A 53,832-nucleotide genomic window follows, 5' to 3' on the forward strand; every position below is an offset into this window, starting at 1 on the left:
GAGTCCTTGCCGCCGGAGAAGAGGATCACCGGGCGCTCGAACTCCCCCGCGACCTCGCGGAAGACGTGCACCGACTCGGCCTCCAGCGCGTCCAGGTGGGACAGCGCGAACGGGGTGTCGTCGGTCCGGACCGGGCTGTCCGTCGCGGTGGTCATGCCAGGCCCCTCTCGGTCAGGAAGACGTACAGCTCGGCGGCGGACTCGGCCACCTCGCGGCCCCGGGTCTGCAGGCGCAGCTCGGGGTCCCGCGGCGCCTCGTACGGGTCGTCCACCCCGGTGAGGCCGGAGATCTCCCCGGCGGCCTGCTTCGCGTACAGGCCCTTGACGTCGCGTTCGGCGCACAGCTCGACGGGGGTGGCGACGTGCACCTCCAGGAACTCGGTGCCGTTCGCGGCGTGGCGCTCGCGCACCGCGGCGCGGGAGTCCGCGAACGGGGCGATCACCGGGGCCAGCACCTTGACGCCGTTCGCCGCCAGCTTCTCGGCGACGAAGCCGATCCGGGTGACGTTGGTGTGGCGGTCCTCGCGGGAGAAGCCCAGGCCCTTGGAGAGGAACTCGCGGATCTCGTCGCCGTCCAGGACCTCCACCCGGTGCCCCTCGGCGCGCAGCCGCTCGGCGAGGGCGAACGCGAGGGTGGTCTTGCCCGCGCTGGGCAGCCCGGTCAGCCACACGGTGGCGCCGCGCTCGCAGGGTGCGGCCGTAGGGGCCGCCTCTGCGGCTCCGTCGGCGGCCAGGGTGTGAGCTGTCACGGGTTCTTCCTTACGCAGTGGTTGACGGTTCGTCCGGCGGGTTCGTCAGAGGTGGATGCCGCACTCGGTCTTGCCGGAGCCGGACCAGCGGCCGGCCCGGGCGTCCTCGCCCTCGCCGGGCTTGCGGGTGCAGGACAGCGGGGAGCAGCCGATCGAGGTGTAACCCTCCCACAGCAGCGGGTTGAGCAGCACGCCGTTGGCGGCGACGTAGGCGTCCACGTCCTCCTGGGTCCAGCGGGCGATCGGCGCGATCTTGACCTTGCGGCGCTTCGGGTCCCAGGACACCACCGGGGTGTTCGCCCGGGTCGGCGACTCGTCGCGGCGCAGCCCGGTCGCCCAGGCGTCGTAGCCGGCCAGGCCCCGGTCGAGCGGCTCGACCTTGCGCAGCGCGCAGCACAGGTCCGGGTCGCGGTCGTGCAGGTGCGGCCCCAGCTCGGCGTCCTGCTCGGCCACCGTCTTCAGCGGGGTGAGCGTGATGACGTTGACCGGCATCGTCGCGGCCACCGCGTCCCGCGTCCCGATGGTCTCCGGGAAGTGGTAGCCGGTGTCCAGGAACACCACGTCCACCCCGGGGAACACCGAGGACGCCAGGTGGGCGACGACCGCGTCCTCCATCGAGGAGGTGACGCAGAACCGCGGGCCGAAGGTGTCCGCGGCCCACCGGAGGACCTCCTGCGCGCTCGCCTCCTCCAGCTCGCGGCCGGCCCGCTCCGCGACCGACGCGTGGTCAGGAACGGTGCTGCTCATGGGACGTACCCCCGTGGTCGGTCGGTGCCAGCAGGCCGAGGAACTTCAACTGGAAGGCGCGGCGGCAGCCGTGGCACTCCCAGGCGCCGTGCCCGGCCTCGGAGGGGCGCAGGTCCTCGTCCCCGCAGTACGGGCAGAAGAAAGGGGCCGCTCGTTCACTCACGACAGCTGCTCCTCGGTCGCCCGGGCCGCCCACTGGGCGAAGCGCTCGCCCTCGGTGCGGTCGGCCTGGTAGCGGGTCAGTACCCGTTCGACGTAGTCGGGCAGGCCCGCGCTGGTGACCTTGAGGCCGCGGACCTTGCGGCCGAAGCCGGCCTCCAGGCCGAGCGCGCCGCCGAGGTGCACCTGGTAGCCCTCGACCTGGTTGCCGTGTTCGTCGGTGACCAGCTGGCCCTTGAGGCCGATGTCGGCGACCTGGATGCGGGCGCAGGCGTTCGGGCAGCCATTGATGTTGATGGTCAGCGGCTCGGCGAAGTCCGGCAGGCGCTGCTCCAGCTCGTCGATGAGCGTGCGGCCGCGCTCCTTGGTCTCGACGATGGCGAGCTTGCAGTACTCGATGCCGGTGCAGGCCATGGTGCCGCGGCGGAACGGCGAGGGGGTGACCCGCAGGTCGAGCGCCTCCAGGCCGGCCACCACGGCCTCGACGTGCTCCTCGGCGATGTCGAGGATGAGCATCTTCTGCTCGGCGGTGGTGCGCACCCGGTCGCTGCCGTGGGCGGCGGCGAGGTCGGCGATCCGGCCGAGCAGTTTGCCGTCGACCCGGCCGACGCGCGGCGCGAAGCCGACGTAGAACCGGCCGTCCCGCTGCCGGTGGACGCCGACGTGGTCGCGCCAGCGGGCGGCGGGCTCGGCGGGGGCGGGGCCGTCGAGCAGCGGGCGCCCGAGGTACTCCTCCTCCAGCACCCGGCGGAAGCGCTCCACGCCCCAGTCGGCGACCAGGAACTTCAGCCGGGCACGGTTGCGCAGGCGCCGGTAGCCGTAGTCGCGGAAGATGCCGATGACGCCGCCGTAGACGTCGGGCACCTCGTCCAGCGGGACCCACGCGCCCAGCCGCACGCCCAGCTTGGGGTTGGTGGACAGGCCGCCGCCGACCCACAGGTCGAAGCCGGGCCCGTGCTCGGGGTGGACCACGCCGACGAAGGAGACGTCGTTGATCTCGTGCGCGACGTCCAGCAGCGGGGAGCCGGAGACGGCGCTCTTGAACTTGCGCGGCAGGTTGGAGAAGTCCGGGTTGCCGATGAAGCGGCGCTGGATCTCCTCGATCGCGGGCGTGCCGTCGATGATCTCGTCCTCGGCGATGCCGGCCACCGGGGAGCCGAGGATGACGCGCGGGGTGTCACCGCAGGCCTCGGTGGTGGACAGGCCGACGGCCTCCAGCTTCCGCCAGATCGCCGGGACGTCCTCGATCCGGATCCAGTGGTACTGGATGTTCTGGCGGTCGGTCAGGTCGGCGGTGCCGCGGGCGTACTCCTCGGAGACCTCGGCGATCGCCCGCAGCTGGGGGACGGTCAGCCGGCCGCCGTCGATGCGCACCCGGAGCATGAAGAACTCGGCATCCAGCTCGTGCGGTTCCAGGATCGCGGTCTTGCCGCCGTCGATGCCCTCCTTGCGCTGGGTGTAGAGCCCCCACCAGCGCATCCGGCCGCGCAGGTCGGCGGGGTCGATCGAGCCGAAGCCCTGGTGCGCGTAGATCGTCTCAATGCGTGTCCGCACATTGAGACCGTCGTCATCCTTCTTGAACTGCTCGTTGGCGTTCAGGGGGGTGTGGTGGCCCATGCCCCACTGGCCCTCGCCGCGGTGGCGGGTCACCTTGCGGGCCGCTGCGGGGCGGCGCTCGGCGGCGCGGTCGGCCGTGGGCTCGACGGTCTCGGGGGAGGTGGCCATGGTGAAGTCCTTCGGGGCAGGTGGCGCTGGCGCCGAATGGGTCGCGGGGCGTGCTCGGCCGTGCGGTGCTGCTCTGACCTGCGGATTTCTCAAGGCCTTGAGGGCAGTGACCGGGACCGGGCGGGCTCCTGCGCATCCGCTGCGGCGGGGATGGCGGAGAGGGTCGACGCCGGGTGCGGTGGTGCGGGCGGCGTTGGGCTCAGGTCACCGGACAGATGGCGCTGGACACGCGAAGGAGATCGACGTGGAGTCGACCTACCAAGGTGGTTCCGGCGCTAGACATGGCAAGAGATTCGCACGGCGCGGGACTCGCGGTCCACTAACATCCGAATAATGGACGCTGATGTTCCGTCATGTGGGACACCCGGATGTTCCCGCCGCTCCCCGCCCGGACGCCCGGCCACACGTCCCCGCCCCGGGGAGATCAACCGCGCGGCCCCGGCCCGATACGGTTGGCCCTGTGCAAGCAGCAGGCGATACGAGCAGACCGAACGCCGAGCGGCCCTCCCGACGCCGGGGCAAGGGCTCCCGGCGCGCGGCCAAACAGGCCACCTGGTACCGCACGGCGTGGGACCTGGTGAAGGACACCACCAACACCTGCGTCGAGTACCGGGTCACCGGGCTCGCCGCGGAGGCGGCCTTCTTCACCCTGCTGTCGATCCCACCGCTGCTGCTCGGCCTGGCCGGCACCCTCGGCTACCTCGACCAGTTCCTCGGCGCGGAGACCATCGAGCGGCTCAAGCACGACATCGTCTCGGCCTCCGGCACGGTGCTGTCGGACTCCTCCGTCAACGACGTCGTGGTCCCGCTGCTCAACCAGGTGTTCGACACCGCCCGGCCCGACCTCGTCTCGATCGGCTTCCTGCTGTCCCTGTGGTCCGGCTCCAGAGCCCTCTACATCTTCATCGACACCATCACCGTCATGTACGGGCTCGACGGCAAGCGGGGCATCGTCAAGACCCGGCTGATGTCGCTCGGCCTCTACTTCGGCGCCCTGGTGATCGGCTCGCTGGTGCTGCCGCTGCTGATGGCCGGGCCCGGGCTGGTGGAGAACGCCGTGCCGGGGGTGGCCGGGCTGGTCGGCGCCCTCTACTGGCCGGTCGCGATCGTGCTGCTGATCGTCTCGCTGACCACCCTCTACCACCTGGCCGTCCCGGTCTCGACCCCGTGGCGCGAGGACATCCCCGGCGCCCTGGTCGCCTTGGTGGTGCTGGTCTTCTGCAGCGTCGGCCTGCGGGTCTACCTGGTCAGCTCGATCGAGGGCCGCTCGGGCGAGGGCCCGTCGGTGTACGGCTCGCTGGCGGCGCCGGTGGCCGTCCTGCTGTGGATCTTCGTGGTGGCGCTCGCGGTGCTCATCGGCGCCGCGATGAACGCCGCGATAGACCGCCGCTGGCCCACCCTGGAGACCGCCGACGCGCGCGCCGAGAACGAGCGCGCCCACGAGGAGGCGGCCGCCGCCGTGGTCCGCGAGGTCGCTGCCCGGCGGGCCGTCGAACGGGCCCGGCGCGCCCGCGAACTCGGGCTCGCCGAGGGCGTCGAGGAGGAGTGGGGCGAGGACGAGGGCGACGACGTCGACGCGCCCTCCGAGTACCCCGAGCGGTGGGCCGACGTGCTGGCCGCGGACAACGTGCGCGGGCGGCTCACCGCCCGCGGCGGGCCGCACCACCGGCCCGGACCGCCGCCGCCGGACAGCGACCGGCCGGCGGGGCCGCCGCCGGGAGGTGTGCCGGGGCCGCAGCCGGGCGGGCAGCCGGGAGCGCCTGGTGCGGCGGGTTCGCAGCCGGGGCCGGTGCCGGGGTTCCCGCCGCGGCCGCCCCGGCCGCCGTGGGAACAGCGGTAGGCGGGCGGACGACAGGAGACGGGCAGGGCCTCTCCCGCGGGTGCGGGGGAGGCCCTGTCGCGTCGGTGGGTCAGGTGGCCGACCGGGGGGAGGCCCGGTCCGGCGGGAGGCCGTGGCGGGGGTGCGGCTCGGCCGGGGCGGCGGGGGTGTAGGCGGCGGGGACCGGGCCGGTCGGGGCCGCCGGGTCCGTGGGGTCCTGGGCCGGCGGGTTCTGGGCGGGCAGGGTCGGGGCTGACCGGTTCTGGGCGGGCGGGTTCTGGGCTGACGGGTCGTACGGGTCGTAGGGTGACGGGTCGGTCGCGAGCGCCTCCGCCGTACGGCCCTGGGGCTGGGTCGGGAGCGGCTCCGGGGAGGGCCGGTGCGGGTCCAGCGCGGTGCGACCGGAGGAGTCGCTCAGCTTGATCAGCAGCGCCAGCATCAGCCAGTTCGCCAGCAGCGACGAACCGCCGGCGGCCAGGAACGGCAGCGCCTTGCCGGTCAGCGGCACCAGCCCGCTCACCCCGCCGACCACCACGAACACCTGGAGCGCCAGCGCCGCCGACAGGCCGGTCGCCAGCAGCTTGCCGAACGGGTCGGTCAGGCCGATCGCGGTGCGCAGACCGCGCTGGATCAGCAGCACGTAGACCAGCAGCACCGCGGTCACCCCGGCCAGGCCCAGCTCCTCGCCGATGGTGGTGAAGATGAAGTCGCTGCGCCCGGCGAAGCCGATCAGCCAGGGCCGCCCCGAGCCCAGACCGGTCCCGGTCAGGTGTCCGGTGCCCAGGCTGAACAGCGCCTCGGCGGGCTGCTCGGAGATCGCCTGGTCGTGCACCGGCTTGTAGTAGTCGAGCGGGTGCAGCCAGGCCTCGACGCGGCCGTGCACGTGCGGCTCCACGGTGCCGACCACCGCCGCGCCGCCGACCGCCATCAGCAGGCCGAGCACCACCCAGCTGGTGCGCTCGGTCGCGACGTACAGCATCACGATGAAGACGCCGAAGAAGATCAGCGAGGTGCCCAGGTCGCGTTCGAAGATCAGCACCAGCAGGCTGACCACCCAGATCGCCAGCACCGGGCCGGCGTGCCGTCCGCGCGGCAGGGTCAGCCCCCAGAGCTTCCGCCCGGCCAGCGCCAGCGCGTCCCGGGAGGCCATCAGGTACCCCGCGAAGAAGATCGTGATCGCGACCTTCACGAACTCGTCCGGCTCGAAGGAGAGTCCGAACAGCCGGATCCAGCGCTTGGCGCCGAAGCTGTCGCCCGGGGAGAGCACCGGCGCGGCCAGCAGGACCAGCGCACCCGCCATCAGCAGGTAGACGTAACGCTGGAAGAAACGGTGGTGCTTGACGAGGACGATCAGCGCGAGCGCCACCGCCACCGAGACGAACACCCACATCAGCTGGGACGGCGCGGCCGGGATCTTCTGGTAGTCGCCCTTCGCGGCGTGCGCGGCCTTGTAACTGAAGTCCAGCCGGTCCAGCAGCACCAGCCCGAAACCGGTCAGGAAGACGCCCAGCGGCAGGATCAGCGGATCGGCGTACGGGGCGAACCTGCGCACCGCCAGATGGGCCACCCCGGCCAGCGCGCCCAGCGACAGGCCGTGCACCAGCAGCCCGGGCGGCATCCGGCCGGTGAGCGCCAGGTCGGCGTCGATGTGTCCCGCCAGGCAGACGGCCACCGCGAGGGTCAGCAGGCCCAGTTCGATGTTGCGGTGGCGCGCCGCGAGGCGGCGGCCGTCGCCGCGTGCAGTCGTTCGCACCTCTTGTCATCCCCTTGTCGAGCACGTGGCGGGTCTCGCCGACGGCGCATCCTGCCAGACGTTTGTGTCTTCGCCGCGGTTGCCGGAAGAAGCGGCAGGAGGACAGGACTTTGCCTGGGCAAAGCTTTGTTGGGGCCGGGTAAAGCCTTGTTCAGGCCCGGGTATAGAGGCGGGCCCCGGATGCGGCGGGGCGGCCGCGCACGGACATCATGGCCGGGCGCCGGGGTGCCCCGGTGCCGGGGCGGCCGACCCGGGGTTGCCGACCGGGCGGGGCCGCCGGGACGAGCGAGGTGAGCGGGCGGATGGACGCAGTGGTGGACGGCGCGGCGAGCGGCCTGGCGGGTGGCCTGGCGGGCGGCCCGGTGGGCGGCCCCGCTTCGGTGCTCGCCTACAGCGGGCCGCCGCCGTGGCGGTGGTCCGACCTGGCGACGTCCTGGACGGTGGAGCCGCTGGTGCTCACGCTGTCGGTGCTGCTCGCCGTCTGGTACCTGGCGGCGGTGCGCAGGGTCGGCCGGGCGGCCGGGGAACGGGCGGCCGGGGAACGGGCGGCCGGGGAGGCGGTCGCGGGGGGCGGCGGGGACCGGGACGGCGGTGCGCGGCGCGGTGGCGGGCGGCCGGGGACCGGGGCCGGTGGCGGGCGCTGGCAGCCCACCCGTACCGCGGCGTTCCTCGGCGGGCTGCTGCTGTGGATCTGGTGCACCTGCTCCGGCCTCGGCGTGTACGACCGGATCCTCTTCACCGACCGGGCCGTGCAGGTCGTCCTGCTGCTCATGGTCGTCCCGCTGCTGCTCGCGCTCGGCGCGCCGGTCTCGCTGCTGGTCGAGTCGGCGCCGGCGACCCGGCGGGAACGCCTCCTGCGGGCGCTGCGCAGCCGCCCGTCCAAGGTGCTGATGTTCCCGGCGGTCTCCACGGCGCTGCTGATGGCGCCGCCGTGGCTGCTCTACTTCACGCCCTGGTACGAGTGGTCGGTGTCCAGCGGGCTCGGGAACACGGTGCTGCACCTGGCGCTGGTGCTGCTGGGCCTCGCGTACTTCTGGCCGCGCCTGCAGATCGACCCGGTCGGGCACGAGTACCCGCACCTGGTCGGGCTGTTCATCACCTTCGCCGAGGTGATCTTCGACGCGGGACTCGGGATCGTGCTGATCTACGGCGGGCACCTGGTCGCCGAGCACCACTACGTGGCGCTCGGGCGGCCGTGGGGGCCGAGCCTGGCACAGGACCAGACCTGGGGCGGCAACGCGTTCTGGGTGCTGGGGGACCTGGTCGGGCTGCCGTTCCTGGCCGCGCTGGTGCGGCGGATGGTCGTGCAGGGGCGGGAGGAGACCGAGGCGGTGGACGCCGAACTGGACGCCCGCTTCGCGGCGGCGGCCGCGCGGGCACGGGCGGCGGGGCAGCCGGAGGAAGAGGAGACGGGGATGCGGCCGTGGTGGCTGGACGACCCGAACCTCAAGCACCGGTACGGAAGAGGATAGGGCGGGCCAATTTTGGCCCGCTGAGTCCTCCCCGGCACCCCCTCGCCACGTTTCCGCACATAGAGGGAAAAGCCCCGCCGAAGCGGGGCTGGAGGGGGAGGGAGCACCGGTCACGGGGTGTAGAAGAGGGCCGTTGCCTCCTGGATCTGGACGACGGCGCGGGCGAAGGTCTCAGGTGCTTTGCCCCACGGGTCGGTGATGCCGGTGCCGAGGATGCGGACAGGGCGGTTCCGGCGGCGAGCGCATCCACGTAGTCGGAGTGCGTCCCGGGCCAGGAGAGGGGATCAAGGAGCCAGCCCGAGGGGTTATCGCTACCGGGGCCAGCCTCACGAAGCAGGGACTTGGGGAGCTTCCCGCCGTCGCTGCCGAGGGCCTGGGGGGTGAAGATGCGTACCGGGGCCGGGCCCGGCAGCCCGATCGCAGCGTGCGCACCGTCGACATCGCGAAGATTGCCGACGACGTCGACGAACTCCTGGCTTTCTATGACTTCCCCGCGGAGCATTGGGTCCACCTGCGCACGACAAACCCCATTGAATCAACCTTTTCAACTGTGAAGCTTCGAACGAAGGTCACCCGCGGCGCGGGGAGTCCGGCCGCGGCGCCGGCAATGGTGTTCAAGCTGGCAGAGTCGTCGCAGGCCCGCTGGCGCGCGGTCACCGCACCCCACCTCGTGGCCCTCGTGCGCGCCGGCGCGCGGTTCGAGAACGGTCACCTCGTCGAGTGCCCCGAGGCCGCCGTCGCCTGACCGTCAGTCACCCGTACTGCAAATCTTGACAACTGCTCAACGGTAACTGAGCAGATCCCCAGGCTGACAGTCCAGCACCTCGCAAATGGCCGCCAGGGTAGAGAAGCGAACCGCCTTGGCTCGGCCGTTCTTCAGGATCGACAGGTTGGCGATGGTGATGCCCACACGCTCGGCCAGCTCGGTGAGGGTCATCCCGCGCTCGGCCAGCACGGCGTCAAGGTGCACCTCGATGCGGTGCGGCTCGTCCTGGCCGGAACCCATATCAGACCAGCCCTTCCACATCGTCGCGGAGCTTGCTGCCATGGTCGAACGCTTCGGCCAGCGCGAAGAGCACGAGACCTCCCAGCAGTGGCATGAACGAGATCTCCAGCGGGACTGTCAGATCCGCGCCGCTCCGAGCCTCGCCGACCAGGAAAATGTGGCACCCATAGGTAAGGAACTGTACGGCTGTTCCGCCGAATGCGGCGATCACGCCCGCCTGGCGCAGGCGGCGGGGAATCCGGGCATGGAACGGGTCGCCCGCCTTCATCGCACGGGCGAGCGCGTACAGCGGGATGGTGACCGCGAGAACGACGAGCAGTGGACCGGCGATGGCCAGCCGGCCGGCCACATACTCGGCGAGGCCGGGATCCGACAGTCGCACCAGCACGTCACCGCCTGTGATGTCCGCGGTCTGCCCGTTGAGGCCGGGTACGGCCCGTTCGATCGCGCTCTCACTGACCTTGGCCCGTACCTCGACGAGACCGAAGGTTCGGTCCGTCACGAAACGGCGGAGAGTGCTGCCCGTGACGAGCGCGACCGCGGCGCCGACCGCGGAGGCGGCGATGGCCGCGCCCAGCAGCATGCGGAACAGTCCGGACGCCTCTCTGCGCGTCCGCTTGGCGAGTGTGTTGCCGAGCGCGGCAAGACACAACGCCACCGGGACGATCACTGAGCCCCCGTCGACCAGATCTCCGAGCCTGTCCCTCAGGAAGTGAAGGCCGACAGCCACTGCGCCGAGGAGGACCAGAATCGCCAGGCCGCCGAGGGCGTCCTTGGCCGTGGCCTCCTTGTCTGCTGACGTGTTTTCGCTGCCAGGGGTGGGCTGGCGGTCGGTTGTGCTCACGGTTCCCTCCGATGTCGAGCCGTGGCGGAAGCCCGGCTACATCGATAAACGATAATATCGTTTATCGATAACCGCAACAGATGGGTCCGTACGCGTATCTCGGACCGGCTCGTTCGCACCCGGACGCGCAGGGCCCGTGGTGCCCGCGCGTGACCAGCCAGAGGAGCCACCTGGCAGGCCGCACGATCCATCGGCATGGCGGTCGCCTGTCGCAACCGTCGCCCGGCAGCCGACTGGCCCTCTACACCGCCTACGAATCGGTCACAAAGCCGGCCGCCGTTGCCTGGTCGCACGTCACCCAGACCACAACTCTGGACGATTGCTCGCGCGAGCACTTGGACTCAAGGTGATGTCGTGCTCGAAGCGGATGTACTCGCTCACCGGCTCGGAGACGATCCGGGCCCGGCGGACAGCGACACCGCGGTCAACGGTCCGGCGGATCAACTCCAGCCACGGGCGCCACCACGACGCACGGTCCGCAGGGTCGTCACGGTGGCCGGCCTGCCAGGCGAGGAACATGGGGTCGTCCCGCATGTACCCGTTGCGCATCTCAAGATGCAGCGCTGACTCCTGGCACTGAGTGAGGAGTTCCGTGGCCGGGCAGCTTGAGCTGCGCCCGACGCTCCTCGTCCAGCACCTTCCCCCCGGATGAGGTAGTTGGACCGAGCTTGCAGCATGCAACGGCCCGACCACTACGAGTTTGCGGACGTTTGCGCGAGCGGGAGGGCACGATGGACTGGATGGACGCCCCCAAACCGGCGGTCCACCCCGCAGGTCAAAAATAGGTTGGCCGAAATCCCCCGCCCCGCTAGCGTGTGACACATCCGGTTCGGGGGCCATTGGGCCGCCCGAGGAGTAGAGAGCAGGAGGTGAACCCCAGTGGTCGTTGTCGCCCCGATAGCTGCCCAGGGCAGCACTCGCGTTCACCTCCTTTCCCCGGCCGCCGGCTGAGCCCTTCACGCCAGCCGTAGCCCGCCGGGACCATCTCCTCCCGAAGGGCCACTGCGTTGTTCAACGCTGCCTCCGTTCCGTCGTTCTCTTCTCTCTCTTCCTCGTCGCCGTCGTCCTCCGCTGACGCCTCCGTGCTGGCCGGCTACGGCTGGACGCCCGAGCTCGCGGAGCTGTTCACTCCGTTCGGCGAGGCCGGGCTGCTCCCGGCCCGGATCGTCCGGGTCGACCGCGGCCAGTGCGACGCCGTCATCGCCGACCCGGAGACGGGTGAGTTGCGCACCGTCCGGTTCGACACCCGGCCGGTGGGCGACGCCGACATGATCAACTGCCCGTGCACGGGCGACTGGGCGGCGGTCGACCTGCACGCCCAGCCGATGGCCTCCGTCGCCGCTCTGATGCCGCGCTCCACCGCGATCATCCGCAAGGTGGCCGGCAAGCGCTCCGACGGCCAGGTGCTGGCCGCCAACGTCGACACCGTGCTGATCGCCTCCTCGCTCGCCACCGACCCCGACCTCGGGCGGATCGAGCGCTTCCTCGCCCTGGCCTGGGAGTCCGGCGCCGACCCGCTGGTCGTCCTCACCAAGGCCGACCTCGTCGACGACGCCGACTTCATCCGGTCCGACGTCGAGGCGGTCGCCCCCGGAGTCACGGTGATCGTGGTGAGCGCCGAAACCGGCGAGGGCATGGACGTGCTCCGCGCCTGCACCCCCGGCACCACCGCGGTGATCGGCCAGTCCGGCGTCGGCAAGTCCACGCTCACCAACGCGCTCGTCGGCATCGACGTGATGACGGTCCAGGAGGCCCGCGCGGTCGACCAGAAGGGCCGCCACACCACGACCACCCGCGAGCTGATCCCGCTGCCCGGCGGCGGCGTGCTGATCGACACCCCCGGGCTGCGCGAGGTCGGCCTCTACGGTGGCGAGGGCGTGGACCTGGCCTTCGCCGACATAGCCGAGCTGGCCGAGGAGTGCCGCTTCCACGACTGCGGCCACCACACCGAGCCCGGCTGCGCGGTGCAGGCGGCGCTGGCCGACGGCACCCTGCCGCAGCGCCGGATGGACAGCTACCTCAAGCTCCAGCGCGAGAACGAGTGGATCGCCTCGCGCTCGGACGCCCGGGTGGCCAAGACGAGGCTGAAGAAGTGGAAGACGATCAGCAAGTCGATGCGAGCCGCGGGAGGTTCGGTGAAGCGCTGACCCCCGGCGCGGGCCGGCCGCCGCGCAACGGCCGCCGGCCGGCCTCCGCCGGGCCCGCCCGGCTCAGCGGAGGTCGGCCGTCAGCCGGAAGCGCTGCAGGACCACAGGAGTGGTGTCGTCCACGGTGAACTCCGGGTCGTCGAGGGCGTCGAGCAGCTCCGGGCTGCTCCAGAACTCCTCGTGGGCCGCGCGCCACTCGGCCACGCTGGTGCATCCCTCGCCCTCGTCCAGGGCGTGCTGGAGGTCGACCTCCGCGAGCGGGACCACTCGGACGTCCGTGGTCTCGATCACGGCGACCCTGCGGCCGTCCGAGTCGAGGACCGCGGCGCACTCACCGGGCAGCGGCAGGGGTTCGCCCTCGTGCTCGTAGTCGGCGACCAGGCCGGTGGTGCTGGTCTTGGCGCCGTCGAGGATCGCGGCGACCAGCTGGTCCCGCAGCGGGCCGGGGAACGCGAACTCGGCCGGAGGCAGGGCGACGACGCGCGGGTCGTCCGGACCGGTGTAGGACTGCTGCTCACTCATGGCGCGAGGGTAGCGGCGGGACGGCCTATGGGCTCGCGAATTTCGGGCCCGGCGGCCGAGGCCGCCGGCTGGGAGCCGGTGGCTGGTGGGTCCAGTGGGCCGGGAGCCGGTGGTGGTGGGCTCGTGGGCTATGGGGCTGTGGGGCTGTGGGCCGTGAGTCGTGGGGCCATGGCCGTGGGCCGTGGGTTATGGCCCCATCGGGTGGCGGGTGGCGGGTGGCGGGTGGCGGGTGGCGGGGCGGGAGGGGTGGGGTGGGGGAGGGGGAGGGCCCCCGAAGTGGCGATCAACGGCAATGTCCGATTTCCGCCAGTCACCCCCCACCCAGTGCCGCAAACTGGACAGCGTGATCGACGACGACATCCGGTACCGAGCCGTGGACAGCCGTGACTCCCGCTTCGACGGGGTCTTCTTCACGGCGGTCACCACCACCGGCATCTACTGCCGTCCGAGCTGCCCCGCCGTGACTCCCAAGCGCGTCAACTGTGTCTTCTACCCCAGTGCCGCGGCCGCCCAGGGCGCAGGATTCCGCGCCTGCCGGCGCTGCCGCCCCGACTCCGTGCCGGGCTCGCCCGAGTGGAACCACCGCGCCGACCTGGTCGGCCGTGCGATGCGTCTGATCGGCGACGGCGTGGTGGACCGCGAGGGCGTCGACGGCCTGGCCGGCCGCCTCGGCTACAGCGCCCGCCAGGTGCAGCGCCAGCTGACCGCCGAGCTTGGTGCCGGCCCCATCGCGCTGGCCCGAGCCCGCCGCGCGCAGACCGCCCGCCTCCTACTCCAGACCACCGAACTGCCCGTCACCGACGTCGCGTTCGCGGCCGGCTTCGCTTCCGTCCGCCAGTTCAACGACACCGTGCGCGAGGTCTACGACCGCACCCCCAGCGGCCTGCGCGCCGAGGTCGCCGCCGGCCGCCGCGGCGCGACCCCGGCCGGCGGCCTCACCCTGCGCCTCGCCTACCGCGGTGCGCTCGACAGCGAGCACCTGATCGACTTCCTCGCCCTGCGCGCCGTCCCCGGCGTGGAGGAGGTCGTCCCCGGCGCGCGCCCCGGCGTGCGCGTGTACCGCCGCACCCTCGCGCTCCCGTACGGCCACGGCATCGCCGAGGTCGAGGGCCTGGCGCCGGGCGAGCCGCCCACCCGCGGCTGGCTCGACTGCCGCCTGCTGCTGGCCGACCTGCGCGACCTGCCGACCGCCGTCCAGCGCCTGCGCATCCTCTTCGACCTGGACGCCGACCCGCTCGCGGTCGACGAGCAGCTCGGCGCGGACCCGCTGCTCGGCCCGCTGGTCCGCGAGCGCCTCGGTCTGCGCTCGCCCGGCCACGTGGACCCGCACGAGCTCGCCGTCCGCGCCGTCCTCGGCCAGCAGATCAGCGTCGTCGCCGCCCGTACCCTGGCGGGGCGGCTCGCCGAGAAGTACGGCACCCCGCTGCCCGAGCCCAGCGGCGGTCTGCGCCTGCTCTTCCCGACCGCGGCGGCCCTGGCCACCGCCGACCCCGAGGACTTCGCGATGCCCGCCGCCCGCCGCCGCGCGCTCACCGGCCTGTGCGCCGCGCTGGCCGAGGGCGTGGTCCGGCTCGACAGCGGGGTCGACCGGGAGGATGCCGCGGCCGGTCTGCTGGCTCTGCCCGGCATCGGCCCCTGGACGGTCGGCTACCTGCGGATGCGGGCCCTGGCCGACCCGGACGTCTTCCTCCCGAGCGACGTGGGCGTCAAGCACGGCCTGCTCCGCCTCGGCGCCGCCGGGGACCCGAAGTCCGCCGCCCGCGCCGCCGAGGCCTGGGCGCCGTGGCGGTCCTACGCCGTCCACCGGCTGTGGGCCGGTCCCGCCGGCACGGGCCCCGCCGGCACCGCTCCCGCCGGCACCGCCGCCGCGAGCAGCGGCATCAGCATCAGCACCAGCGCCACCGGCATCAGCGCCACCAGCACCGGAACGGAGAACGAACGAGCATGAGCACCACCGTCTACACCACCATGGAGAGCCCCTTCGGTCGGCTGCTGCTCAGCGGGGTGCTGCCGGAGGACGGCGGCCCGGCCGCGCTGGCCACCGTCACCGCGCCCGGCCAGAAGTACGCGCTGGCCGAGCCCGCCGACGACTGGGTGCTCGACCCGGAGGCGCTCGCCGAGCCGGTGGCCCAGCTGACCGACTACTTCGCCGGCAAGCGCATGGGCTTCGACCTCCCGCTCGCGCCCGAGGGCACCGAGTTCCGCCGCAGGATCTGGGCCGCGCTGGACGAGATCCCGTACGGCAAGACCGTCACCTACGGCGAACTCGCCGTGCTGGCGGGGCAGGAGCCGCGCATGGTCCGGGCGGTCGGCGGCGCGGTGGGCGCCAACCCGCTGCTGGTCGTCCGCCCCTGCCACCGGGTGCTCGGCGCCGGCGGGGCGCTCACCGGCTTCGCCGCCGGCGTGGACCGCAAGCGCTGGCTGCTGGACCTGGAGAGCGGCACCCTGTTCTGACCACCGGGGCCCGGGCGCTCAACCGGAGCACTCAGCTTGAGCGTTCAGCCCGAGATTCCAGCCGGATCGCTCAACTCCTCAGCTCCACCCGCCAGTTGTTGCTGCGCATGAACCGCCCGGGCGGGAACTCGAAGTCCGTCTCGCCGAGCAGAGTGAACCCGGCCTTCGCGCAGACCGCGTTGGAGGCCGGGTTGTCCACCGACGGGAACGCGTGCAGGTGCGGGTGGGCTGCCTCGCGGCGGGCGGCCGCGACCGCCGCGCGGGTGGCGGCGACGGCGATGCCCCGGCCCTGATGGCCGGGCAGCACGTTCCACCCCATCTCGTGGACGGTCCGGCCCTCCCACGTCCGGGTGCCGTAGCCGACCGACCCGACCGCCTCGCCCTCGGGCAGCAGCACGATCCGGTACATGCAGCCGAGCCCGGACGGGACGAAGTCCAGGTAGCGCCGGTGCCGTACGAGCAGTTGCTCCTCGCTCTCCGGCCCGCCGACGTGCTTCTTCATCTCCGGCGTGTTGATCCGGCGCAGCAACGCGAGGTCGCCGTCCGCCCAGGGTTCGATCCGTACCTCTGCGGTGGTCACGCGGGGACGGTAACGCCGGGCGAGTCCCGGCGACCATCGGTTTTCACCCGGCCGCGGGCGCCTGCTCGGCCCCGGCGCCCGGCTGGGCGAGGGCGCGGGCGAGCTGGTCCAGCGCGGGCAGGGCGTCGACGACCGCCGCGCGGTCGGTCGGGTCGAGGGTGTCGAGCGCGGCGGCGATCCGGCGCTCGTGGGCGTGCTGCCAGTCGTCCAGCTGCCGGCGTCCGGCCGGGGTGAGGGCGATGCGGGCGGTCCGGCGGTCGCCGGGGTCGGCCTGGCGGTCCACGAACCCGGCGTCGAGCAGCTTCCCGACCAGCCCGCTGACGGTGTTGGGGGCGAGACGCTGCCGCGCGGCCAGCTCGCCGACCCGCAGCGGAGCGGCGGCCAGCGTCTGGAGGAGTTCGACCTGCGCCATCGGCAGGGACTCCCACGGGTAGTCGGTGCGGATGCTGCTGCGCAGCGCGCGGCGCAGCCGGGTGACGGTGTCGGTCAGCTGTCGGGCGTGCTCGACCGCCGGGTCGGGGCTTCCGGTGGCGGGGTCGGGAACGTGTGGTGACGACGGCATGGCGGACAGCGTATCGCCTGGTGCGGGGCGGTTCTGCGGCCGGTTCGGGTCCCGTGCGCGCGCCGGGTCGCGGCTCTGTGCGGGCTTCTCGGCAGGTGTCCGCCGGGCGCCGTCCGGCACTGCCCGTACCGCACAGTCCCCACCACACGGTCCGTACCGCGGGAGGGTCCTGTCGCAGAGCGATCTGCTCGTAGCACGAACATATCTGTATCCGATATATTCGGCCTATGAACGCCACCGCCCTTGCCTCGCGGCTGCTCACCGAGCGGCCCCGGCCGCGCGGTATAGCCGGCTGGCGCCACGCCCACTGGCTCGCCGTCGGCACGGTCTGCCTCGGCGCCTTCCTCGGCCAGCTCGACGCCAGCGTCATCGCCCTGGTCTTCCCCGCGCTCGGCCGCCACTTCGACGCGGGCTTCGCCGCCGTCGAGTGGGTCGCCCTGGCCTACCTGCTGGTCCTGGTCGCCCTGCTGGCCCCGATCGGCTGGCTGTCCGACCGGGTCGGCCGCAAGACGATGTACATCGGCGGTTTCGCGGTCTTCGGCCTCTCCTCCCTCGGCGCCGGATTCGCCGGCAGCCTCTGGGTGCTGGTCGGCTGCCGCGCCGTCCAGGCGGTCGGCGCCGCGATGATGCAGGCCAACAGCGTCGCCCTGGTCGCGCGCGGCGTCCCCGGGCACGCGATGCGGCGCGCGCTCGGCATCCAGGCCTCCGCCCAGGGCCTCGGCCTGGCGCTCGGGCCGAGCCTCGGCGGGCTGCTGGTCGAACACGCCTCGTGGCGCTGGGTGTTCTGGGTCAACGTGCCGATCGCGGTGTTCGGCCTCCTGGCGGGCTGGTACCTGCTGCCCCGCACCCGGACGGCCGACGCCCCGGCCCACCTCCCCACCGGCGCCCCCACCACCGTGCCGGGCCCCCGCCGGACCGATCCCCGGGAGACCCGGGAGACCCGGGAGACCCGGGAGACCCGGGAGACCCGGGAGACCCGGGAGACCCGGGAGATCCGAAAGGCCGGCGAATCCCGCGACCCCCGAGAGCCCGCCGCCCGCTTCGACCTGCCCGGCATGCTGCTGCTCACCGGGGCGACCACTTCACTGCTGCTCGCCCTGTCCACCGCCTCCGGCCTGCCCCTGCCCGGCTGGGCGGCGGCCGCCCTGCTGCTCGTCTCCGCCGTGCTGGCCCTGGCCCTGGTGCGCCAGGAGCGGCGCGCCGCCCGGCCGATCCTGGCGCCCGGACTGCTCAACACCCCGGGTGTGCGTTCCGGTCTGGTGGTGGCGCTGATCGGCTACCTGCTGCTGTTCTGCCCGCTGGTGCTGGGCCCGGTGCTGCTCACCGGCGCGGGGGTGTCGACGGCACGCGCGGGCCTGGTGGTCACCCTGCTGCCCGCCGCGTTCGCGTTCGCCGCGACGGTCGGCGGCGGGCTGCTGCCCCGAGGCTGGTCGGACGTGACCAGGTGCCGCGCCGGTGCGCTGCTCGCGGCCGGCGGACTGGTGCTGTTCGCCCTGCTGCCGGCCTCGGACGTGTCGGCGCTCCCGCTGCCGGCCGCCGGCTACGGGCTGGGCCTGTTGCTGCCCGCCAACAACGCCCTGGTGATGCGGGCGATCCCGGCGCAGTGCTCGGCGGTCGGCGGCGGCATGGTGAACATGGCCCGCAGCCTCGGCACGGCGCTCGGCATGGCGCTTTCCGTCCTCGGTGTCCATCTGGCGGGCGCCGAGTCCGGTGGGCGGACGGTGCTCTTCGTCCTCGCCGCCGCCGCGGCCGCCGCCGCGCTGCTCACCCGGCCCGCCCGCTCCTGAGCCCCGCGGACCACGCCCAGCGACCTGAGCCCAGCGAATCACGCCGGAGCGCCCCGAGGCGAGCCGGCAGAACCAGCCGGCTAGGCGTCCGTACGGGCGTTCAGGATGTCCTGGGCCCGGTTCAGGCCGCGCCGCACCAGGGTCTCCAGGGCGTCCGCGCAGCGGTCCAACTCGTGAGGCAGGGCGGCCAGTTCATCCTCCGAGAACTTCTTCAGCACGAAGTCCCCGACGCTCTGGCCCTTCGGCGGACGGCCGATTCCGAACCGCAGGCGGACGAAGTCCCGGGTGCCGAGCACCTCGCCGACCGAGCGCACGCCGTTGTGGCCGCCGGGTCCGCCGGCGCGCTTGAGCCGGGCGGAGCCGAACGGGAAGTCCAGGTCGTCCTGCACCACGACGAGCCGCTCGACCGGGACGCCGTGGCGGCGCAGCAGCGCGGCCACCGGGCGCCCGGACAGGTTGATGGACCACAGCGGCTTGGCCAGCAGCACCCGGTGGCCGTCGACGTCGATCTCGGCCACCCGGGTGGCGATGCCGCGGCGGCGGAACCGGGCGCCGTGGCGCTCGGCCAGCCGGTCCACGGCGAGGAAGCCCGCGTTGTGCCGGGTGAGCCGGAACCACGGGCCGGGGTTGCCCAGTCCGGCGATCAGCCAGGGGTCGTCGGGGGTCATGCGGGGAGTCTCCGGAGGGTGTGGGGGGAAGGACGGCGGACGGCCGGAGCGCGGCGGGGACGGTACGGGACCGTTCCCGCCGCGCTCCGGCCGTCCGGGAAGCGCACGGAACACGTCGCACGTGCAGCACACACGGCATGCGCGGCACACGGCACACACGGCACACACGGCAATCGCAGCGCATGCCGAACACGCGGAACACGCAGGGAGCGCGCCCCGTGGACGACCGCTCAGGAGGCGGGCACGCCGGGTTCGGCGTCGCGCTCCTTGAGCATGTCGGTCATCAGCTGGAGCTCGGAGGTCTGGGCGACCACCATCGTCTGCGCGAGCCGCTTCTCGGCATCGTTCCGGGCCTTGTCGACGTAGCCCTGGGCCATCTCGACGCCGCCCTTGTGGTGCTCGATCATCAGCTGGAGGTAGAACACCTCGGCGTCCCGCCCGCTGAGTGTGCGCAGCTTCGCGATCTGGGTGTTGGTGGCCATGCCGGGCATCAGCGAACCGTCGTGGGCCTGGTAGTCGTGGCCCATCTTCATCCACGCCATCGGCGTGGCGGTCGAGTGCTGGGACAGCCCCCACTGGTCCAGCCAGCCCGTCATCATCCCGCGCTGGTTGGCCTGGGTGTTGATGATGTCGAAGGCCAGGGTGCGGGTCGGCTCGTCGGCGGTGCGGTCCCGGACGACGAACGACAGGTCCACCGCCTGCTGGTGGTGGGTCGCCATGTCGCGGGCGAACCCGGCCTCCGGGGAGTCGTCCGCGGGGACGGACAGCGTGGACGAGCCGGACGCGGAGGTCCCGCTCGCCACCAGGGCCGGCACCCCGAGCGCCAGCGCCACGGCGGCGGCCAGCGCGGCCGGCCACCACATGCGGCGGCGGCGCGGGGCCCCGCCCTCCTCGACGGCGTCCGCCGTGGCCGCTGCCGTTGCGGGGGCGGACGCGTCGGGGCGGCCGGCGTCGGCGGCGGTCACATCTGCCCCATGGTGCAGGAGGCGCCCGGCTCCTGGGTCTGCTTGCCCTGGACGTACTTGGTGAAGAACTCCTCCACCCGCGGGTCGGTGGCGCTGTCCACGATCAGCTGGGTGCTCCAGGCGTTCAGGGTGATCGTGCCCTGCTCGTCCGGGTACGGGCTCATCATCGAGTACGGGGTCTTCTTGACCTTGTCGGAGAGGATCTTGAGGTCGTCCGGGGTGGCCTTGCCGTTGTACGTCACCCAGACCGCGCCGTGCTCCAGCGAGTGGACGGCGCGCTCGTTCTCGAGCGGCTGCTCGTAGACGTGGGCCATGCAGTCCGCCCAGATCGCGTTGTGGTCGCCGCCGACCGGCGGGGTCATCGGGTAGGTGACCTTGTCCTTGACGTGGGTGCGGCTCAGCTCGCCGAAGGTCTTCACGCCCGGGATGTCCGCGTTGGCGGCGACCTCCTTGTCCTTCTTCTTCTGGTTCTGGTCCATGACGATCCAGGTGCCGGTGGCGATCGCACCGACCACCAGCACACCGGCCGCCACCGAGGCGACGATCTTGTTGCGGCGGTCGCGGCGCTGCTCGGCGGCGCGCAGCTCGGCGATCCGGGCGCGGCGGTCGAGGCCGTCCTGCTTGCCGCCGGGCTTGTTGGACTGCTTGGAGGCGGAACCCATGGTGGTCGTCCTTGTCCCCGCCGCACCGGTCGGTGGCGGCGGTCAGCTGGAGTGAGAGGAAGGGCGGATCCGCCGGCGGCGCGCCGGCGGTGGGTTCCACTCAGGACCGGTGGACCTGGAGTTCGTGCAGGTCGGGAACAGGGTGTGCGCCGTCCAGCAGACCGGCGGGCACCACCCGGGGCGGCGCCTCGGGCGCGGCCGGGGTCAGGGGTGACACGGCGGGCTGCGGTTGCGGCGGCGGGTTCGGCAGCTGGGCGTCCTGCGGGCAGAACGGGTGGCTGGAGCAGCCGTTGTTGCGCGGCGGCTCGCCGCCGGCGGTGCAGAGGATCCAGTGCCCCTGCTCCTCGGCCGTCCGGTGGTGGTCCGAGGGCTTCGCGGACTTGGTGACCTTCGCGGCGCGGCCGGTGTAGGAGGTCTGCCCGGTGGCGACCTGGACGCTGACCACGCTGACCACGGTGACGGCGCTGACCGGGGCCCGGGGCGGGGCCGGATGGCCGGAGCCGTCCGCCGCCTTCGACTGGCCCGCGCAGGGCAGCAGTGTCAACAGGGTGACGAGCAGCAGGACCAACAGCCCACCCGCCGGGCGGCCCGCGGATGCGGCCCTCCCCGGTCGGGGCGAACTGGGGGCCGACGCGGTCATGCGCACATTTAATCAGCCGAACGAGTGATGCGATGCCCCCCATCAGCCCCCATTTTCGGCGGCCCGAGCGCCCGGATGACCAGGAAACGCCCTGCTCCGGACACATCCGGCAAGCACGGACGGAACGGAAGCGGACGAACCGGTGACGCACCCGGTGCGGTCCGGCGAACCGGCTGGTGAGCGCGGGGGCCGGGACTTTCCGGTGGGTGACCGGTTGTCGTCGAAACCCGGACAGGGTCCTCGCGGGTGGAGAACAATGTCGTCAGCCCGGCCCGCCGGGGCGGCGCGACCACGGAACGACCAGGAGCCGCCAGATGAGCAAGCAGGGTGCACCCGCAGAGCCGCACCGGCCGGACGACGGCTGGTGGGACGCCGTCTACGACGGTCCGGCGGGCACCCTTCCGGACACCCCGCACGCCGACCCCGGCGACGGCAGCGTGGACGACTGGTTCGACACGGCGGTCGGGCTCATCGGTCAGCAGCGGTCGGCGGAGCCGGAGCCGGAGCCGGAGCCGGCGTCGGGGTCGGCCTCGGCGTCGGGGTCGGCTGCCGAGGCTGTGGTGGAGCCTTCCGCGGAACCCGACGCCCCGGCGGGCTCGGACACCCGGGACAGCATCGACGACTGGTTCGACACGGCGGTCGGCGTGATCGGCGGCGGATCGGCGGGGATCGGGCGACAGCGGACCTCCACGGAGACCCACCGGTTCCCGGCCCCCGCCTTCGCCGACGACACACCGAAGGCCGCGCCCGCACCGGAGCCCGCGCCGGTCCCTGAACCCGCGCCCGCACCGAAGGCCGCGCCCGCACCGAAGGTCGCGCCCGCACCGAAGGCCGCGCCGGTCCCTGAACCCGAGCCCGCACCGAAGGCCGCGCCCACATCGGAGCCCGCGCCCGTCCCTGAGCCGGCATCGGCAGCCGAACCAGCCCCGGAGCCCACGGCCGTACCCGTCTCGGACCCGGTCTCGTTGGAGAAGCCCACCCCGCCGCCCACCCCCGAGCCGGAACCCGAGCCGGAGCGCACCCCCGAACCGGATCCCGCACCAGAGCCCGAGGCCCCCGAAACCGCCCACACCCCCGAGCCCGATCCGGAACCCGCGGCCCAGGCCGTCCTCGATCCCCGCCTGGCCGTCCGCGCACCGCTCGCCGACGGCGGCGCCGCCGTCCCGCACGTCGGCGAACGCCCCCCGACGTACGGGCCCGAGCCGACCGCCGTACCCGAGGCGGATCCGGGCGCCCTGCACGCCCTCGTACCGGACACCGTGCTGGACGGCGCCCAGTACGGCTCCACCGTGCTGCGCGCCGCCTCCGTCCGGGGCGACTCCGCGCGCTACCGGGGCGAGCCGCGACGCGACGCCCTGCTGGTCACCCGGTTCGGCGAGGGCCCCGACGGCCTGCTGCTCGCCGTCCTCGGCGGCTTCGACCGTACGGGCGGCGGCGCGGAGGACGAGGCGCCCGCCCCGGAGGCGGTCGCGGCCGCCACCGGCGAGGCGTGCCACCAGCTCGCCGCCGCGATCGGGCGCAGCCGGGCCGGCCTGGCCGCCGACCTGCGTGACGGCGCCCGCGACCGGCTCCGCTACGGCCTCCAGCGGCTGGCCACCGGCGCGGCCGCCCCGCTGCGCGCCCTGGCGCCCCGGCCGGAGGAGACGCCGTCCCCGGCCTCGCTGCACTGCCTGCTGGTGTCACTGGACCCGGGGGCCGCCTACCGCGCGGCCTTCGGTGTCGGCCCGGGCGGGCTCTACCTGCTGCGCTCCGGCCACTGGATCGACGCGTACGCGGCCCGCCTGCTGCACCATCCGGACGGTCAGCCGCCGGTGCCGGAGGCCCCGGTGCCCGGCCCGCGTCCGTTCCGGTTCCGGCTCGTCCCCGCGACACCGGGCGACATCCTGCTCCTCTGCACCCCGGGTCTCGCCCGCCCGGTCGCCGACGAGCCGGCCGTCGCCCACTTCCTGTCCACCCACTGGACGCACCCCCACCCCCCGGGCACCGTCGACTTCCTCCGCCAGGTGCAGGTCCGTGCCAAGGGCTACGCCGACGACCGCACGGCCGCCGCCGTCTGGACCGAGTGACACCGCACCGGCCAGGGCCGGAACAGCCAGGATCGGACCGGCCAGGGCCGGGGCGCGTCAAGCCCGGGGGCGGCGCGTCAGGCGCGCAGCAGGACGCCGGTGACGGCGGTGGCCTGGGTGAGGGCGACGGGGCGGTGGGCGTCCGGGAGGCCGATGGCGACGGGGACGGCGAGGCCGTCGAGCAGGGCGCGGATCTGTACCGCGCGGTCGGCGGCGGGCCCCGGGGTGAAGTGGCCGGCGGCGGCGCCCTCCTCGATGAGGGCGACCAGGTCGGCCTGCCAGGGGGCCTCGATCTCCTGCTGCCCCTGGCGGATCTCGGCGCTCGCGGGGGAGCGGCCCCACACCTCGACCCAGAGGATCCAGCGCGGGTCGCCCGGGCCCTCCGGCAGGTAGAGGCGCAGGTAGGCGTCGAGGCGCTGCCAGGGGTCGAGGGAGTGGTCGGCGAGGGCCTCACGGCGGCGGGCGCCGAGCCGGCCCTCGCTCCAGCGGAGGGTCTCCAGCAGCAGCTGGTCCTTGCTGCCGAAGTAGTAGAGCAGGTGTCCGGCGCTCATCTGGAGCTGTTTGCCGAGCCCGGCCATGGTGAGCTTGGCGAGCCCGTGTTCGGCGATCGCGGCCCGCGCGGTGGCGAAGACCTCCTCGCGGGGGCGGGCCGGCCGGCGCGGGCGGGGGTCGGCCATGTGCGGGTCTCCTCGGTGGAACGGCGCTCGGAAGGCTACCCGGGTGGGCGCGCGGGGCGCCCACCCGGGTGGGGCGTCAGAGCGCCTTCGGCTGCTGCTGGGTGATGCAGTGGATGCCGCCGCCGTTGGCGAAGATCTCGCGGGCGTCCACGAGTTCGACGGTGCGGCCCGGGTAGGCCTCGGCGAGGATCGCGGCGGCCTCCTGGTCGCGCGGGTCGTCGAAGGCGCACAGGACGACCGCGCCGTTGGCCACGTAGTGGTTGATGTACGAGTAGTCGACGGGCTCGCCGTCCTCGTCCAGCAGGACGGTGGGAGCGGGCAGTTCGATGACCTCCAGGGGTCGGCCCTGGGCGTCGGTGGAGGCGCGCAGGACGGCGACCAGCTCGCGGCAGACCTCGTGGTCCGGGTGCGAGGGGTCGGGCTGGACGTGGGCGACCACGACGCCCGGGCGCACGAAGGAGGCGACGATGTCGATGTGTCCGCGGGTGCCGAACTCGTCGTAGTCGCGGGTGAGTCCGCGCGGCAGCCAGATCGCCTTGGTGGTGCCGAGGAAGGCGTGCAGCTCGGCCTCGACCTCCTCCTTGGTCCAGTCCGCGTTGCGGCCCTCGCCGAGCTGGACGGTCTCGGTGACCAGCACCGTGCCCTCGCCGTCGACGTGGATGCCGCCGCCCTCGTTGATCAGCCGGGAGGCGAAGCGCTGAACATCCGTCAGTTCGCTGATGTGCTCGGCGATGTGCTGGTCCTTGTCCCAGCGGGCCCAGGACTGCGCGCCCCAGCCGTTGAAGATCCAGTCGGCGGCGGCCAGCGAGCCCTTGCCGTCGATCAGGAAGGACGGGCCGATGTCGCGCATCCACGCGTCGTTCAGCGGGCGTTCGACGATCTCGACCCGCTCGGAGACGTACTTGCGCGCCTCCTCCGTCTCGCCGGTGTTGACGATCAGAGTGACCGGCTCGTACCCGACGATGGTGTCGGCGACGGCGGCCCAGGCCTGGCGGGCGGCGTGCAACTGCTCGGGGCCGTCGAACGTCGGGTTGGCGGTGGGGAAGGCCATCCAGGTGCGCTCGTGCGGGTGCCACTCGGCGGGCATCCGGTAGCCGAGCGAGGCGGGCGTGGTGGTGGTCATCATCGAGTCCTAAGGGAGTCCTGGGCCTTGGCCGGATCGTCGGGGGTCAGAGGAAGTAGAGGCGGCTGAGCGAGACGCTGTCCGCGGGCTCGGATCGCAGCGGCGAGCCGTCCAGCGAGACCAGGCCGGTCTCGGTGACCTCGACCCGGCCGATGCGGGCGTTGCGCACCATGTCGCGCGGCCCGATGCCGCGGGTGTTGCGCACGCCGACCCGGCGGCGGCGGGTGGGCAGCCCGTCGGCGGCCTGGTCGAGGTAGGCGCCGTCGGCGGCGACCTGGGCGACGAAGGCCACCGAGATGTCGGCGGCGGTCGCGCCGTGGGCGCCGAACTGCGGTCCGAGAACGAGGGGTTCGCAGCGGTCGGTGGAGGCGTTGGGGTCGCCGACCACGCCGTACGCGGGGAAGCCGGCCTTGAGGACCAGCTGCGGCTTGGCGCCGAAGTGGTCCGGGCGCCACAGCACGATGTCGGCGAGCTTGCCGACCTCGATCGAGCCGACCTCGTGCGCGAGGCCGTGCGCGATGGCCGGGTTGATGGTGAGCTTGGCGATGTAGCGCAGCACGCGCTCGTTGTCGTCGCCGTCCTCCGTCGTCCCGTACGAGCCGGTGCCGTCGAGCGGGCCGAGTTCGGCCTTCATCTTCCCGGCCATGGCGAAGGTGCGGCGCACCGTCTCGCCGGCCCTGCCCATGCCCTGGGCGTCGGAGGAGGTGATGCCGATGACCCCGAGGTCGTGCAGCACGTCCTCGGCGCCCATGGTGCCGGCCCGGATGCGGTCGCGGGCCATCGCGGCGTCGCCGGGCAGGTCGGGCTTGAGGTCGTGGGCGGAGACGATCATGTCGTAGTGCTCGCCGAGGGCGTCCCGGCCGAAGGGCAGGGTGGGGTTGGTGGAGGAGCCGATGACGTTCGGCACGCCCGCCATCTTCAGCACGTTGGGGACGTGTCCGCCGCCGCAGCCCTCGATGTGGAAGGCGTGGATGGTGCGGCCTTCGAGGACCTTCAGGGTGTCCTCGACGGAGAGGCACTCGTTGAGGCCGTCGGTGTGCAGGGCGACCTGCACGTCGTACTCCTCGGCGACCCGCAGCGCGGTGTCCAGGGCGCGGGTGTGCGCGCCCATGTCCTCGTGCACCTTGAAGCCGGACGCGCCGCCCTCGGCCAGCGCCTCGATCAGCGGGGCCTCGTCGGAGGACGAACCGCGGCCCAGGAAGCCGATGTTGACGGGCCAGGCGTCGAAGGCGTTGAAGGCGTGGCGCAGCGCCCAGGGGGAGTTGACGCCGACGCCCCAGACCGGGCCGAACTCCTGGCCGATGATCGTGGTGACGCCGGAGGCCAGCGAGGCCTCCATGATCCGCGGCGAGAGCAGGTGGACGTGGGTGTCGATGGCGCCGGCGGTGGCGATCAGGCCCTCGCCGGAGACGATGGTGGTGCCGGTGCCGACGACCACGTCCACGCCGTCCAGGGTGTCCGGGTTGCCGGCCCGCCCGATCGAGGCGATCCGGCCGCCGATCAGGCCGATCGAGGTCTTGCGGATGCCCTGGGCCGCGTCGATCACCAGCACGTTGCTGATCACCACGTCGCAGGTGTCCCGGACGGCGGCGGGCTTGAGGTGCAGGCCGTCGCGGGCGGTCTTGCCGAAGCCGGCCAGGAACTCGTCACCGGGCGCCTGGGAGTCGGACTCCACTCGGACGATCAGCCCGCTGTCGCCGAGCCGGACGCGGTCCCCGGCGCGCGGGCCGTGGACGGCGATGTAGTCGTGCGGGGTGATCGAGGTCACTCCCCCACCTCCGGGTCGTCGAAGCTGGTCAGGTAGCCGGTCGCGCGGGCCTTCGCCAGGGCGGCCTCCTTGGCGCCGGGCGCGTCCAGCGGGCCGTCCACGAGCCCGGCGAAGCCGATCACGACCCGCTCGCCGCCGATCGGCACCAGGCCGACCTCGACGGTGGCGCCGGGGTCGAAGCGCACCGAGGAGCCGGCCGGGACGGCCAGGTGGGTTCCGTAGGCGGCGGCCCGGTCGAAGGCCAGACGCGGGTTGGCCTCGAAGAAGTGGAAGTGCGAGGTGACCGAGATCGGCACCCCGGAGGTGTTGTGGACGGGGAGCAGCAGCGTCTCCTCGACCGGGTCGTAGCCGGTGCCGCCGCCGATCAGCGCGCTGCCGGGGGCCTCGTCGCCGAGCGAGCCGGCGCCCTTGAACGGGTCGTTGACGACGGCGAGGCGGGTGCCGTCCTCGAACACGGCCTCGACCTGGACGACGGTGACCACGTCCGGCACGCCGGGCAGCACGTCGGCGGCGGTCAGCACGGAGCGGCCGGCCTCGATGGCCTCGGCCAGGCGCCGGCCGTCGCGGGCGGCCTCGCAGACGGTGTCCGCGATCAGGGCGGTGGCCTCGGGGATGTTGAGGCGCACGCCCCGGGCGCGGCGGGCGCGGGCCAGTTCGGCTGCCGTGAAGATCAGCAGCCGGTCCCGTTCGGTGGGGGTCAGTCGCACGGTTCCTCGCTCGCGGGTCGTCGGGCCCCTCGGCCAGGCAGGGGGCGTCGGCTCGGGCCTCGGGGGCGCCTGGGGAGATGTTAGAACGCCGTTCAAACATCTCGGGGTCATTGAACCCGGACCGGGTCGCCCTGTCCAGCGTTGCCGCTCCGCGGGCGTTCGGCCTGCCGGGCGGGGGACGGGGGTGAGGGGCCCGGCGGGGGAGCGGGGGCGACGGCTCCGACGGGGCCGCGGGCCGGCGCCGTGGACCAGCGCGCGGGGGGGCGGGGCAGGGGGCGCGTGGTCGGGCGTGCGGTCCGTACGGGCGCCGGGTGTGCGCGGGATCGGGCGGGGGCGTCCTCGAAAACGGCCTCTGCGCTTCGCAAACCTGTCCGGCGCGGGCAGTTGGATCACGCGAACCACCCCGTGCCCCTTTCACCCCACGTGATCGGACGCACACTGTTGCAAACGCCGTCAACTGGGCATGAGGATGAGTGGTCAGAACGAGGGGGCCACCCGGCCGGCGGGGGATCCGGAGGCAGGGGGCCCGGATTCCAGGGCGGGGGCATGTGTTGATGGACGGTCAGTCGCGATTCCCGCGGCAGCGGACGAGTTCCGGCGACGCCTACCGGTCCGGGCCGGTCCAGGGGCCGGTCGTCGGCACCGGGACGACCCTGCCGGGCACACCGGCTCCGGGGTGTGCCCTGCACCGGCGGTTGCACCTCACGCTCGACCCGGCGGACCTGGTCGGGGTGGGCGCGGTCAGGCGCCGGCTGCGTTCGGCGCTGAGCCACTGGGGGGTGCCGGAGCTCTCCGACACCGCCGAGCTGCTCTCCTCCGAGCTGGTCACCAACGCGCTGCTGCACACCGGCAAGGGCGCGGTGTTCGACGCGGTGCTCGGCACGGACCACCGGCTGCGCGTCGAGGTGCAGGACGGCACCAGCAGACTTCCCGGGCGCCGCCGCGATCCGGAGGCCGAGTACGCCACCTCGGGGCGCGGCCTGCAGCTGGTGGAGGCGCTCGCGGACTCCTGGGGCGTGCAGCTGCGCGGCGACGGCAAAGTCACCTGGTTCGAACTCGCCACGCCCTGAGCCGCGCACCCGTCGACGCCCGGGACCTGCGCCCTTACGGTTCCGGGCCGCCATCGCCGGTATGGTCGTACGATTGTTCGTCGTCGATTGATTCGCTGTCGAAGCAAGCCCTGAACAGAAGGCGGGCCGGAAGGTTTCCGGCCCGTTGGCATTGCCGCTCGGCCGAACATTGGCCAGGATGGTGGGAATGTGTGTCCACGTGCGGGAAGCAGCGGGGAGACCGAACCTCGACTGGCCACCGCCCGTCGCACCGTCCTATCCAGCACGACCCATCACACCGCCACGCGGCCCGTCCGGACGGTCGGCGCGGTCCGCCACGGCAGCGGCAGGAGCAGCATGCCCACTGAGCCCGAGTCGCCGGGGCCGGCGCTTCCTCCCGGCGCGTCGCCCGTCGTCGAGCCGCGAACGGTAGAGCCGAGGACCGTGGAGTCGAGGACCACCAAGCCGAGAGCCGTGGAACCGCGCACCGTCGAGCCGAGAGCCGTGGAGCCGGGCGCCCCGGAGCCGCGCACCCCCGGGAGCGGCCGGGTCAGGCCGCCCGCCCAGCCCTCGCGCCGCGGCTCCGCGGTGCGCCCGTCCCCGAGCCTCGCCGCCGCCCGGCTCGCGCCCGTGCTCTCCGGGGGGCTGCCGCCCTCCACCGCGGACACCATGCCGGACTGGCTGGAGCCCGCGATGGCCGCCAACGGCATCGGCTCCTTCGACTGGGACATCCGCCGCGACGTCCTGGAGGGCGACCAGCGGGCCTGCGCGATCGTCGGACTGGACGCCCTGGAGCGGGTCCGCTTCGACCGCACCGCCGCCTCCTTCCTGACCCTGCTGCACCCCGAGGACGCGCCCGTGGTGCGCCGCCGGGTCGAGCGCGCGGTCGCCGAGCTGGGCCAGTGCGGCGCCTACTACCGCACCGTCGGGGCGAACGGCGGCATGCGCGCGGTGCGCTTCCGCGGCCGGGTGCTCGCCGACGCCTTCGGCCGGGCCTCCCGGATGGTCGGCTTCGTCTGGGACGCCACCGTCGAGCTGCACAAGCGCGACCACGCCGACCGGATGGCCCAGCTGCGCGAGGAGCGCTCCCGGTTCATCAAGGAGGCGGCGCGCGCCCTCTCCGAAGCCGTCACTGTGCGTGACGTGGCCCGGGTGTTCACCGAGCTGCCGCTGCCCGGACTGCCGCCGGACGGCCTGGTGCTGGCCTCCTTCGAGGCCGGACGGGCCCAGATCCTCGGCGCCTCCGGCTACCGCGCCGACACGCTGGCCGTCTGGGACCGCACCGTGCTGCCGACCGGCCACCCGGCCGCGGAGGCGCTGCGCCACCGGGCGCCGGTCTTCGTGTCGACCCGCGAGGAGTTCCGCGACGGCTACCCCGAGGTGTGGGAGCCGACCAGCCGCGGCGGCCGGGGCTCCTGGGCGTACCTGCCACTGGTCGCCAGCGGCCGGGCGATCGGCGTCTGCGTGGTCAGCTTCGACGACGAGCGCGAGCTGGACGCCGACGAGCGCACCCTGCTGTCCACCCTGGGCGGGCTGGTCGCCCAGTCGCTGGCCCGGGCCCGGCTGCACGACGCCGAGCACGAGCTCGCGGCCGGCCTCCAGCGGGTGATGCTGCCGCGCACCGTCCCGTCCGTCCCGGGCGTGACCACCGCCGTGCGCTACCTCGCGGCCGGCTCCGGCCTCCAGATCGGCGGCGACTGGTACGACGTGGTGCCGCTGCCCGGCGGGCACGTCGGCCTGGTGATCGGCGACGTCCAGGGCCACGACGTGCACGCCGCCGGGATCATGGGCCAGCTGCGGATCGCGCTGCGCGCCTACGCGGCCGAGGGCCACCCGCCCGCCGCCGTGATGGCCCGCGCCTCCCGCTTCCTCGCCGACCTGGACACCGACCACTTCGCGACCTGCACCTACGCCGAGGTCAACGTGGACTACGGCGTGGTCTACGCGGTCCGGGCCGGCCACCTCGACCCGGTGGTGCGCCGCGCGGACGGCACCGCCGCCGTGGTGCCGGTGGCCGGCGGGCTGCCGCTGGGCATCGACCCGGACCAGGAGTACCGCGTCACCCGGTTCAGCCTGGACCCTGGCGAGACCGTGCTGCTCTGTACCGACGGCCTGGTCGAGGCGCGTGGCATGGACCTCGACGAGGGCGTCGCCCGGCTCACCCGGACGCTCGCCCGCCCGCTGCCGGACGCCGCCGAGGCCGCCCGCGACCCGCTGGAGGAGCTGGCCGACCGGATCGCCTCCCAGGCCGCCGACTCCAGCGAGCGCGAGGACGACATAGCGCTGCTGCTCCTGCGCTGGGACGGCCCGGCCGGCGGCCTGGCCGCCCAGCAGCTGCGCCGCCGCATCGGCCAGGCCGACCTCGCGCGGGTCGCCGAGGTCCGGGCCGAGCTGCGCGACGCGCTGCGCCGCTGGGGCGTCGCCGAGTTCATCGACACCGCCGAGCTGCTCTCCTCCGAACTGGTCACCAACGCCATCCGGCACACCGACCGGGACGCCATGTTCACCGCCCGGCTCTACCGGGAGCCGGAGGCGGACGGTGGCCGGGCCCGGCTGCGGGTCGAGGTGGAGGACGAGTCGGACCTCTGGCCGACCCGCCGCACGCCGGGGGAGCAGGCCTCCTCCGGACGCGGACTGATGCTGGTCGAGGCACTCGCGGACTCCTGGGGCGTGGAGCCGCGCGGCTCCGGCAAACGGATGTGGTTCGAGCTCAGCGGGACGGCGTCGGCGGCGGCCTGAGGCCCCGTCGGCTCAGGCCCGGCTGGACCCGCGCCCCCGGCCGGCTCCACCTCGCGCTCCGCCGCGAACCGTTCCGTGCCGACCCGTTGGCGGATTCGCCGGCAATGCGCTGAGGAGAGGGATTTCTGGCCCGGTGACGATCGCACGGTCGTAGGAATGCGCGGCGGATCGTTCCCGGAATGACGGGCTTTTCGAACCTGATATCGCACGGGTTTTCGTCAACGCCGCGTGACGCGAGGGCAGCCGCCGCACATGTCCTGCGGATCCGCGGTGTAGACGAGGCAACAACTGGCCCGGGAGCGCTCCGGGCCCGGGGCGCCGCCCGGCCCGGGCGCCGGGGGTGCGAAGCCGGCGCCCGGAGTGAAGGGGGCCGGTGCGGGGGCGGGCCGGCCGTCCGCGCCGGGCGTGTGCGCGGGGTCGAGGGGCTCGCCGGGCGCCAGCAGCGTGGACAGTTCGGCGCGCGCCCGCTCCTGCTCCCCGAGCAGTCCGCCCGCGTAACAGAGCCCCTCCACCACGGCGTCGGTGGCCATCGCCCACAGCACCCGGGGTCCGCGCCGCGCCTCCGGGCCGAAGGCGGTGAGCACCGGGGCCAGGAAGGCGCCCAGCGCGGACCGCAGCGCGGCGGCCAGCGCCGGCTCGTCCGGCACCGACCCGGCCTGGCCCGAGCCGGCCGCAGGATCCTCCGGCAGGCAGACGAACTCCGCCGGGCGGACGGTCAGTTCGACCGCGTCGGGGCGTCGGTGCAGCGCGACGTCCCCGAGCGCGAGCAGCGGGACGCGCCGCTCCAGGAACCAGGGCAGTGTGAACAGCAGCGAGACCGGCCAGACGAAGCGGTGCAGCCCGAAGCCGGCCGCGACGTCCGGGCGCAGCGGCCGCCCGTAGCGGGCGAGGCCCTGCCGGGCGTCGTGGGCGATCAGCTCGCGGACCGTCTCGGGGCGGGCGGCGAGGTCGGCGGCGGTCAGCCAGCCGTCGCCGTGCCGGGGCCGGGCGCAGCGCACCGTCAGGATGGGGGTGAGCCCGGACAGCCGGTGGTACGAGGGCGCGCCCGGGGTGGTGGGCGCGGGAGCGGGGACGGGGGTGCGCGCGCCGGTGGTGCGGGGGGCGCGCGGCGTGGGGCCGGGCCGGGTGCTCGCGGTCATGGGCGGCCCCATCGGGTCGACCGGGGCGCCCATGGTCCGCCCGGCGGTGCCCGGCGGCGGTGGCGCGCCGGACGCGGCCGGGCCGGGGCATGGCGGTGCCCGGGGAACGGCAAGGCGACCTGGCCGGGGTACTGCTCCCCCCGGCCAGGTTAGCCTCACCTTAGCTGATTGTCCCCCCGGTCTCGCTCGCGATGCGTCCGTCCGTGAGAGCCCCCGGCGTGCGGCGGAGCCCCAGCTGGCGCGCGAGCCAGACCGGCACTCCGCCCAGGGCGGCCACCAGCCGGGCGGCTTCGGCCCGCAGCCGCGCCGCCTCGGGCGGCTCGGACACTTCGGCGAGCGCGGCGAGCGCCGGCGCCACCCCCACCGTGAAGCCGAGTTGCTCGCGCAGCCGAAGGGAGGCGTCGAAGCCCTCCCGGGCGTTCCCGCGGTCCCCGCGGGAGAGCGCCAGTGCGGCCAGGTGTCGCCAGGTGTACGAGCGCAGCAGTTCGTCCCCGCGCTCGCCGGCGCCGTCGTGCGCCCGGCGGTAGGCGATCCAGGCGGCACTGCGGTCGCGCAGCAGGTTCTCGGCGACCAGCCCGCGCCGGAAGTCCAGCAGCGGGCGGCCCGGGGCGTCCGGTGGCAGCAGGGCCGAGGTGCGGCCGAGCGCGGCCTGCGCCTCGTCCAGCCGGTCCCGCGGGCCGAGCACGCTCGCCACGTACGCGAGGAAGCCGCGGGCGCAGGCGGCGGCCGCGCGCTGTTCGGTGCCGGAGGCCAGCGCCTCCGCCAGGCGCAGCGCCTGCTCCGCCTGGGTCCAGTTCGCGGCGGTGAACAGGCACTGCTCGATGAGGAGTTCGGCCCGCCCCAGGGCCGTGGCCGGGTCGTGCTCGGCGGCCGGTCGCAGCAGTTCGGCGGCCTCCTGCCAGCACCCCCGGGACCTCAGCCGCCACACGGTGTCACCCGGCTCCTCCGCTGCCGCCCGCCCCCGCCCCTCCGGGCCGCTCGGGTCCCATCCGTGCTCCGACAACGCCACCTCCTTGTGTGCGCCATCCGGCAAGGGCGCGGACCCGCCCCTGAGGCCCTGCCGCCACGACCCGTGCGCATGACGACGACAGGGCGAAAGGCCCGCGCTGTGGCCGCAATTCAACACGGGGGTGAGCTTGTGCACCAGATCACGAGCGAAGGTTGTTGCTTTTGGAGGAAAAATGATCTAGGGGTGCGCACGGGAGGAGACGCGGAGGAGGGGGAAGAGGAGGGGAAGGGGGCCGCCCGCCGGGCGGCCCGGTGGGTCAGGAGGTCCAGCCGGTCTCCATCAGGGCCTCGGCGGCGCCGTTCGCGGGCTGCGGCACACCCGCCAGGTCCAGGCTGAACAGGGCGACCAGCAGCTGTTCGCCCCGCACGGTGGCCTGGTGCGAATAACCCGCGAGGGTGAACATCGCGGCGGCCATCTCCTCGGCGTGCAGGGTCTGCAGCCACAGGCACTCGACCGACTTCACGTCGGCGGGCTCGGTCCAGGTGTCCACCTGGGCGACCATCCGGCTGCCCAGCAGGGTGACCCCGTCGCGCTCCTGGGCCTCGGTCAGCTCAAGGTCGTCGAAGCCGAGCCACTCCAGGTAGCGGGCGGCGGTGAACACCGCGTCCTGCGAGGTGCGCACCGGGTGCGGGCGGAACGGCGTGCGGTGGCGGAACGGGCGGGAGCGGCCGGCCGTGGGCGGCGCGGGCGGGGCCGGGGTGGGCACGTTCACCGGGTGGGCCGGGTACGGGCGGGCGGCCTGCGGGCCGGAGGCGGCGAGCGGGGCGGCGGTGCCGGTGCCCAGCCGGGTGGCGCGGTCGACCGGTAGCCGGACGGTGGCGCCGCAGTTGCAGGTGAACTCGGGCTGCGGCCACTGGTCGGAGCGGCCGCAGTGCGGGCAGCGCATGCTCAGCCAGGAGTCCTCCCAGGAGCGGAAGCGCACCTGCACCGGCACCCCGCCGCGCAGCAGCGGCACCTTGAGCGAGGCCCCGCACGGGCAGGGCAGGGACGGCGGTTCGTAGAGGTGCTCGCGGCGGCAGGCGGGGCAGCGGATGGCCCGGGCGCCACCGCCCGGCCCCGGCCGTGTGGGGTCGTGTCCGGTGTAGTCGTCGGGCAGTCCGGCCATCGCGGGCTCCGTCCGTCGGTGTCGGGTGGGTGGGACGATTCCCATGCTCCCCGAAATGTCCGGCGCCGGACGCGGAATGGGGCAATCCTCAGGGACGGATCAGGGGCTCCTGCCCACCCGGGTAGGGGCGGAATCCTTCCGCGGGGGGATGCCCGGCGGGCCGGACCTGGACGTTCACCCCGCGGACCAGCGGGCCAGGTCGGCGGGGGTGTCGAGGTCGTCCGGGACGGCGACGTCGGCGCACTCGACCAGGACGAGCTCCGCCGCGTGCGCCGTCAGCAGGGCGCGGGCCCCGGCGTCGCCCCGGGCGCCCGCCGCCGCCTCGGCGAAGTGCCGGGCGCCGATCAGCACCGGGTGCCCGCGCCGCCCGTCGTAGGCCGCGGCGGCCAGGTCGGCGCCCGCCCGGTGGACGGCCAGCAACCGGGACACCGCGGCCGGGGTGACGCCCGGGGTGTCCACCAGCATCACCAGCGCCGCCGAGGCGTGCGGCGGCAGCGCGGCCAGGCCGGCCCGCAGCGAGGCGCCCATGCCCTGCTTCCAGTCCGGATTGCCGACCAGCCGGCAGCCCGGCAGGTGCGCGGTGGCCCGTACCCGGTCGCCCTGCGCGCCCAGCACCACGGTGACGTCCGCGCAGCCGCCGGCCCGGACCACCGCCGCCGCGTGCTCCACCAGCGGCCGTCCCCCGTACCGCAGCAGTGCCTTGGGGCGCCCGCCGAGGCGGCTCCCGCCCCCGGCGGCGAGGATCAGGGCGGCGACCGGGCCCGGCCCGGCGGGTGTCGGTGGTGTCTGCATGGGGTCAGGTGGTGTCTTCACGGGGCCAGCCTGCCCGGTCGGGGCCGGGGCGTGCGCGGCGGGGGCCGGCGAGGGGCGCCGCGTCCGCCGGCCGGACGCCCTCGCGGGGGAGCGGGTGTGAGCAGGTGTGAGCAGGTGTGAGCTTCGACATGCTCCGGGCCGCCGCGTGGCGTCGGCTTGACCTGCTCTCGGGGCGGCTGATCTGCTGGTTCGCCGTCAACCCGCCCCTGAACCCGGGAGTTCTCCGTGCCCGCCCGCCGCTCCACGCTGTCCGCCGCCACCGTGTTCCTGATATGCGCGCTCGCGCTGGTCGGCTGGTTGATCGGCGGCCGCGACCACAAGTCGACCGGCCCCAAGGCCGACGGCGGCACAGCCGCCCCCGCCGCCGGGGCCACCGGCACCAGCCCGTTGCAGAACCCGGACGGCACCAAGCCCGGCCTGGCGCCGCTGACCACCCCCGAGGAGCAGAAGGCCGGCCGGGACGTCATAGCCAAGGTCGCCACCGCCGCCGTCGGAACCAAGGACGGCTACGACCGCAACGAGTTCGGCCCCGCCTGGACGGACAACGTTGACGGCGTCCCGTTCGGCGGCAACAAGTGCGACACCCGCAACGACCTGCTCGCCCGGGACGGCACCGGCGTCGAGCACAAGGACGGCTCGGACTGCACCGTCACCGCGATGACCATCTGGGACCCGTACACCGGCAAGAGCGTCCAGTGGACCAAGCAGCAGGCCTCCAAGATCCAGATCGACCACGTGATGCCGCTGTCCTACGACTGGCAGATGGGTGCCAGCAAGTGGGACAAGGCCAAGCGCGTCCAGATCGCCAACGACCCGCTCAACCTGATCCCCGCCGACGGCTCGCAGAACGCCTCCAAGGGCGACTCCGGCCCGGCCACCTGGCTGCCCGCCAACACCGAGATCCGCTGCTCCTACGCGGTGCGCTTCGCCCAGGTCTCGCTGAAGTACCAGCTGCCCGTCTCCGAGGCCGACAAGAAGGCCATGCTCCAGCAGTGTGGCGGCTGACGAAACGTTAATCCCGTGCAGCCGCAGGCGGGTGCGGTGTGCGCGCGGCGCGTGCCGGGTGGTACTTGTGGGCGGTGGCCCCGATGATCCCCCGGCTCCCCCGCCCGCCCGGGCGCACCCTGCCCGCCCTCGCCGCCGCACTCGCCCTCGCGCTGTCGAGCGGCTGCACGGGCACCGCCCCCGGCCCGCCCGACCGGCCGCCGCTGGCCGAGCGGGTCGCCGCCACCGCCGCGCCCGCCCTGCGCGCGCTCTACGACCAGCGGATCGACTGGCGGCACTGCCCCGACGAGGACGGCGACGACCCGGACCGGGCCGCCGTGCGGTGCGCCACCCTCAAGGTCCCGCTGGACTACGCCGACCCGGGCGGGCCCACCGTCGACGTCGCCCTCGCCATGGTGCCCGCCGCCGACCGCGCGCACCGGCTCGGCGCCCTGCTGCTCAACCCCGGCGGCCCCGGCAACTCCGGCGTCGACATGGTCCGTTGGGGATGGAAGGGCTACCAGGGGCCGCTGCACGACCGGTACGACCTGGTCGGCTTCGACCCGCGCGGCGCCGGCGACACCACCCCGGTCCACTGCCTGGACGACCGCACCCGCGACCAGTGGGACGCCACCGACGACCCGGCCTACGACCACGGCCGGATCCTCGCCGAGGCCTGCCGCGCCCGGCACGCCGACCTGCTCCGGCACCTCGGCACCCGCGACACCGCCCGCGACCTCGACGTCCTGCGCGGCGCCCTCGGCGAACGCCGCCTGGACTTCCTCGGCTTCTCCTACGGCACCCACCTCGGCGCCGTCTACGCGGAGCAGTTCCCCGACCGCACCGGCCGGCTCGTCCTCGACGGCGCCGTCGACCACGGCGCCCCCGCCGCGCGGCTCGGCACCGAACAGGCCGCCGCCGCCGAGGCCGGGCTCCGGGCCTTCGCCGCCGCCTGCGCCGCCGACGACGGAGCGGCCTGCCCGCTCGGCGCCGACCCCGCCGCCGCCCCGCAGCGCCTCGCCCGCTTCCTCGACGGACTGCGCGACCACCCGCTGCGCGCCGCCGACGGCCGCGCGCTCACCGCCGCGCTCGGCTGGGACGCCGCCCTGGACGTGCTCTCCGACGGCCGCCGCTCCTGGCCCCGGCTGCGCGAGGCCCTCGCACCGGCCGTCACCCGGGGCGAGGCCGAGGGCCTGCTCGCCCTCGCCGACGGCGCCGACCGCCGCGACGAGGACGGCCGCTACCGGACCCCGGCCGACGCCTACGCCGCCATCTCCTGCGCGGACGGCCCGCCCCCGCCCACCGACGCGGAACTGCGCCCGGCCCTCGCCGAACTCGCCGCCCGCGCCCCGCTGGTCAGCGGCCACGACCCGGTGGGCACCCTGCTCGACCCGGACTGCCGCCCCTGGCCGTTCCACAGCCCCGAGCCGCCGCGGCCGATCCGGGCGGCGGGCAGCGCCCCGATCCTGGTGATCGGCTCCACCGGCGACCCGGTCACCCCGTACGCCTGGGCGCAGCGGCTCGCCGCCGGGCTGGAGCGCGGGGTGCTGCTCACCCGGGACGGCGACGGGCACACCGGGTACGACAAGAGCGGCTGCGTCCGGGACGCGGTGGCCTCCTACCTGGTGGACGGCCGGCTGCCGGCGGCCGGGACGCACTGCCCGTCGGACTGAGGAACCGGGGACGGGAGAGGGGGCGTGCCGCGCGAACGCGGCACGCCCCCTCGGGGGTTCGGGCTCAGGAGGTGGGGGCCGTCAGGTCGTAGAAGGTGGTGGAGCCGATGGTCTTCGCCGTGTAGTGCGCCGTCACCCAGGACTCGATCTGGGCGGACTCGCTCTGCTGCCCGCCCCCGTCGCCGCCCGCGCCGCCGCCGAAGCCGCGGTGGGAGCCGCCCGCGCCGATGAACCAGTGCACCTTCCCCTCCTCGACGTACTTCCGGAAGCCGGCCAGGGTCAGCGAGGGGTCGGTGCCGTTGAAGCCGCCGAGGGCCATCACCGGTTCCCCGGTGGCGAGTTGGTAGCCGGCCGCGGTCTGCGAGCCGATCGTGGCGGCCGCCCAGGTGTAGTGGTCGGCGTTCTCCTCGATCACGGCGGCGACCTCGCCGGTCACCTTGGGGCCGTCGAGCAGCCCGCCCATGCCGCCGGGCGGCGGGCCGCCGGCCGAGCCGCCGGTGAGGCTGCCCGGGGCCTCGGGGGCCGGCAGGCCGGGGACGCCGCCGGTGCCGGTGCCGCCGGTGCCGCGCTCGTGGCGGCCGCCGGCGTGCTCGGAGCCCGTACCGCCGCCGTCGAAGCCCTGCCCGCCGTTGAAGCCCTGCCCGCCGGTGAAGCCCTGCCCGCCGGTGAAGCCCTGCCCGCCGTTGAAGCCCTGGGCACCCGGGAAGCCCGGCAGGCCGCCCTGACCGCCCTGGCCGTTCTGCCCGCCCTGGCCGTTCTGCCCGCCCTGGCCGAACCAGCGCCCGTTGCCGCCACCGGGGAAGCCCTTCGCGCCGTTGCCGCCCCTGCGCCCCGTGCCGCCGGGCCCGGACGCGCCGTCCACGCCCGGCCCCGCGGTCACGATCGAGCCGGTGTGCGGGGTGTTCACCGTGTCCACCGCGTACGCCGCCGGTCCGCCGAGCGCCGCCGCCACGCCCACCAGGCCCGCCACCGAGGCGATCCGCGCGCCGGTCCGGCCGGAGGCCCGTCCGGCCACCTGCCCGGCGACCAGCGCGGCCGCCGCCACCAGACCGCCGACCAGCACCGCCCAGCGCAGCCACGGCAGGAAGCCCGGGCTGCGGCCGAGCAGCACGAACGCCCAGACCGCCGTCACCGCGAGCGTCCCGGCCAGCACCAGCGCCCAGGGCAGCCGGTGCCGGGCCCGCCACAGCCCGTCCACGCCCATGCCGACCAGCGCCGCGACCGCCGGGGCCAGCGCCACCGTGTAGTACTGGTGGAAGATCCCGGACATGAAGCTGAAGACCAGCATGGTGGACAGCAGCCAGCCGCCCCAGACCAGGAAGGCCGCGCGGGCGGTGTCGGTGCGGGCGTGGCGACGGGTCGCCCAGAGGCCGACGGCCAGCAGGATCAGCGCGGCCGGCAGCAGCCAGGCGATCTGCCCGCCGATGTCCGTGCCGAACATCCGGGTCAGCCCGGTCTCGCCCCAGCCACGGCCGCCGCCGTGCGCCGTGGCGCCGCCCGGCAGGTCCAGCCCGGCCGGCATCCGGCCGCCGCCGCCCACGCTGCCGCGCTCGTTGCCGTCGACCCGGCCGAGGCCGTTGTAGCCGAAGGTGAGCGAGAGGAAGCTGTTGTCCTGCGAGCCGCCGATGTACGGGCGGGCCGAGGCGGGCACCAGCTCGACGATCGCCACCCACCAGCCGCCCGAGACCAGCAGCGCCGCGCCCGCGAGCAGGCTCTGGCGCACCCGCCGCCAGAACCCGGTGGGCGCCGCCACCAGGTGGATCACCGCGAAGGCGGGCAGCACCAGGAAGGCCGCCAGGGTCTTGGTGAGGAAGGCGAGGCCGAACACCACCCCGGTGAAGACCAGCCACCGGGTGCCCGCCGCCTCGACCGCCCGCACCAGCCCGTACGCCGCCAGCGTCAGCAGCAGCACCAGCAGCGCGTCCGGGTTGTTGAAGCGGAACATCAGCGCCGCGACCGGCGTGAGCGCCAGAGCGGCGCCCGCCAGCAGGCCGCCCAGCGGGGAGAAGCGGCGGCGCACCGTCGCGTACAGCACGCCGACGGTGGCCGCGCCCATCAGCGCCTGCGGGGCGAGGACCGACCAGGAGGAGAGGCCGAAGACCCGCGCCGACAGCGCCATCGGCCACAGCGCGGCCGGGGGCTTGTCGACGGTGATGAAGTTCGCCGCGTCCGAGGAGCCGAAGAAGAAGGCCTTCCAGCTCCGGGAGCCGGCCTGCACGGCGGCCGAGTAGAAGGAGTTGGCCCAGCCGGAGGCGCTCAGGCCCCACAGGTAGAGGACGGCGGTCGCGGCCAGCAGCGCGAGCAGGGCCGGGCGCACCCAGCGCGGGTCGTCCGCGCGCCCGCGCCAGGCGCGGGCGGGGAGGGTGCGCAGCCGGCCGGACCAGGAGGCCGGGCCCTTGGGGCCGGCCGGCGGCAGGGGCTGCTCGGGGAAGAGCGGTGCCGGGCCCGGCCGGACCGGGGCCGGCGCCTCCGGCGGCGGGTGGTTCGCGGCCTCGGGCCATGGTTCGCCGGCCGGAGGGGAGTAGCTGCTCGTGGTCATGCGCGACACGGTGCGTGGCGCGGCTGAGAGGACCGTGAGACGGGGCTGTGAGCCGCGTGTGATCCGGAACGTCAGGCGGACGGCGGCATGGTGAGGTGCTTGCCCAGCCACTCCAGGGCCGGGGGGATCTCCCGGGTCCAGGTGTGGAAGTTGTGGCCGGCGGTGTCCAGGGTGATGGTGGACATCTTGGTGGGGGCCTTGAAGGCGGCGACCATGGCCTTGGTCTCGTCGTAGTTGTTCTCGTCGTACGCGGTGGTCAGCAGCAGCGAGACGGGGGCCGCGGGCTGGTTCTTCAGCCACCACAGCAGGTCGTTCTCCTGCTTCAGCTGGGCGCTGCCGCCGAACAGGTCGCCGGTGGTCGGGTCGTGGGCGGCGCTGTAGTAGCCGGAGAGGGCGACCGCCGCGCGGTAGGAGTCGGGCTTGCGCAGCGCGAACTTGAGCGCGCAGTAGCCGCCGGTGGAGTTGCCGATCACGGCCCGGTTGGCCGGGTCGGTGCCGATCCGGTAGGTGGTGGCGAGGGCCTTGGGCAGGTCGGAGGTGAAGAAGGTCTCCACCTGGGGGCCGTTCGGCACGTCCACGCACTCGGTGTCCCGGTCGCCGACCAGGGTGGGGCGGGTCATCACCAGGACGGTCGGCGGCAGCTTCTTCTGCTCTATCGCGTCCAGCGTCGACGCCGGGTACTGCATCAGCGAGATCAGCTTCTCCGGGGTGCCCGGGTAGCCGGTGAGCACCAGGGCCATCGGGAAGCGCTGCTTGGCGTAGTCCGGCTGGAAGTACTGCGGCGGCAGGTAGACGTACGCCTCGGTGGTCAGCCCGCTGCCGGCCCCCCGGACGTCGACCTTCTGGATCTGGCCGGAGCGCTCCGGGTCCGAGCCCTGCGCGGAGTAGAACTTCTGCTCACCGGTGACGGCCACCCCGGAGGCGTTGGGCTGGTGGTCGACCACCGTGCCGAGCCCGCCGCTGGTGCCCAGCAGGTCCGTCCAGGAGCTGTAGAAGCCGAAGTAGCTGTTGGCGATCAGACCCATCGCGGCCAGCACCGACACCTGGGTGGCCAGGAACGCGCCGATCCGGCCCAGCCACGCCTTCCAGCCCTTCCCGCCGAACCGCGGCCACAGCCACATGGTGGCGGCGAAGACGGCTATCGCGAGGAGGGAGGCGATGATCTGGAGCGGGAGTCCGGTGAGACTGAGCACGGGCCCGATCGTAGTTGACCTCCGTGGACGGCCCTGGGGGCGGCCCCTTCCGGTGGCCGTCCGAATCGGGTTGACCGGAGTGGTTCGTGCTCGACAGCATGTCGCCCGACGCGTACGGGGAGTGCGCCGGGGTGACGGTGGGGTGGGGTCGTGGAGTTCAGGGGCAGGGCGGTCATGGCGGTCGGCGGGGTGCTGCTGCTGGCGGCGTGTTCCGGTGGGGGTGGGGAACGGGCGGCGGCGCCGAGTGCTTCGGCGACGGTGGTGCCGAGTGCTTCGGCGACGCCGTTCGGCACGACGCTGGCCCAGTCCCTGGAGCCGGTCGGTGCCGGGCTGGCGAAGGTGGCCGCGGCGACGACGATGAAGGAGGTCGAGACCGCGCTCGCCGTCACCGAGTCCAACGCCGACCGCGCCGTCCGGAACCTGAAGGCCGCCGCCGCACCGGACGGGGCCGACGCGGCGCGTGCCGAGCTGGTGGCGGGCCTGGGCACGCTCTCTTCCGAGGCGCTGACGATCCGCACCGACCTCAACCTCAAGAAGTACTGCACCGCCGGTGTTGTCAAGGCGCAGCTCGGCGGCGGTCAGGGGCTGGTGGCCGTCCCTGCGGCGCTCGCCAAGCTGGCGACGGCCGGCCAGCAGGCCGCCTTCACCGTCCCGCAGCTGCCCAAGCCGCAGCCGACGCCGCGTGTGCTGGAGAACGGCACCCTGGTCCGTGACGGTGGGAGCAACGGCAAGGGCACCTTGGAGGTCAAGAACAACAGCGCCACGGACGTGGTCTTCACGATCGGGGTGGACGGCACGTCGGTGGCCTCGGTGTACGCGGCCAAGGGGAAGGAGGCCGTCATCGAGGGCGTCAAGGCGGGCTCGTACGACTTCTACTACCTCGCCGGGGAGGACTGGGATTCCGGCGAGAAACAGTTCTGGCAGAACTGCCGTTCCGTCAAGTTCTCCGAGAAGTACGACTTCAAGCCGGCCGGGACGACCTGGACGATGACCCTCGGCGCGAAGGAGGGCGAGGGTACCCCCGCCAAGACCGAGTCGGGGAGTGTGGCCACCGCCCCGCAGCCATAACCCCGGCCCGTAACGGGCATACCGGGACGGGTCGTTGCCGTCGGGTGGCACAACAGGCCATGGGGAGTGGCGAGTTCGGTCACAATCCTTGACCGCTTGAAGTGGCCATGGCACTTTCGTGCGGCGCGGGCGTCGGCGACCAGTCGTACACCCCGCGATCCCCCACAAGGAGAGCCATGTTCAAGAGGATTGTCGCGGTGGCCGGTACGAGCGCCGTCGTCGCGGGCGGGCTGGCCTTCGCGGCCGCCCCCGCGCACGCCGTTCAGGCGGCCGACCTGACCTCCACCATCGCCCTGAGCAACTGCTCGGCCTCGCTGGTCCGTTACCCCACCTCGGTGGCCGGCGACCGCGCGCTGATGCTCACCAACGGGCACTGCCTGCCGACCATGCCCTCGGCCGGCCAGGTGATCCAGAACGCCACCGCCAGCCGTAGCGGCACCCTGCTCGACGGTGCGGGCAACAGCCTGGGCACCGTCCAGGCCGACAAGGTGCTCTACGCGACGATGACCGGCACCGACGTCGCGCTCTACCAACTCACCGACACCTACGGGTCGATCACCTCCAAGTACGGCGCCACCGCGCTGACCATCAGCGACACGCACCCGACCGACGGCGCGTCGATGTACATACCCTCGTCGTACTGGAAGCAGGTCTGGAACTGCTCCGTGAACGGCTTCGTGCCGACCCTGCGTGAGGACGAGTGGACCTGGCACGACTCGCTGCGCTACAGCTCCGGCTGCAACACCACCCACGGCACCTCCGGTTCGCCGATCGTCGACTCCGCCAGCGGGCGGATCATCGGCATCAACAACACCGGCAACGACGACGGCGCCATGTGCACCCTCAACAACCCGTGCGAGGTGGCCGCCGACGGCACCACCAAGGCCTACAAGGGCCAGAGCTACGGCGAGGAGACGTACTGGTTCACCACCTGCCTGAACTCCTCCACCCGGGCCATCGACCTCAACACGGCCGGCTGCCTGCTCACCAAGCCGGCCGGCAGCGGCGCCGTCACCGTCACCAACCCGGGCAACCAGTCCACCGCCGTGGGCGGTACGGTCAACCTCCAGATCAGCGCCTCCGGCGGCACCGCCCCGCTGTCCTACGCCGCGACCGGTCTGCCCGCCGGGCTGTCCATCAACTCGTCCACCGGTGTCATCGCCGGCACCGTCTCCGCCGCCGGCAGCTCCACCGTGACCGTCACCGTGACGGACGCGGCGGGCAAGTCGGCCTCCACCAGTTTCACCTGGGCCGTCTCGACCGGTGGCGGTGGCTGCACTCCGGCGCAGCTGCTGGGCAACGCGGGCTTCGAGACCGGTACGGCCACCCCGTGGACGGCGTCCAGCGGCGTGGTGGACAGCAGCGCCTCCCAGGCGGCCCACAGCGGTTCCTGGAAGGCGTGGCTGAACGGCTACGGCTCCACCCACTCGGACTCGCTGTCGCAGACGGTGACCATCCCGGCGGGCTGCAAGGCGACGCTGAGCTTCTGGCTGCACATCGACACCGCCGAGTCGGGCAGCACCGCGTACGACAAGCTGACCGTGTCGGTCAACGGCACCACGCTGAAGACCTACTCCAACGTGGACGCCGCGCCGGGCTACCAGCAGCGCACCTTCGACCTGTCGTCCTACGCGGGCCAGACGGTCACGGTGAAGTTCGCCGGGACCGAGGACGCCTCGCTCCAGACCAGCTTCGTGATCGACGACACCTCCGTCCAGACCGGCTGAGCCCGGACCGGCTCCTGACGGGCCGGTGAACCAGGACAGGTGAGGGGCCCGGTGGCTACGGCTGCCGGGCCCTTGTCGTGCCGGCCTCCCTATCCTGGTCGGATGATCAAGCCCATTGAGCTGGTGATATTCGACTGCGACGGCGTCCTGGTGGACAGCGAGGTGATCGCCGTCCGGGTACTGGTGCGGCTGGGCCGGGAGTACGGCTGGCCGCTGACCGAGACGGAGGCGATCGAGCGTTTCGTCGGTCGGTCGGAGCCGGCCAACAACGCGCTGGTCGCCGAGCGGCTCGGGGCGGAGGTGGCGGCCGTGTGGGGCAGGCGCTTCCACGAACTGCACGCCGAGGCGGTCGACGCCGGGCTGACCCCCGTGGACGGCCTGCCGGAGGCGCTGGCAGCGATCACCCTGCCCACCTGCGTGGCCTCCAGCGGCACCCACGAGAAGATGCGCCACACCCTGGGCCGGACCGGCCTCCACGACCACTTCGCCGGGCGGATCTTCAGCGCCACCGAGGTCGGGCGCGGCAAGCCCGCGCCCGACCTCTTCCTGCACGCCGCGCGCTCGATGGGCGTCGACCCGGCCGCCTGCGTGGTGGTCGAGGACAGCCGGCCCGGCGTGGAGGCCGCCCGCGCCGCCGGGATGCGCGCGCTCGGCTACGCGGGCGGCGTCACGGCCGCGGAGCGGCTGGCCGGGCCGGGCACCGTGGTCTTCGACGACATGCGGGAGCTGCCCGGACTGATCGCCGCGGGCGCGATCCACCGGGGGTAGGGCACCCCCGGCGCCAATTCGGTTGCCGGGCCCGGTCCGCGGCTGGCAGGGTCGGTCACCATGGCCTCCTCCTCCCGCAAGCTGCACCCCGACGAACTGGACATCGACGAGTCGCTGGTGCGCCGGATGGTCGCCGAGCACTTCCCGCAGTGGGCGGGCCTGCCGGTCGAGCCGGTGATGCCGACCGGGACCAGCAACGCGATGTACCGGCTGGGTACCGAGCTGGTGGTGCGCATCCCGCGGATCCCCGGGGTGGTCGAGGAGATCGCCAAGGAGGACCGCTGGCTGCGGCACCTGGCCCCGCGGCTGCCCGTCCCGGTGCCGGTCCCGCTGGCCGTGGGCGGGCCGGTCGACGGCTGCCCCTGGCCCTGGTCGGTGCTGCGCTGGCTCGACGGCACCACCCCCGTCACCGGGCGGATCGCCGAACCCGGGCTGCTGGCCCGGGACTTGGCCGGCTTCGTGACCGCCATCCGCCGGATCGACCCGGCCGCCGGGCCCGCCGCCCACCGCAGCGAGTCGCTGGCGGAGCGCGACGCCTGGACCAGGAAGGCGATCGCGGCCGTGCCGGACCTGGTGGACGCCGCCGCCGCGACCGCCGCCTGGGAGCACGCCCTGGCCGCCCCCGCCCCCACCGGCCCCCCGGTCTGGCTCCACGGCGACCTCCAGCCCGGCAACCTGCTGGTGGGCCCGGACGGCCGGCTCGCCGCCGTCATCGACTTCGGCTGCGCGGGCCTCGGCGAGTCGGCCGTCGACCTGATCCCCGCCTGGTACGTCCTGCCCGCCGCCGCCCGCCCCGCCTTCCGCGCGGCCGCGGCCCCCGACGACGCGGCCTGGGACCGCGCCCGCGGCTGGGCCCTGTCCATCGCCCTGATGGAGGTGTCCTACTACCGGGACAGCGACCCGAGGATGACCTCCATCGCCCGCCACGTGATCGCCGAGGTGCTGGCCGAGCACGCGTAGCGGGCCGGCCGCTCCCCGCCCGCGAGACGACGGGCGGGGAGCGGCCGGCGGCTCGTCACCAGAACCAGAGCGCGCCGGACTGGCCCTTGTACTCCCACTGCTGGGCGTTGGCCCCGTTCGCGCCGGAGGAACTGGTGATCTCCAGGACCTTGCCGCTGTGGTTCCGGATCACCGACCGATTCGACCGGACTCCTTCCACCCACCACTTCGCGCCGTCCTGGCCGTTGCACGACCACTGCTGGGCCTCGGCGCCGTTCGAGGTGGAGGAGCTCTGGATCTCCAGGCACTTGCCGCTGTGGGCGTTCACGAGGTTCCAGTAGCCGTTGCCCGCGGACTGCCACCGCCACTTCGAGCCGGCCTGGCCCTTGCAGTCCCACTGCTGGGCCCGGGCGCCGTTCGCGGTGGAGGAGCTGGTGATCTCCAGGCACTTGCCGTTGTCGTTCTTGATCTCGATCGTGGCCGAGAGGCCGGCGTGCGAGTCGGCGAACGCCTGGCCGCCGCCGAGGCCGGTCAGGGTGAGCGCCAGGGCGGCGACGCCGATGCCGACGGCGGAGCGCCGGGTGCTGCGGAGTCCCTTGCTGGACATGGATGGTCCCCCTTCGAGGGTGTCGGTGTTGGTCGCGTCCGCCACTCGATCCCCCGTGTCGGACGCATCATCAGCTTGCCGACGCCCCCGGCGGTTGTCGTTAGCATGCGGTCCACTGCCGCTTGGTTCAGAGTCCACCGCCGACCGTCACGGCGCCGTGGCGGTAGTCGCGGGGCGGCAGGCCGTACGCGCCGCGGAAGGCGCGGGTGAAGTCCGCGGCGCGGGGAAATCCGCAGCGGGCCGCGATGACGTGGACGGGCGTGGTGGCCAGGGCCGGGTCGCCGAGGTCGCGGCGGGCCCGTTCGAGGCGCTGGTGGCGGATCCAGGCGGCGACGGTCTCCTCCTCGCCCTCGAAGAGGCGGTGCAGGTAGCTGACCGAGATGTGGTGCGCGGCGGCGACCGCGCCGGGGTCGAGGTCCGGCTCGTGCAGGTGGGCCCGGATGAAGGCCCGGATCCGCTGGACCAGGGCCCGGCGCCGGCTCTCCGGCGGTACGGCGTCCTCGGCGTCGAGGTGGTGGGCGAGCAGCGCCGACACCAGGTCGAGGGCGACGGTGCCCAGCCGGGGTGCGTCGCCGGCCCGGTAGGCGCCGGGGTCGGCGGCGATGCCGGCGAGCAACTGGACGAGCAGGGCGCCCACTCCGGCGTCCCCGGGCATCCGGCGGGCCGTGAGCGTGCCGACCCGGTCCGGCGACAGCGGCAGCGCCTGTCGGGGCACGGTCAGCCAGCCCCCGCGGAACAGCTGGCGCGGATCGTCGGTGCTCGCCTGGAGGAGGACGGGCCGGGCGCTGTCCTGCAGGACCACGTCGTGCGGGCGGTAGGCGCCGAGGCCGTCGGAGCGGACCGCGGTGGCGGTGTCGCCGAACGGAAGCGAGAACAGGTACAGCTCGGGGTCGGTGGAGGAGCGGATCAGGCGTGGCGACCGGCTCGCGGCGAGCGGCGGGTGCTCCATCGTCCAGAGCGCCAGGTCGCCGAGCGGCAGGACACGCACCTCGGACCGGAAGTCGGCCCTGTGCTCGGTGCGGACGTCGAACGGCGCGATCATCCGGGTGAGTTGCTGCTGCCAGTACTCGAAGCGGTCCCGTGGTTCCACGTCCTCGGTCCGGTACACCGACTCGGTCAGCATGCTCGACCTCCCCTGGCTGGCCTTCCCCGTCCCGGCATTCTCACACCGCTGACGGATCCGGCCCGGGGGAGGAGGGGATCAGCCGACGAGGCCGCCCTCGGGCGAGGCCCCGCGCCGGACGGCGTCGGCCGAAGAGAACAAGCCGGAACAGCGGCAGCAGCTGCGCCCCACCCGCCCACCCCTTCCAGGAGCAACAAAAGGCAACGGTGGCCCCGGCCATGGATGGCCGGGGCCACCACAGCTGAGCCCATTCAGGCCGCCCCAGGGCCCGTTGCCGCTTTGCGCAGGAAGTCGACTTGGCCGACTTCCTGTGCTTATGGGCGGGTTGTGCGGGTGCGGCAGTGGGTGAGGGCGTACCGGATGCGGCGGTCGGAGGGGAGGGTGGTGGCGAGGAGTTCGCCGGCGGTGGTGAGGGTGGTCCAGTAGAGGGCGGGGTTGCCGGTGCGAGGGAGGGGGTGGGTGGCGGTGAGGGAGAGGTAGGCGGTGGTGAGGTTGCCGGTGGTGAACCAGCGGTTGAGGCCGTGGCGGTGGCCGGGGCGGATGCCGCCCATGGCGTCGACGGCGGTCAGGAAGTGTTCGACGACGGCGAGTTCGGTGTCGGTGAGGGACTTGGGGATGTCGAAGACGCCGAGGGCTTCGAGGAGTTCGCCGGTGTCGCTCGCGGAGTCGGGGCGGGGGTCGGCGAGCAGGGCGTCGTAGCAGTCGGCGAGGCGGCGGGTGGTCTCGGCCTGGGGGATGTCGAGGGCGAGGCAGACGGCTCGGGCGACGGGCAGGGGTCGGTGGCCGAGGCGGGCGAGGAGGGCGTAGGTGGCGGCGGGGGTGGTGCCACGGGAGAGGGTGTGCCGGGCCAGGGTGGCGAGGTGCATAGGGAATCGGGCTTTCAGGCGAGGGTGGCGGGGGCGATGAGCACCCAGACGAACTTGCCGATGCCGCAGGGGCGGTCGGCGCAGCCCCAGCGTTCTGCGAGCTCGTTGACGAGGAGGAGGCCGCGCCCGTGCTCGTCGTCCGGCGCGGCGGCGCGGAGGGAAGGGCGGTCATCGCCGGCATCGTGGACTTCGACGCGCAGGCGGGAGCCGGCGAGGGAGAAGCGCACTTCGATGCGCCGGTCGTCGGGCGCGTCGCAGTGCTGGACGGCATTGGCGAACAGCTCGGACAGGAGCAGTTCGGCGCTGTCTCGGTACCGGTCCCCGGAGGGCAGCCCGGAGAGGTACGCCCGGAGCAAGTAGCGGGCCAGGGGCGTGGATTCGGTTCGCGAGTCGAGGCGCGCGACGAACATGCGGGGGCGGCGGGACGTGAGCATGAGGGAACACCTTGGAAGCAAAAGGAGTAGAGAGACCAGCCACACCACTGATGGTGATGGACCAATGACGGACAGCCAGTCGACTATGGACGTGACAGGTTCGATTGGAAGCCGGGGTGGGACAGTCCGGGCGATGCGAGGGTGTAGGTCATGAAGCCGGAGCGCTCGCCGGTCGTGACGAACCCGGTCTTACGGAGGACGCGGCCGGAGGCGGGATTGTCGGTGCGATGTTTGGCGCGGACCTCCGGCAGGCCGAGGTGGCCGAATGCGAGCGCGAGGATCTTGCGGACTCCTTCGGTGGCGTAGCCATGGCCCCAGGCGTCTGCGCGCAGGATGTAGCTGATGGCGGCGACCGGCCGGTCACAGTGGAGCTTGCCGATGCCGAGGAGGTCACCGTCCACGGTGAATCCGAGCACGTACAGCGTGCGTGGTGACTGCGCAGCAGCCGCCATGATGTCGCGGACGCGGTGGCGGGCCTCTTCGGCGTCCATCGGTGATCGGCCCAGGTACCTGGTGGACTCCGCGCTGTAGATCCGTTGCAGGGCCTCGGCGTCTCCGGTGCCCAGCTCCCGCAGCTTGATCACCCGTCCACCGCTTCGATGATCTTCGTCAGCTCGGTGGCGGTCGGCCGGTCATCGGGCGCGGCCAGCAGGACGTTGCGCAGGCGGGCTTGGAGGGCGGGCCAGGGCAGCACGGTGGACAGAGGGACAGCCCAGTGGGCGATGGTCTTGCGGATCTCCTCCACCGGCGCTCCCTTCTCGAGCCCGGCCGCCTCGTAGTCCAGCGGCCACGTGCCGGTGACGCAGGTCCACAGGGTGCCGGCGAGGGCGTAGACGTCGGCAGGCTGTGTCGTTTCGACGGGCTGGGGGCCGTTGATGATCCGGGCGGCCGACTCGGGCGCGGTGAGGTGGATCATCGTGCCGTCGAATCTGGTCCACGGGGTGGTGCCGATCCGCCGTGTCCAGGCGAAGTCGAGCAGGCGCACTGTTCCGTCCTGGCCGTGGATGCCGTGTGCGGGCTGGAGGTCGCCGTGCACCCAGCCGTCGGCGTGGAGGTCTGCCACCGCACGGCACAGTCCGACGGCGGCGGCGAGGGCTTCGTCCTTCTCGCCGTCGCCCTTGCGCAGGGGGCGGAAGACCTGCCAGGTGGAGGGGCCGGGCAGCCACGGGGTGATGTACCAGATGCCGTCGGGGAAGCGGCCGGCGGTAACGGTGTAGCCGGGGAGCTGGTCGAGGACGGAGGCTTCGCGGGCGGTGACCTCGGCGGCCTCGCCGGTGCCGAGCTTGATGCTCGCCACACCGCGTGGTCCGCTGGCCTTCCACACTGCCGATCCCCGCCGGCTGCTGATCTCCTCCAACTGCTTCAGCGGCCCGCAGAGGGCCTTCGTGGCCTTCAGCGCCTCTCCGGCCTCGGTAGCGAACTCGCCCATTGCCGTACTGCCTTCCACTCGCAGGGGATGTGCTTGAAGACGTCCTGGCCGTCGTCCACCGCGACGGCCAGGGCCGCGGCGAGATCGGGAGTCTCCACGAGGAACCTCGGGTCCAGGGGCCGCACGCCCGCCCGTACCGGGAGGAACGAGAAGGGCGGCGACGGGATGGCCTGCCCACGCCGGCTGGTCTCGACGGCACCCAGGGGGAACTTGCCGAACATGACTCCGACCGGCCCGTACAGGTGCTTCAACGCCCAGTGCGGCCAGGCCATCAGCTCGCCATGGCCCGCGCCTTCGCAGCGCCCGACCAACACCACGTTCTCGCACGCCAGGGCGCCATATGGCCGACCCATCAGCGGACGGACCCACTCCGCGGCCTGGACCCCGGCGTAGAACAACTCGGCCTCCACGGCGTACCGGTGACTGCCCGGGGCGATCTCGTAGACCGTCCAACCGGCCATGCCCCGTGACGTGGACGGCCGCAGGAACGGACAGTGCTCGTACAGCTCGGCGAGGTACCCGTCCACGTCCACACCGAGGGGGTCCTGCGTCCGGGCTTCGATGAGGCGCAGCGCCCCGGCGGTCGGCCGGGACGCTGCGCCGGATGGTGTGGTGATCACAGGTGCGACGCCACCGGGACCAGCTCGTCGCCGTCGCTCGGCGCGGGCGAGCAGTCCCACTCCGCCCAGACCTCACCCGTCTCGCGGTAGTGGGCCAGGGCCTGGGTGTCGAGCGTGCCGTCGGCGTCGGTGAACCAGATCTCGGGCAGAGGGCCGTACGCCTCCTCGTACGCGGACACCCAGGAGATGAAGCCGCTGCCGGAGCTCTCGACGTGGGCCAGCCTGCGGCTGGCGTACCGGAGCGCGAACTCCTCGTGCGCGACCGGGTCGGCGAGCAGCCGGTGCCACGCCGCGTCGACGACGGCGGAGAACATCTCCGGCGCGCCCTCGCCCGCGTCGATCCGCCGCGCGGCGATCGTGAAGAACTTGCCCAGCTCGTCCAGCTCGACACCGGACGTGGTGGAGGTGGTCATGGGCCTCTCCAATCGGGGTCAGCGCTGCCCGCCCGGGCGGGTACGGGTAGCTGTGAGGGAAACCCGGCCCGGCATCACCTGCTCCGAGCGTCGGGAGTGCGTGGCCGCCCGGGGAGCGAGCGGGCCTGGGGTAGCTGTATCCAGTGAACGGTGCGGGAGTTGCCCTGAACCAGAGCAGAAGCTGGGCATATGTCAGGCATAATCAACTCACTACCCTGCGTGACCTGGGGCCCTTTGAATCGAGCGGGGGCGATTGTGACTCCGAGAAGGAAGCGACTCGCGCAGCGCCGCAAGGCACTGGGCTACAGTCAGGAGGCATTCGCCGCCGAACTGGGAGTGGCAGTCTCCACGGTCACCCGCTGGGAGGCCGGTGCGACCAACCCCCAGGGGTACGTACACCCCAAGATGGCAAAGGTCCTCAGAGTCACCCCCGGGGGCCTGGCGGACCTCCTCGCGCCAGAGGTGACAGCCCCTGACCGTTCGGTGGTCTGGGCTGCTGCCCCACCTCTTGGTGATACTGATGACATGAAGCGCCGCGATGTCCTGAGCCTGCTCGCCATGACCGGTGCGCTCATCGCCCTGCCGAGCGCCGAGACCCCCTCGTCTCGATCCGGCGTGGCCGCGTCCCTGACGGAAGTCGGGCCGGAACTGAACTCGCACCTCTGGAAGCTGTTCGGGCTCTCCGACTCCAAGCTGGCCGTGTACCCGATGGTCAGGCACCAACTGGGTGTCCTGGCAAAGGGGCTGGGGGAAAGTCAGAACGATGCATCGCGCCGGCAGCTCTGTGCGCTGGTGGGAGATCTGTACCAGCTCGCGGGCGAGATCTTCTTCGACGCCAACCGGTACACCGATGCTGCGCATTGCTACACGCTCGCCGCCAGTGCCAGCAAGGAAGCCGGCGCTTTCGATATGTGGGCTTATGCGCTGACGCGGCACGCCTTTGTGGAGCTCTACGAGCAGCGTTTCGCCGTCGCGGCTCCGATTCTGGAGGCGGCCTCTCAGGTCGCTGAACGAGGAGACGGTCAGCTCTCGACCCGGTACTGGGTGGCGGCAGTTCAGGCGGAGGCATTTGCGGGTCTCGGCGACCTTGACGCGACCAAGCGAGCGCTGGATAACGCCCAGCAGGTACATAACCTGTCCGGGCTACTCCACAATGGCGGCTGGCTCCGATTCGACGGTTCGCGTCTCGCGGAGGAGCGCGGTACCTGCTATCTCGCACTCGGCCGCCCGGATCTGGCGGAGCAGGCACTGACATCCGCGCTCTCCCAACAGCTCTCCCTGCGCCGCCGGGGTGCCGTCCTCGCAGAGTTGGCAGCCCTGAGTGCCGAATGCCGTGACCTGGACCAGGCGAGTCACTACACTCACGCCGCTCTGGAGCTGGCGGACCAGACCGGCTCGGGCTACATCGGCAGGAAGTTGCAGGCGGTCAGGAGCCGTCTCGTTCCGCTCGTGGCCGACCGCCGGGCCTCAGCCCTGTACCAGCAGATTTCGGCGCTTGATGGCGCCACCTGACAAAGGATCAACGCATGTCGTCTGACGGGCAATTCTTCCGCGAAGCGTGGATCGCCGGTGTGTCGAAGCACTACCCGGGCGAGCCGAAGGCAGGCTATGTCGCCCCGTGGGACGACACCCCCGAGTGGGAGCGTGAGTGCGCCGCCGCCGTGTTCGGCCAGGTCCGTGACTTCATTCTGGTGAGCGGCGGCAACACGTCCAAGCTGACCCGGGAGCAGAAGGGCCGCTTCGTAGCGACGTGTTGGATCGCCCAGATCCACAAGCACATCGAGAATCCGAAGCCGGGCTACGTCGCCGACTGGGTCGATCTGCCGTCGTGGCAGCAGGAGACCGATGCGGACGTCTTCGAGGCGATCGAACGCGCCCATTCCTGAGTGCTGTGCTCGGCGTGGGAAGCCGGCGGGGGCGGCCTACCACCCCGCAGGGGGGGGGGGACGGGGGGTGGGGGTGCGAAGAAAGGGAGAGCGTGGGGGGGGGGAAAA

50 protein-coding genes and 5 pseudogenes are annotated in these 53,832 nt (G+C 73.4%); 20 read left to right on the forward strand and 35 right to left on the reverse strand.

Features of this window, described 5'->3' with window-relative positions:
• The 6 genes and pseudogenes from ACWDBE_RS35710 to ACWDBE_RS35735 form a co-directional block, all read right to left on the reverse strand.
• Positions 1 to 155 (reverse strand): annotated as a pseudogene (locus ACWDBE_RS35710) (sulfate adenylyltransferase subunit CysD); the annotation flags it as partial.
• The gene (gene cysC / locus ACWDBE_RS35715; protein WP_449810040.1) at positions 152 to 733 is read right to left on the reverse strand and encodes an adenylyl-sulfate kinase; all 582 of its coding nucleotides are present in this window, start codon (positions 731 to 733) and stop codon (positions 152 to 154) included. The pseudogene ACWDBE_RS35710 and the gene cysC, both read right to left, overlap by 4 nt.
• A gap of 60 nt (positions 734 to 793) precedes the next feature.
• Complete coding sequence (locus ACWDBE_RS35720) at positions 794 to 1,495, reverse strand: phosphoadenylyl-sulfate reductase (protein ID WP_449792814.1); 702 nt, start codon at positions 1,493 to 1,495, stop codon at positions 794 to 796.
• Positions 1,476 to 1,658 (reverse strand): hypothetical protein, encoded by a 183-nt coding sequence (locus ACWDBE_RS35725; protein ID WP_392869085.1) that lies wholly within the window; start codon positions 1,656 to 1,658, stop codon positions 1,476 to 1,478. Before ACWDBE_RS35725 ends, ACWDBE_RS35720 begins: the two co-directional genes overlap by 20 nt.
• Positions 1,655 to 3,379 carry a nitrite/sulfite reductase gene (locus ACWDBE_RS35730; protein ID WP_449810018.1) on the reverse strand — a complete coding sequence of 575 codons (1,725 nt, stop codon included), beginning with the start codon at positions 3,377 to 3,379 and terminating at the stop codon, positions 1,655 to 1,657. Before ACWDBE_RS35730 ends, ACWDBE_RS35725 begins: the two co-directional genes overlap by 4 nt.
• A 199-nt stretch (positions 3,380 to 3,578) precedes the next feature.
• Positions 3,579 to 3,662, reverse strand: a complete 84-nt coding sequence (locus tag ACWDBE_RS35735; protein ID WP_318264789.1) for a putative leader peptide — start codon at positions 3,660 to 3,662, stop codon at positions 3,579 to 3,581.
• A 177-nt stretch (positions 3,663 to 3,839) separates the two neighbouring features.
• Here ACWDBE_RS35735 and ACWDBE_RS35740 point away from each other — a divergent pair, with 177 nt between their 5' ends.
• Positions 3,840 to 5,219, forward strand: coding sequence for a YihY/virulence factor BrkB family protein (locus tag ACWDBE_RS35740; RefSeq protein ID WP_449810019.1), 1,380 nt, complete (start codon positions 3,840 to 3,842; stop codon positions 5,217 to 5,219).
• A 70-nt stretch (positions 5,220 to 5,289) separates the two neighbouring features.
• Here the strand turns inward: ACWDBE_RS35740 and ACWDBE_RS35745 are convergent, their stop codons facing one another.
• Complete coding sequence (locus tag ACWDBE_RS35745) at positions 5,290 to 6,951, reverse strand: FtsW/RodA/SpoVE family cell cycle protein (protein WP_449810020.1); 1,662 nt, start codon at positions 6,949 to 6,951, stop codon at positions 5,290 to 5,292.
• Positions 6,952 to 7,253: 302 nt separating this feature from the next.
• On the opposite strand from ACWDBE_RS35745, the gene ACWDBE_RS35750 reads away from it, so the two are divergent.
• Together ACWDBE_RS35750 and ACWDBE_RS35755 are read left to right on the forward strand one after the other, a co-directional pair.
• On the forward strand, positions 7,254 to 8,423 hold the full coding sequence (locus tag ACWDBE_RS35750; protein ID WP_449810021.1) for a cytochrome c oxidase assembly protein: 1,170 nt from the start codon (positions 7,254 to 7,256) through the stop codon (positions 8,421 to 8,423).
• A 439-nt stretch (positions 8,424 to 8,862) separates the two neighbouring features.
• A pseudogene (locus tag ACWDBE_RS35755) lies at positions 8,863 to 9,168 on the forward strand (transposase); the annotation flags it as partial.
• A 36-nt stretch (positions 9,169 to 9,204) separates the two neighbouring features.
• On the opposite strand, the gene ACWDBE_RS35760 reads toward ACWDBE_RS35755, so the two are convergent.
• The 3 genes from ACWDBE_RS35760 to ACWDBE_RS35770 all read right to left on the reverse strand — a co-directional run bounded on the left by ACWDBE_RS35760 (position 9,205) and on the right by ACWDBE_RS35770 (position 11,113).
• Complete coding sequence (locus tag ACWDBE_RS35760) at positions 9,205 to 9,471, reverse strand: helix-turn-helix domain-containing protein (protein WP_449792819.1); 267 nt, start codon at positions 9,469 to 9,471, stop codon at positions 9,205 to 9,207.
• Complete coding sequence (locus tag ACWDBE_RS35765; protein ID WP_449792820.1) at positions 9,431 to 10,273, reverse strand: hypothetical protein; 843 nt, start codon at positions 10,271 to 10,273, stop codon at positions 9,431 to 9,433. Before ACWDBE_RS35765 ends, ACWDBE_RS35760 begins: the two co-directional genes overlap by 41 nt.
• 294 nt (positions 10,274 to 10,567) lie before the next feature.
• Positions 10,568 to 11,113, reverse strand: a complete 546-nt coding sequence (locus tag ACWDBE_RS35770; protein WP_449792846.1) for a DUF6879 family protein — start codon at positions 11,111 to 11,113, stop codon at positions 10,568 to 10,570.
• Positions 11,114 to 11,355: 242 nt separating this feature from the next.
• On the opposite strand from ACWDBE_RS35770, the gene rsgA reads away from it, so the two are divergent.
• A complete protein-coding gene (gene rsgA / locus ACWDBE_RS35775) occupies positions 11,356 to 12,420 on the forward strand; it encodes a ribosome small subunit-dependent GTPase A (RefSeq protein WP_449792821.1) in 1,065 nt (354 codons plus the stop codon).
• A gap of 63 nt (positions 12,421 to 12,483) precedes the next feature.
• On the opposite strand, the gene ACWDBE_RS35780 is transcribed toward rsgA, so the two are convergent.
• Positions 12,484 to 12,942 (reverse strand): ASCH domain-containing protein, encoded by a 459-nt coding sequence (locus tag ACWDBE_RS35780; RefSeq protein ID WP_392869073.1) that lies wholly within the window; start codon positions 12,940 to 12,942, stop codon positions 12,484 to 12,486.
• 292 nt (positions 12,943 to 13,234) lie between these two features.
• Between ACWDBE_RS35780 and ACWDBE_RS35785 the strand changes: the two genes are divergently transcribed.
• Positions 13,235 to 14,890 carry a DNA-3-methyladenine glycosylase 2 family protein gene (locus ACWDBE_RS35785; protein ID WP_449810022.1) on the forward strand — a complete coding sequence of 552 codons (1,656 nt, stop codon included), beginning with the start codon at positions 13,235 to 13,237 and terminating at the stop codon, positions 14,888 to 14,890.
• Positions 14,887 to 15,396, forward strand: a complete 510-nt coding sequence (locus tag ACWDBE_RS35790) for a methylated-DNA--[protein]-cysteine S-methyltransferase (RefSeq protein ID WP_449792823.1) — start codon at positions 14,887 to 14,889, stop codon at positions 15,394 to 15,396. Before ACWDBE_RS35785 ends, ACWDBE_RS35790 begins: the two co-directional genes overlap by 4 nt.
• Before the next feature lie 70 nt (positions 15,397 to 15,466).
• On the opposite strand, the gene ACWDBE_RS35795 is transcribed toward ACWDBE_RS35790, so the two are convergent.
• A complete protein-coding gene (locus ACWDBE_RS35795; RefSeq protein ID WP_449810023.1) occupies positions 15,467 to 15,976 on the reverse strand; it encodes a GNAT family N-acetyltransferase in 510 nt (169 codons plus the stop codon).
• A 43-nt stretch (positions 15,977 to 16,019) separates the two neighbouring features.
• Positions 16,020 to 16,538, reverse strand: coding sequence for a MarR family winged helix-turn-helix transcriptional regulator (locus ACWDBE_RS35800; protein WP_449792825.1), 519 nt, complete (start codon positions 16,536 to 16,538; stop codon positions 16,020 to 16,022).
• 227 nt (positions 16,539 to 16,765) lie between these two features.
• Here ACWDBE_RS35800 and ACWDBE_RS35805 point away from each other — a divergent pair, with 227 nt between their 5' ends.
• Positions 16,766 to 18,325: an MFS transporter gene (locus ACWDBE_RS35805; protein WP_449810024.1), complete on the forward strand. Its 1,560-nt coding sequence runs from the start codon at positions 16,766 to 16,768 to the stop codon at positions 18,323 to 18,325.
• 80 nt (positions 18,326 to 18,405) lie between these two features.
• On the opposite strand, the gene pth is transcribed toward ACWDBE_RS35805, so the two are convergent.
• From pth to ACWDBE_RS35825, 4 genes are all read right to left on the reverse strand, one after another.
• On the reverse strand, positions 18,406 to 18,993 hold the full coding sequence (pth, locus tag ACWDBE_RS35810; protein ID WP_449810025.1) for an aminoacyl-tRNA hydrolase: 588 nt from the start codon (positions 18,991 to 18,993) through the stop codon (positions 18,406 to 18,408).
• Between the two features lie 230 nt (positions 18,994 to 19,223).
• Complete coding sequence (locus ACWDBE_RS35815; RefSeq protein WP_449810026.1) at positions 19,224 to 19,958, reverse strand: DUF305 domain-containing protein; 735 nt, start codon at positions 19,956 to 19,958, stop codon at positions 19,224 to 19,226.
• On the reverse strand, positions 19,955 to 20,620 hold the full coding sequence (locus ACWDBE_RS35820; RefSeq protein ID WP_449810027.1) for a DUF3105 domain-containing protein: 666 nt from the start codon (positions 20,618 to 20,620) through the stop codon (positions 19,955 to 19,957). The genes ACWDBE_RS35815 and ACWDBE_RS35820 overlap by 4 nt, the downstream gene beginning before the upstream one ends.
• A gap of 100 nt (positions 20,621 to 20,720) precedes the next feature.
• Positions 20,721 to 21,188, reverse strand: a complete 468-nt coding sequence (locus ACWDBE_RS35825) for a hypothetical protein (protein WP_449792830.1) — start codon at positions 21,186 to 21,188, stop codon at positions 20,721 to 20,723.
• A 386-nt stretch (positions 21,189 to 21,574) separates the two neighbouring features.
• Between ACWDBE_RS35825 and ACWDBE_RS35830 the strand changes: the two genes are divergently transcribed.
• On the forward strand, positions 21,575 to 23,326 hold the full coding sequence (locus ACWDBE_RS35830) for a protein phosphatase 2C domain-containing protein (RefSeq protein ID WP_449810028.1): 1,752 nt from the start codon (positions 21,575 to 21,577) through the stop codon (positions 23,324 to 23,326).
• 77 nt (positions 23,327 to 23,403) lie between these two features.
• Here the strand turns inward: ACWDBE_RS35830 and ACWDBE_RS35835 are convergent, their stop codons facing one another.
• The 4 genes from ACWDBE_RS35835 to ureA all read right to left on the reverse strand — a co-directional run bounded on the left by ACWDBE_RS35835 (position 23,404) and on the right by ureA (position 27,601).
• Positions 23,404 to 24,003: a TetR/AcrR family transcriptional regulator gene (locus tag ACWDBE_RS35835; protein ID WP_449792832.1), complete on the reverse strand. Its 600-nt coding sequence runs from the start codon at positions 24,001 to 24,003 to the stop codon at positions 23,404 to 23,406.
• 76 nt (positions 24,004 to 24,079) lie between these two features.
• Positions 24,080 to 25,129: an agmatine deiminase family protein gene (locus ACWDBE_RS35840; protein WP_449792833.1), complete on the reverse strand. Its 1,050-nt coding sequence runs from the start codon at positions 25,127 to 25,129 to the stop codon at positions 24,080 to 24,082.
• A gap of 43 nt (positions 25,130 to 25,172) precedes the next feature.
• Entirely contained in the window at positions 25,173 to 26,894 is a 1,722-nt protein-coding gene (locus tag ACWDBE_RS35845; RefSeq protein ID WP_449792834.1) for an urease subunit alpha, read from the reverse strand.
• Complete coding sequence (gene ureA, locus ACWDBE_RS35850; protein WP_449810029.1) at positions 26,891 to 27,601, reverse strand: urease subunit gamma; 711 nt, start codon at positions 27,599 to 27,601, stop codon at positions 26,891 to 26,893. Before ureA ends, ACWDBE_RS35845 begins: the two co-directional genes overlap by 4 nt.
• 695 nt (positions 27,602 to 28,296) lie before the next feature.
• Between ureA and ACWDBE_RS35855 the strand changes: the two genes are divergently transcribed.
• Both ACWDBE_RS35855 and ACWDBE_RS35860 read left to right on the forward strand, forming a co-directional pair.
• Positions 28,297 to 28,671 (forward strand): ATP-binding protein, encoded by a 375-nt coding sequence (locus ACWDBE_RS35855; protein ID WP_449810030.1) that lies wholly within the window; start codon positions 28,297 to 28,299, stop codon positions 28,669 to 28,671.
• A gap of 423 nt (positions 28,672 to 29,094) precedes the next feature.
• Complete coding sequence (locus ACWDBE_RS35860; RefSeq protein WP_449810031.1) at positions 29,095 to 31,389, forward strand: SpoIIE family protein phosphatase; 2,295 nt, start codon at positions 29,095 to 29,097, stop codon at positions 31,387 to 31,389.
• Between the two features lie 218 nt (positions 31,390 to 31,607).
• Here ACWDBE_RS35860 and ACWDBE_RS35865 read toward each other — a convergent pair whose 3' ends face one another.
• The 4 genes from ACWDBE_RS35865 to ACWDBE_RS35880 form a co-directional block, all read right to left on the reverse strand.
• Positions 31,608 to 32,528 carry a (2Fe-2S)-binding protein gene (locus ACWDBE_RS35865; protein WP_449810032.1) on the reverse strand — a complete coding sequence of 307 codons (921 nt, stop codon included), beginning with the start codon at positions 32,526 to 32,528 and terminating at the stop codon, positions 31,608 to 31,610.
• 160 nt (positions 32,529 to 32,688) lie between these two features.
• Positions 32,689 to 33,531: a hypothetical protein gene (locus ACWDBE_RS35870; RefSeq protein WP_449810033.1), complete on the reverse strand. Its 843-nt coding sequence runs from the start codon at positions 33,529 to 33,531 to the stop codon at positions 32,689 to 32,691.
• 262 nt (positions 33,532 to 33,793) lie between these two features.
• Entirely contained in the window at positions 33,794 to 34,642 is an 849-nt protein-coding gene (locus tag ACWDBE_RS35875) for a hypothetical protein (protein ID WP_449792838.1), read from the reverse strand.
• Positions 34,643 to 34,816: 174 nt separating this feature from the next.
• The gene (locus ACWDBE_RS35880) at positions 34,817 to 35,434 is read right to left on the reverse strand and encodes a nucleotidyltransferase family protein (protein ID WP_449792849.1); all 618 of its coding nucleotides are present in this window, start codon (positions 35,432 to 35,434) and stop codon (positions 34,817 to 34,819) included.
• Between the two features lie 246 nt (positions 35,435 to 35,680).
• On the opposite strand from ACWDBE_RS35880, the gene ACWDBE_RS35885 reads away from it, so the two are divergent.
• Positions 35,681 to 36,460, forward strand: coding sequence for an HNH endonuclease family protein (locus tag ACWDBE_RS35885; RefSeq protein WP_449792839.1), 780 nt, complete (start codon positions 35,681 to 35,683; stop codon positions 36,458 to 36,460).
• Positions 36,461 to 36,543: 83 nt separating this feature from the next.
• Positions 36,544 to 38,112: an alpha/beta hydrolase gene (locus ACWDBE_RS35890; protein WP_449792840.1), complete on the forward strand. Its 1,569-nt coding sequence runs from the start codon at positions 36,544 to 36,546 to the stop codon at positions 38,110 to 38,112.
• Positions 38,113 to 38,176: 64 nt separating this feature from the next.
• Here ACWDBE_RS35890 and ACWDBE_RS35895 read toward each other — a convergent pair whose 3' ends face one another.
• Both ACWDBE_RS35895 and ACWDBE_RS35900 read right to left on the reverse strand, forming a co-directional pair.
• Positions 38,177 to 40,651 carry a glycosyltransferase family 39 protein gene (locus ACWDBE_RS35895; protein ID WP_449792841.1) on the reverse strand — a complete coding sequence of 825 codons (2,475 nt, stop codon included), beginning with the start codon at positions 40,649 to 40,651 and terminating at the stop codon, positions 38,177 to 38,179.
• A gap of 71 nt (positions 40,652 to 40,722) precedes the next feature.
• On the reverse strand, positions 40,723 to 41,844 hold the full coding sequence (locus ACWDBE_RS35900) for an alpha/beta hydrolase (RefSeq protein WP_449792842.1): 1,122 nt from the start codon (positions 41,842 to 41,844) through the stop codon (positions 40,723 to 40,725).
• Between the two features lie 150 nt (positions 41,845 to 41,994).
• Here ACWDBE_RS35900 and ACWDBE_RS35905 point away from each other — a divergent pair, with 150 nt between their 5' ends.
• The 5 genes and pseudogenes from ACWDBE_RS35905 (at position 41,995) to ACWDBE_RS35925 (ending at position 46,367) form a co-directional block, all read left to right on the forward strand.
• Positions 41,995 to 42,912: a hypothetical protein gene (locus ACWDBE_RS35905; RefSeq protein WP_449792843.1), complete on the forward strand. Its 918-nt coding sequence runs from the start codon at positions 41,995 to 41,997 to the stop codon at positions 42,910 to 42,912.
• 176 nt (positions 42,913 to 43,088) lie between these two features.
• Positions 43,089 to 43,706, forward strand: a pseudogene (locus tag ACWDBE_RS35910) (S1 family peptidase); the annotation flags it as partial.
• 207 nt (positions 43,707 to 43,913) lie between these two features.
• Positions 43,914 to 44,639, forward strand: a pseudogene (locus ACWDBE_RS35915) (putative Ig domain-containing protein); the annotation flags it as partial.
• A gap of 102 nt (positions 44,640 to 44,741) precedes the next feature.
• Positions 44,742 to 45,407, forward strand: a complete 666-nt coding sequence (locus ACWDBE_RS35920; protein ID WP_449810034.1) for an HAD family hydrolase — start codon at positions 44,742 to 44,744, stop codon at positions 45,405 to 45,407.
• A gap of 60 nt (positions 45,408 to 45,467) precedes the next feature.
• Positions 45,468 to 46,367, forward strand: a complete 900-nt coding sequence (locus ACWDBE_RS35925; RefSeq protein WP_449810035.1) for an aminoglycoside phosphotransferase family protein — start codon at positions 45,468 to 45,470, stop codon at positions 46,365 to 46,367.
• A gap of 55 nt (positions 46,368 to 46,422) precedes the next feature.
• Here the strand turns inward: ACWDBE_RS35925 and ACWDBE_RS35930 are convergent, their stop codons facing one another.
• The 8 genes from ACWDBE_RS35930 to ACWDBE_RS35965 form a co-directional block, all read right to left on the reverse strand.
• Entirely contained in the window at positions 46,423 to 46,953 is a 531-nt protein-coding gene (locus tag ACWDBE_RS35930) for an RICIN domain-containing protein (protein WP_449810036.1), read from the reverse strand.
• Positions 46,954 to 47,080: 127 nt separating this feature from the next.
• Positions 47,081 to 48,076, reverse strand: a complete 996-nt coding sequence (locus ACWDBE_RS35935; RefSeq protein ID WP_449810037.1) for a helix-turn-helix domain-containing protein — start codon at positions 48,074 to 48,076, stop codon at positions 47,081 to 47,083.
• 314 nt (positions 48,077 to 48,390) lie between these two features.
• Entirely contained in the window at positions 48,391 to 48,942 is a 552-nt protein-coding gene (locus ACWDBE_RS35940) for a hypothetical protein (RefSeq protein WP_449810038.1), read from the reverse strand.
• Positions 48,943 to 48,956: 14 nt separating this feature from the next.
• Positions 48,957 to 49,376, reverse strand: a complete 420-nt coding sequence (locus ACWDBE_RS35945; RefSeq protein WP_449789982.1) for an ATP-binding protein — start codon at positions 49,374 to 49,376, stop codon at positions 48,957 to 48,959.
• An 83-nt stretch (positions 49,377 to 49,459) separates the two neighbouring features.
• Positions 49,460 to 49,960 (reverse strand): GNAT family N-acetyltransferase, encoded by a 501-nt coding sequence (locus ACWDBE_RS35950; RefSeq protein WP_449789981.1) that lies wholly within the window; start codon positions 49,958 to 49,960, stop codon positions 49,460 to 49,462.
• Positions 49,957 to 50,805: a protein kinase domain-containing protein gene (locus ACWDBE_RS35955; RefSeq protein WP_449789980.1), complete on the reverse strand. Its 849-nt coding sequence runs from the start codon at positions 50,803 to 50,805 to the stop codon at positions 49,957 to 49,959. The genes ACWDBE_RS35950 and ACWDBE_RS35955 overlap by 4 nt, the downstream gene beginning before the upstream one ends.
• Positions 50,769 to 51,425, reverse strand: a complete 657-nt coding sequence (locus ACWDBE_RS35960) for a hypothetical protein (RefSeq protein WP_449810039.1) — start codon at positions 51,423 to 51,425, stop codon at positions 50,769 to 50,771. The genes ACWDBE_RS35955 and ACWDBE_RS35960 overlap by 37 nt, the downstream gene beginning before the upstream one ends.
• A complete protein-coding gene (locus ACWDBE_RS35965; protein WP_449789978.1) occupies positions 51,422 to 51,838 on the reverse strand; it encodes a hypothetical protein in 417 nt (138 codons plus the stop codon). Before ACWDBE_RS35965 ends, ACWDBE_RS35960 begins: the two co-directional genes overlap by 4 nt.
• 189 nt (positions 51,839 to 52,027) lie before the next feature.
• On the opposite strand from ACWDBE_RS35965, the pseudogene ACWDBE_RS35970 reads away from it, so the two are divergent.
• The 3 genes and pseudogenes from ACWDBE_RS35970 to ACWDBE_RS35980 all read left to right on the forward strand — a co-directional run.
• Positions 52,028 to 52,264: pseudogene (locus tag ACWDBE_RS35970) on the forward strand (helix-turn-helix domain-containing protein); the annotation flags it as partial.
• Between the two features lie 99 nt (positions 52,265 to 52,363).
• Entirely contained in the window at positions 52,364 to 53,350 is a 987-nt protein-coding gene (locus ACWDBE_RS35975) for a transcriptional regulator (protein WP_449789992.1), read from the forward strand.
• 14 nt (positions 53,351 to 53,364) lie between these two features.
• Positions 53,365 to 53,724 carry a hypothetical protein gene (locus tag ACWDBE_RS35980; protein WP_449789977.1) on the forward strand — a complete coding sequence of 120 codons (360 nt, stop codon included), beginning with the start codon at positions 53,365 to 53,367 and terminating at the stop codon, positions 53,722 to 53,724.
• Positions 53,725 to 53,832: the final 108 nt, after the last annotated feature.

It is taken from the genome of Kitasatospora sp. NPDC001132 (genome assembly GCF_053598415.1).

Excerpts from the sequence above, each read along its gene's own strand:
- ACWDBE_RS35830 (WP_449810028.1), top strand. The coding sequence starts at position 21,575 with ATGAGCAAGCAGGGTGCACCCGCAGAGCCGCACCGGCCGGACGACGGC.
- ACWDBE_RS35955 (WP_449789980.1), bottom strand. The coding sequence starts at position 50,805 with ATGGGCGAGTTCGCTACCGAGGCCGGAGAGGCGCTGAAGGCCACGAAG.
- ACWDBE_RS35935 (WP_449810037.1), bottom strand. The coding sequence starts at position 48,076 with ATGCTGACCGAGTCGGTGTACCGGACCGAGGACGTGGAACCACGGGAC.
- ACWDBE_RS35790 (WP_449792823.1), top strand. The coding sequence starts at position 14,887 with ATGAGCACCACCGTCTACACCACCATGGAGAGCCCCTTCGGTCGGCTG.
- ACWDBE_RS35840 (WP_449792833.1), bottom strand. The coding sequence starts at position 25,129 with ATGATGACCACCACCACGCCCGCCTCGCTCGGCTACCGGATGCCCGCC.
- ACWDBE_RS35770 (WP_449792846.1), bottom strand. The coding sequence starts at position 11,113 with ATGGCCCCCGAACCGGATGTGTCACACGCTAGCGGGGCGGGGGATTTC.
- ACWDBE_RS35750 (WP_449810021.1), top strand. The coding sequence starts at position 7,254 with ATGGACGCAGTGGTGGACGGCGCGGCGAGCGGCCTGGCGGGTGGCCTG.
- ACWDBE_RS35940 (WP_449810038.1), bottom strand. The coding sequence starts at position 48,942 with ATGCACCTCGCCACCCTGGCCCGGCACACCCTCTCCCGTGGCACCACC.
- ACWDBE_RS35895 (WP_449792841.1), bottom strand. The coding sequence starts at position 40,651 with ATGACCACGAGCAGCTACTCCCCTCCGGCCGGCGAACCATGGCCCGAG.
- ACWDBE_RS35925 (WP_449810035.1), top strand. The coding sequence starts at position 45,468 with ATGGCCTCCTCCTCCCGCAAGCTGCACCCCGACGAACTGGACATCGAC.
- ACWDBE_RS35980 (WP_449789977.1), top strand. The coding sequence starts at position 53,365 with ATGTCGTCTGACGGGCAATTCTTCCGCGAAGCGTGGATCGCCGGTGTG.
- ACWDBE_RS35780 (WP_392869073.1), bottom strand. The coding sequence starts at position 12,942 with ATGAGTGAGCAGCAGTCCTACACCGGTCCGGACGACCCGCGCGTCGTC.
- pth (WP_449810025.1), bottom strand. The coding sequence starts at position 18,993 with ATGACCCCCGACGACCCCTGGCTGATCGCCGGACTGGGCAACCCCGGC.
- ACWDBE_RS35880 (WP_449792849.1), bottom strand. The coding sequence starts at position 35,434 with ATGCAGACACCACCGACACCCGCCGGGCCGGGCCCGGTCGCCGCCCTG.
- ACWDBE_RS35720 (WP_449792814.1), bottom strand. The coding sequence starts at position 1,495 with ATGAGCAGCACCGTTCCTGACCACGCGTCGGTCGCGGAGCGGGCCGGC.
- ACWDBE_RS35890 (WP_449792840.1), top strand. The coding sequence starts at position 36,544 with ATGATCCCCCGGCTCCCCCGCCCGCCCGGGCGCACCCTGCCCGCCCTC.
- ACWDBE_RS35835 (WP_449792832.1), bottom strand. The coding sequence starts at position 24,003 with ATGGCCGACCCCCGCCCGCGCCGGCCGGCCCGCCCCCGCGAGGAGGTC.
- ACWDBE_RS35730 (WP_449810018.1), bottom strand. The coding sequence starts at position 3,379 with ATGGCCACCTCCCCCGAGACCGTCGAGCCCACGGCCGACCGCGCCGCC.
- ACWDBE_RS35785 (WP_449810022.1), top strand. The coding sequence starts at position 13,235 with ATGTCCGATTTCCGCCAGTCACCCCCCACCCAGTGCCGCAAACTGGAC.
- ACWDBE_RS35735 (WP_318264789.1), bottom strand. The coding sequence starts at position 3,662 with ATGTCTAGCGCCGGAACCACCTTGGTAGGTCGACTCCACGTCGATCTC.
- ACWDBE_RS35920 (WP_449810034.1), top strand. The coding sequence starts at position 44,742 with ATGATCAAGCCCATTGAGCTGGTGATATTCGACTGCGACGGCGTCCTG.
- ACWDBE_RS35875 (WP_449792838.1), bottom strand. The coding sequence starts at position 34,642 with ATGGCCGGACTGCCCGACGACTACACCGGACACGACCCCACACGGCCG.
- ACWDBE_RS35820 (WP_449810027.1), bottom strand. The coding sequence starts at position 20,620 with ATGGGTTCCGCCTCCAAGCAGTCCAACAAGCCCGGCGGCAAGCAGGAC.
- ACWDBE_RS35760 (WP_449792819.1), bottom strand. The coding sequence starts at position 9,471 with ATGGCAGCAAGCTCCGCGACGATGTGGAAGGGCTGGTCTGATATGGGT.
- ACWDBE_RS35805 (WP_449810024.1), top strand. The coding sequence starts at position 16,766 with ATGAACGCCACCGCCCTTGCCTCGCGGCTGCTCACCGAGCGGCCCCGG.
- ACWDBE_RS35865 (WP_449810032.1), bottom strand. The coding sequence starts at position 32,528 with ATGACCGCGAGCACCCGGCCCGGCCCCACGCCGCGCGCCCCCCGCACC.
- ACWDBE_RS35930 (WP_449810036.1), bottom strand. The coding sequence starts at position 46,953 with ATGTCCAGCAAGGGACTCCGCAGCACCCGGCGCTCCGCCGTCGGCATC.
- ACWDBE_RS35800 (WP_449792825.1), bottom strand. The coding sequence starts at position 16,538 with ATGCCGTCGTCACCACACGTTCCCGACCCCGCCACCGGAAGCCCCGAC.
- ACWDBE_RS35945 (WP_449789982.1), bottom strand. The coding sequence starts at position 49,376 with ATGCTCACGTCCCGCCGCCCCCGCATGTTCGTCGCGCGCCTCGACTCG.
- ACWDBE_RS35975 (WP_449789992.1), top strand. The coding sequence starts at position 52,364 with ATGAAGCGCCGCGATGTCCTGAGCCTGCTCGCCATGACCGGTGCGCTC.
- ACWDBE_RS35965 (WP_449789978.1), bottom strand. The coding sequence starts at position 51,838 with ATGACCACCTCCACCACGTCCGGTGTCGAGCTGGACGAGCTGGGCAAG.